The organism is Micromonospora luteifusca (genome assembly GCF_016907275.1).
GTDB lineage: Bacteria > Actinomycetota > Actinomycetes > Mycobacteriales > Micromonosporaceae > Micromonospora > Micromonospora luteifusca.
Map to the genome: position 1 here is coordinate 57049 of NZ_JAFBBP010000001.1, position 57671 is coordinate 114719.

The 57671-nt window shown below is 71.1% G+C and carries 53 protein-coding genes (2 of these 53 only partly in view); 27 read left to right on the plus strand and 26 right to left on the minus strand.

The annotated features are described in order from the left end of the window. The 4 genes from JOD64_RS00265 to JOD64_RS00280 form a co-directional block, all read left to right on the plus strand. Positions 1-245, plus strand: the end of a protein-coding gene (locus tag JOD64_RS00265) for a pectate lyase family protein (protein WP_204940296.1). 1105 nt of this gene lie to the left of the window's left edge; only the last 245 of its 1350 coding nucleotides appear in the window; the start codon falls outside the window, past its left edge; the stop codon is at positions 243-245. Between the two features lie 199 nt (positions 246-444). Continuing rightward, a complete protein-coding gene (locus JOD64_RS00270; protein WP_204940297.1) occupies positions 445-1173 on the plus strand; it encodes an HD domain-containing protein in 729 nt (242 codons plus the stop codon). A gap of 151 nt (positions 1174-1324) precedes the next feature. Next, positions 1325-2818: an FAD-binding oxidoreductase gene (locus JOD64_RS00275; protein WP_204940298.1), complete on the plus strand. Its 1494-nt coding sequence runs from the start codon at positions 1325-1327 to the stop codon at positions 2816-2818. A 225-nt stretch (positions 2819-3043) separates the two neighbouring features. Then, a complete protein-coding gene (locus JOD64_RS00280) occupies positions 3044-3871 on the plus strand; it encodes a hypothetical protein (protein WP_204940299.1) in 828 nt (275 codons plus the stop codon). Positions 3872-3981: 110 nt separating this feature from the next. On the opposite strand, the gene JOD64_RS00285 is transcribed toward JOD64_RS00280, so the two are convergent. Together JOD64_RS00285 and JOD64_RS00290 are read right to left on the minus strand one after the other, a co-directional pair. Next, a complete protein-coding gene (locus JOD64_RS00285) occupies positions 3982-4791 on the minus strand; it encodes a DUF559 domain-containing protein (RefSeq protein ID WP_239559301.1) in 810 nt (269 codons plus the stop codon). 263 nt (positions 4792-5054) lie between these two features. Further along, positions 5055-5294: a winged helix-turn-helix domain-containing protein gene (locus JOD64_RS00290; protein ID WP_204940301.1), complete on the minus strand. Its 240-nt coding sequence runs from the start codon at positions 5292-5294 to the stop codon at positions 5055-5057. A gap of 318 nt (positions 5295-5612) precedes the next feature. Between JOD64_RS00290 and JOD64_RS00295 the strand changes: the two genes are divergently transcribed. Continuing rightward, positions 5613-5900, plus strand: a complete 288-nt coding sequence (locus JOD64_RS00295) for a DivIVA domain-containing protein (protein WP_307813128.1) — start codon at positions 5613-5615, stop codon at positions 5898-5900. Positions 5901-6170: 270 nt separating this feature from the next. Here the strand turns inward: JOD64_RS00295 and JOD64_RS00300 are convergent, their stop codons facing one another. The 9 genes from JOD64_RS00300 to JOD64_RS00340 all read right to left on the minus strand — a co-directional run bounded on the left by JOD64_RS00300 (position 6171) and on the right by JOD64_RS00340 (position 15369). After that, positions 6171-6740, minus strand: coding sequence for a carboxymuconolactone decarboxylase family protein (locus JOD64_RS00300; RefSeq protein ID WP_204940302.1), 570 nt, complete (start codon positions 6738-6740; stop codon positions 6171-6173). After that, positions 6718-7023, minus strand: coding sequence for a DUF3024 domain-containing protein (locus JOD64_RS33885; protein ID WP_204940303.1), 306 nt, complete (start codon positions 7021-7023; stop codon positions 6718-6720). Before JOD64_RS33885 ends, JOD64_RS00300 begins: the two co-directional genes overlap by 23 nt. Before the next feature lie 117 nt (positions 7024-7140). Next, positions 7141-7761 carry a restriction endonuclease gene (locus JOD64_RS33665; protein WP_204940304.1) on the minus strand — a complete coding sequence of 207 codons (621 nt, stop codon included), beginning with the start codon at positions 7759-7761 and terminating at the stop codon, positions 7141-7143. Between the two features lie 200 nt (positions 7762-7961). After that, positions 7962-11081 (minus strand): NACHT domain-containing protein, encoded by a 3120-nt coding sequence (locus JOD64_RS00315; RefSeq protein WP_204940305.1) that lies wholly within the window; start codon positions 11079-11081, stop codon positions 7962-7964. Positions 11082-11135: 54 nt separating this feature from the next. Continuing rightward, complete coding sequence (locus tag JOD64_RS00320; RefSeq protein ID WP_204940306.1) at positions 11136-11525, minus strand: hypothetical protein; 390 nt, start codon at positions 11523-11525, stop codon at positions 11136-11138. Positions 11526-11611: 86 nt separating this feature from the next. Continuing rightward, positions 11612-11899, minus strand: coding sequence for a transcriptional regulator (locus JOD64_RS00325; RefSeq protein ID WP_204940307.1), 288 nt, complete (start codon positions 11897-11899; stop codon positions 11612-11614). After that, complete coding sequence (locus tag JOD64_RS00330; RefSeq protein ID WP_204940308.1) at positions 11896-12360, minus strand: hypothetical protein; 465 nt, start codon at positions 12358-12360, stop codon at positions 11896-11898. Before JOD64_RS00330 ends, JOD64_RS00325 begins: the two co-directional genes overlap by 4 nt. Before the next feature lie 76 nt (positions 12361-12436). Then, a complete protein-coding gene (locus JOD64_RS00335) occupies positions 12437-13378 on the minus strand; it encodes an endonuclease domain-containing protein (protein ID WP_204940309.1) in 942 nt (313 codons plus the stop codon). A gap of 212 nt (positions 13379-13590) precedes the next feature. After that, positions 13591-15369, minus strand: coding sequence for an ABC transporter ATP-binding protein (locus JOD64_RS00340; RefSeq protein WP_204945823.1), 1779 nt, complete (start codon positions 15367-15369; stop codon positions 13591-13593). 94 nt (positions 15370-15463) lie between these two features. Here JOD64_RS00340 and JOD64_RS00345 point away from each other — a divergent pair, with 94 nt between their 5' ends. Both JOD64_RS00345 and JOD64_RS00350 read left to right on the plus strand, forming a co-directional pair. Continuing rightward, the gene (locus tag JOD64_RS00345) at positions 15464-15895 is read left to right on the plus strand and encodes a MarR family winged helix-turn-helix transcriptional regulator (protein ID WP_204940310.1); all 432 of its coding nucleotides are present in this window, start codon (positions 15464-15466) and stop codon (positions 15893-15895) included. Positions 15896-16090: 195 nt separating this feature from the next. Beyond that, the gene (locus JOD64_RS00350) at positions 16091-17875 is read left to right on the plus strand and encodes an N-acetylglutaminylglutamine amidotransferase (protein ID WP_204940311.1); all 1785 of its coding nucleotides are present in this window, start codon (positions 16091-16093) and stop codon (positions 17873-17875) included. Positions 17876-17888: 13 nt separating this feature from the next. Here JOD64_RS00350 and JOD64_RS00355 read toward each other — a convergent pair whose 3' ends face one another. Then, the gene (locus tag JOD64_RS00355; protein ID WP_204940312.1) at positions 17889-19022 is read right to left on the minus strand and encodes a carboxylate-amine ligase; all 1134 of its coding nucleotides are present in this window, start codon (positions 19020-19022) and stop codon (positions 17889-17891) included. Positions 19023-19107: 85 nt separating this feature from the next. Between JOD64_RS00355 and JOD64_RS00360 the strand changes: the two genes are divergently transcribed. After that, on the plus strand, positions 19108-20448 hold the full coding sequence (locus tag JOD64_RS00360) for a flavin monoamine oxidase family protein (protein WP_239559303.1): 1341 nt from the start codon (positions 19108-19110) through the stop codon (positions 20446-20448). 115 nt (positions 20449-20563) lie between these two features. On the opposite strand, the gene JOD64_RS00365 is transcribed toward JOD64_RS00360, so the two are convergent. Continuing rightward, the gene (locus tag JOD64_RS00365) at positions 20564-23197 is read right to left on the minus strand and encodes a discoidin domain-containing protein (protein ID WP_204940314.1); all 2634 of its coding nucleotides are present in this window, start codon (positions 23195-23197) and stop codon (positions 20564-20566) included. Positions 23198-23424: 227 nt separating this feature from the next. Beyond that, on the minus strand, positions 23425-24624 hold the full coding sequence (locus tag JOD64_RS00370; RefSeq protein WP_204940315.1) for an ROK family transcriptional regulator: 1200 nt from the start codon (positions 24622-24624) through the stop codon (positions 23425-23427). 283 nt (positions 24625-24907) lie between these two features. Here JOD64_RS00370 and JOD64_RS00375 point away from each other — a divergent pair, with 283 nt between their 5' ends. Next, the gene (locus JOD64_RS00375; RefSeq protein ID WP_204940316.1) at positions 24908-25576 is read left to right on the plus strand and encodes a TMEM175 family protein; all 669 of its coding nucleotides are present in this window, start codon (positions 24908-24910) and stop codon (positions 25574-25576) included. Here JOD64_RS00375 and JOD64_RS00380 read toward each other — a convergent pair. Continuing rightward, entirely contained in the window at positions 25515-26153 is a 639-nt protein-coding gene (locus JOD64_RS00380; RefSeq protein ID WP_307813132.1) for a nucleotidyltransferase family protein, read from the minus strand. The genes JOD64_RS00375 and JOD64_RS00380 overlap by 62 nt on opposite strands. A 113-nt stretch (positions 26154-26266) precedes the next feature. On the opposite strand from JOD64_RS00380, the gene JOD64_RS00385 reads away from it, so the two are divergent. The 6 genes from JOD64_RS00385 to JOD64_RS00410 all read left to right on the plus strand — a co-directional run bounded on the left by JOD64_RS00385 (position 26267) and on the right by JOD64_RS00410 (position 31465). Beyond that, positions 26267-26764: a 2Fe-2S iron-sulfur cluster-binding protein gene (locus JOD64_RS00385; protein ID WP_204945825.1), complete on the plus strand. Its 498-nt coding sequence runs from the start codon at positions 26267-26269 to the stop codon at positions 26762-26764. After that, entirely contained in the window at positions 26761-27750 is a 990-nt protein-coding gene (locus tag JOD64_RS00390; RefSeq protein ID WP_204940317.1) for an FAD binding domain-containing protein, read from the plus strand. The genes JOD64_RS00385 and JOD64_RS00390 overlap by 4 nt, the downstream gene beginning before the upstream one ends. Next, entirely contained in the window at positions 27747-29843 is a 2097-nt protein-coding gene (locus tag JOD64_RS00395; protein ID WP_204940318.1) for a xanthine dehydrogenase family protein molybdopterin-binding subunit, read from the plus strand. Before JOD64_RS00390 ends, JOD64_RS00395 begins: the two co-directional genes overlap by 4 nt. 27 nt (positions 29844-29870) lie before the next feature. Beyond that, positions 29871-30236 (plus strand): ArsR/SmtB family transcription factor, encoded by a 366-nt coding sequence (locus JOD64_RS00400; RefSeq protein ID WP_204940319.1) that lies wholly within the window; start codon positions 29871-29873, stop codon positions 30234-30236. Next, positions 30236-30877, plus strand: coding sequence for an SRPBCC family protein (locus tag JOD64_RS00405; RefSeq protein ID WP_204940320.1), 642 nt, complete (start codon positions 30236-30238; stop codon positions 30875-30877). The genes JOD64_RS00400 and JOD64_RS00405 overlap by 1 nt, the downstream gene beginning before the upstream one ends. A gap of 72 nt (positions 30878-30949) precedes the next feature. After that, positions 30950-31465 (plus strand): NUDIX domain-containing protein, encoded by a 516-nt coding sequence (locus JOD64_RS00410; protein WP_204940321.1) that lies wholly within the window; start codon positions 30950-30952, stop codon positions 31463-31465. A 198-nt stretch (positions 31466-31663) separates the two neighbouring features. Here the strand turns inward: JOD64_RS00410 and JOD64_RS00415 are convergent, their stop codons facing one another. From JOD64_RS00415 to JOD64_RS00425, 3 genes are all read right to left on the minus strand, one after another. Then, on the minus strand, positions 31664-33607 hold the full coding sequence (locus JOD64_RS00415) for an ABC transporter ATP-binding protein (protein WP_204945826.1): 1944 nt from the start codon (positions 33605-33607) through the stop codon (positions 31664-31666). Between the two features lie 77 nt (positions 33608-33684). Then, a complete protein-coding gene (locus tag JOD64_RS00420; protein WP_204940322.1) occupies positions 33685-35142 on the minus strand; it encodes an ATP-binding protein in 1458 nt (485 codons plus the stop codon). Between the two features lie 114 nt (positions 35143-35256). Beyond that, the gene (locus tag JOD64_RS00425) at positions 35257-36915 is read right to left on the minus strand and encodes an NAD(P)/FAD-dependent oxidoreductase (RefSeq protein ID WP_204940323.1); all 1659 of its coding nucleotides are present in this window, start codon (positions 36913-36915) and stop codon (positions 35257-35259) included. A 151-nt stretch (positions 36916-37066) separates the two neighbouring features. On the opposite strand from JOD64_RS00425, the gene JOD64_RS00430 reads away from it, so the two are divergent. The 6 genes from JOD64_RS00430 (at position 37067) to JOD64_RS00455 (ending at position 43096) form a co-directional block, all read left to right on the plus strand. Continuing rightward, positions 37067-39298: a hypothetical protein gene (locus JOD64_RS00430; RefSeq protein ID WP_204940324.1), complete on the plus strand. Its 2232-nt coding sequence runs from the start codon at positions 37067-37069 to the stop codon at positions 39296-39298. 25 nt (positions 39299-39323) lie between these two features. Continuing rightward, entirely contained in the window at positions 39324-39815 is a 492-nt protein-coding gene (smpB, locus tag JOD64_RS00435) for an SsrA-binding protein SmpB (RefSeq protein ID WP_204940325.1), read from the plus strand. 197 nt (positions 39816-40012) lie between these two features. After that, on the plus strand, positions 40013-40435 hold the full coding sequence (locus tag JOD64_RS00440) for a TOBE domain-containing protein (protein ID WP_204940326.1): 423 nt from the start codon (positions 40013-40015) through the stop codon (positions 40433-40435). Positions 40436-40446: 11 nt separating this feature from the next. After that, positions 40447-41220, plus strand: coding sequence for a molybdate ABC transporter substrate-binding protein (modA, locus tag JOD64_RS00445; RefSeq protein WP_204945827.1), 774 nt, complete (start codon positions 40447-40449; stop codon positions 41218-41220). Further along, complete coding sequence (locus JOD64_RS00450) at positions 41217-42032, plus strand: ABC transporter permease (protein ID WP_204940327.1); 816 nt, start codon at positions 41217-41219, stop codon at positions 42030-42032. Before modA ends, JOD64_RS00450 begins: the two co-directional genes overlap by 4 nt. After that, on the plus strand, positions 42029-43096 hold the full coding sequence (locus tag JOD64_RS00455) for an ABC transporter ATP-binding protein (protein WP_204940328.1): 1068 nt from the start codon (positions 42029-42031) through the stop codon (positions 43094-43096). Before JOD64_RS00450 ends, JOD64_RS00455 begins: the two co-directional genes overlap by 4 nt. 2 nt (positions 43097-43098) lie before the next feature. On the opposite strand, the gene JOD64_RS00460 is transcribed toward JOD64_RS00455, so the two are convergent. The 3 genes from JOD64_RS00460 to JOD64_RS00470 form a co-directional block, all read right to left on the minus strand. Then, positions 43099-43512, minus strand: a complete 414-nt coding sequence (locus tag JOD64_RS00460) for a type II toxin-antitoxin system Phd/YefM family antitoxin (RefSeq protein ID WP_204940329.1) — start codon at positions 43510-43512, stop codon at positions 43099-43101. A 42-nt stretch (positions 43513-43554) separates the two neighbouring features. Next, positions 43555-44115: a GNAT family N-acetyltransferase gene (locus JOD64_RS00465; protein ID WP_204940330.1), complete on the minus strand. Its 561-nt coding sequence runs from the start codon at positions 44113-44115 to the stop codon at positions 43555-43557. Between the two features lie 107 nt (positions 44116-44222). Then, positions 44223-45449: a hypothetical protein gene (locus JOD64_RS00470; RefSeq protein WP_239559306.1), complete on the minus strand. Its 1227-nt coding sequence runs from the start codon at positions 45447-45449 to the stop codon at positions 44223-44225. Positions 45450-45624: 175 nt separating this feature from the next. Between JOD64_RS00470 and JOD64_RS00475 the strand changes: the two genes are divergently transcribed. Beyond that, a complete protein-coding gene (locus JOD64_RS00475; protein WP_204940331.1) occupies positions 45625-47184 on the plus strand; it encodes an NAD(P)/FAD-dependent oxidoreductase in 1560 nt (519 codons plus the stop codon). Positions 47185-47233: 49 nt separating this feature from the next. On the opposite strand, the gene JOD64_RS00480 is transcribed toward JOD64_RS00475, so the two are convergent. Then, complete coding sequence (locus JOD64_RS00480) at positions 47234-47770, minus strand: TetR/AcrR family transcriptional regulator (RefSeq protein WP_204940332.1); 537 nt, start codon at positions 47768-47770, stop codon at positions 47234-47236. Between the two features lie 108 nt (positions 47771-47878). Here JOD64_RS00480 and JOD64_RS00485 point away from each other — a divergent pair, with 108 nt between their 5' ends. Beyond that, positions 47879-48583 carry a hypothetical protein gene (locus JOD64_RS00485; protein ID WP_204940333.1) on the plus strand — a complete coding sequence of 235 codons (705 nt, stop codon included), beginning with the start codon at positions 47879-47881 and terminating at the stop codon, positions 48581-48583. Then, positions 48580-48975, plus strand: a complete 396-nt coding sequence (locus tag JOD64_RS00490) for a hypothetical protein (protein ID WP_204940334.1) — start codon at positions 48580-48582, stop codon at positions 48973-48975. The genes JOD64_RS00485 and JOD64_RS00490 overlap by 4 nt, the downstream gene beginning before the upstream one ends. Before the next feature lie 115 nt (positions 48976-49090). Here the strand turns inward: JOD64_RS00490 and JOD64_RS00495 are convergent, their stop codons facing one another. Beyond that, positions 49091-50338: an MFS transporter gene (locus tag JOD64_RS00495; protein ID WP_204940335.1), complete on the minus strand. Its 1248-nt coding sequence runs from the start codon at positions 50336-50338 to the stop codon at positions 49091-49093. A 122-nt stretch (positions 50339-50460) separates the two neighbouring features. On the opposite strand from JOD64_RS00495, the gene JOD64_RS00500 reads away from it, so the two are divergent. Then, positions 50461-51441 carry a LysR family transcriptional regulator gene (locus tag JOD64_RS00500; protein ID WP_307813133.1) on the plus strand — a complete coding sequence of 327 codons (981 nt, stop codon included), beginning with the start codon at positions 50461-50463 and terminating at the stop codon, positions 51439-51441. Here the strand turns inward: JOD64_RS00500 and JOD64_RS00505 are convergent. Then, positions 51438-51752 carry an ArsR/SmtB family transcription factor gene (locus JOD64_RS00505; RefSeq protein WP_307813135.1) on the minus strand — a complete coding sequence of 105 codons (315 nt, stop codon included), beginning with the start codon at positions 51750-51752 and terminating at the stop codon, positions 51438-51440. The two genes, JOD64_RS00500 and JOD64_RS00505, sit on opposite strands and share 4 nt — an antisense overlap. A gap of 98 nt (positions 51753-51850) precedes the next feature. On the opposite strand from JOD64_RS00505, the gene JOD64_RS00510 reads away from it, so the two are divergent. Next, complete coding sequence (locus JOD64_RS00510) at positions 51851-52870, plus strand: NADPH:quinone reductase (RefSeq protein ID WP_204940336.1); 1020 nt, start codon at positions 51851-51853, stop codon at positions 52868-52870. Between the two features lie 135 nt (positions 52871-53005). On the opposite strand, the gene JOD64_RS00515 is transcribed toward JOD64_RS00510, so the two are convergent. Continuing rightward, complete coding sequence (locus tag JOD64_RS00515) at positions 53006-53827, minus strand: SAM-dependent methyltransferase (protein WP_204940337.1); 822 nt, start codon at positions 53825-53827, stop codon at positions 53006-53008. Between the two features lie 201 nt (positions 53828-54028). On the opposite strand from JOD64_RS00515, the gene JOD64_RS00520 reads away from it, so the two are divergent. Continuing rightward, positions 54029-57493 (plus strand): ThuA domain-containing protein, encoded by a 3465-nt coding sequence (locus tag JOD64_RS00520; protein WP_204940338.1) that lies wholly within the window; start codon positions 54029-54031, stop codon positions 57491-57493. A gap of 56 nt (positions 57494-57549) precedes the next feature. Here the strand turns inward: JOD64_RS00520 and JOD64_RS33355 are convergent, their stop codons facing one another. Beyond that, positions 57550-57671, minus strand: the 3' end of a protein-coding gene (locus tag JOD64_RS33355) for a S8 family serine peptidase (RefSeq protein WP_307813136.1). It continues 2959 nt past the right edge of the window; 122 of the gene's 3081 nt are visible here — the last part of the coding sequence; the start codon falls outside the window, past its right edge — the gene reads right to left on this strand; the stop codon is at positions 57550-57552.

Genomic DNA, 57671 nt, shown 5'->3' on the forward strand with positions numbered 1-57671 from the left:
ACCCGGGCGACCTGCTCTACGGCTGGGGCGGCACCGCGCTGACCGAGCGGGGCTCGTGGGTGCGCCGAGGCAGCGGCCCGGCGCGACCGGTCGACCTGCTGGCGGCGTACAACGCGGCGCAGGACCCCGACCTGGGCTCCGACGCGGGCTGGACCCCGACGTTACGCCGCGACCCGGTCCTGCCGGCCCCACTGGTCCCCCTCCTGGTCGGCCCTCTCGCCGGCGCCGACCGGCTGCCGATCTGAGCAGCGTCATTGCGGACCGAGAGGCGTTGATCAACTCCAGGTCGCCGATATCGGGGTGTCCGGGCGCCCGGACACCCCAACGTCGGCGAAACGGTGTCGATCACTGGAGCATCGCCCACGGCGTTCGCCGCCGAATCTCATGGTCGGGTCGACGACGAACGGGCTCATCGATGTCGTGAAGATCGGCTATAAGTGACGCATGGACTTCCCGCCACATCTGGGCAGCATGCCGATGCACGCGATCACCGAGATCCACGGCGAACCGGGCCTGCTGGAGCGTTTCCGGTTGGAGGTCCTGCGGTTCGACGACGGCGCCCGGGCCCGGCTGACCGCCGCGCTCGACCTCGCCGCCGAGCTGCACCGCGACGACCGACGCGTCCGCGAGCCGTACCTCAATCACCTGCTGCGGGTGGCGATCCGGTTGATGCACCACTACCAGGTCCGTGACGTGGACGTGATCGTCGCGGGTCTGCTGCACGACGCGGTCGAGGACCACCCTGGCGAACTGGCCGACGGTGACCCGGGGAGCGACCCGACCGAGGCTGCGTTGGCCGCGCTCGCCGCGCGCTTCGGCCCGCGGGTGGCCACCCTGGTCGCCGCCGTCACCAACCCGCTGTACGACCCGAAGCGGGACCGCAACGCGCAGTACCGGGAGCACCTGGCGGTCAGTCTGGACCGGGAGCCCTGGGCCCGGGTGATCAAGGTGTCGGACTTCACCGACAACGGCGTGGGGGTGATCCACACGGTCGGGCCGAAGGTCGTGTCGTCAGCCCGCAAGTACCGGCCGCTGGTGCCGCTCTTCCGGGATCTGATCGGCCGGCCGGACACACCGTTGTCACCGGCGGTGAAGCGGCACATCTTCGACCAGCTCTCCCTGGCCGAGGAGCGGTTCAGCGCCATCCTGGATCAGCCCGCCCACTCGAACTGACCAGGCTCGGGCATCACCCGACCGGGTTCCGCGACAAGTTCTCGGATCTTCGACGAACCCTCTCGCATTACGGTGGTTTTGCGCCAGATGGGAGGCAAATGCCCTCTCGGTCGAATTTTCTGGCGATACGCCGATCGAGAGGAACCCGACCATGCGCGACCTTTCTCGTCGCGACCTGCTCAAGGCGACGGCCGTCGGTGCCGGAGCGGTCGCTCTCCCGGGCATGATCGCCGGCAGTTCGGCGATCGCAGCCGACGGCCCCGCCCCGTCCTTCGGTGACAAGTTCCCGCTGGCTGAGCTGACCGGCCGGATCGTCCGCCCCCAGAGCCCCGACTACGCGGACGCGAGCATCGGCTGGGACGAGCTCTTCGTCCACTACCCGCTGGTCATCGTCTTCGCCCAGGAGACCCGGGACGTGGTCAACGCCCTCACGTGGGCGCGGCAGAACGACGTCGCCCTGCGGGTCCGCAGCGGCCGGCACAACCTGGAGGGCTGGTCGAACGTCGACAACGGCATCGTGATCGACGTCAGCGAGCTGAAGGACACCCACATCGACACCGCCAGTCGCACCGCACGGGTCGGCGCCGGGCTCAACCAGTCCGAGGCCATCACCGCGCTCGGGGAGTACGACTTGGCGGCGACGACGGGAACGGAGGGCACCGTGGGCCTGTCCGGTGCGACTCTCGGCGGCGGCTTCGGCTTCCTCACCCGCTATCTCGGGATGGCGTGCGACAACCTGATCGGGGCCGAGATCGTCGTCGCGGCGGGTGCCGACGGCGCGAAGGTGCTCGAGGTGGACCCGTGGCACCACCCGGACCTGCTCTGGGCGTTGCGCGGAGCGGGCAACGGCAACTTCGGGATCGTCACCTCGCTGACCTACAAGGTGGCGCCGCTCAAGAGCGTCGCCTACGTCCAGGCGACCTGGGAGGGCCTCGACGACCTGCACGGAGTCTTCGACTCCTGGCAGCGCAGCGCACCGTTCGCCGACCCCCGCCTCGGCAGCCAGCTCGAGGTCCACCCGACCGAGATCCTGCTGTTCGGGGTTCTCGCCGAAGGATCAGAGGCCGAGGCGAGGAAGCTGCTGGCGCCGATCCTCTCGGTCGGCAACCCCACGGTGACCGTGCAGATCGGAGGCTGGAGCGAGACCTATGCCGGCTTCCAGATTCCGACCGAGGACGAGCCCGCCAACTGGAAGTTCTTCTCACAGTTCACCATGGAGCCGTTCCCGAAGAAGGCGATCAGCATCATCCGCGCGTTCATGGAGGACTCCCCCTCCCCCGACAGCAACTTCTTCACGCAGGCCTTCGGCACCGGGGCGCAACGGCAGGAACCCTTCGGTGGCGCGGCCTTCCCGCACCGCGACGCGCTCTTCTACTCCGAGCCCGGTGCCGGCTGGGGCACTCGCGGGGAGCCGGACAGCGGCGACGCCATCACCCCGATCGCCCAGACCTGGATCGCCGAGTTCAGCCAGGCACTGCGGCCCTACGTGGACGGCGCCTACGTCAACGTGCCGAACATCGGGATGGCGGAGTGGGAAACCGCCTATTGGGGACGCAACTTCGAGCGGCTACGCAAGATCAAGGCGCAGTACGACCCGCGCAACGTCTTCCAGTACGAGCAGAGCATCCCGCCCGCGACACACTGACCCGCAGGACGGGCGGTGCGGGTCCCGCCACCCGCACCGCCCCGCGCAGCCGTGACCGGTCGACGACCGGGCCCGCGCCGCCCGCCTGACCGGCATACGCCGCCCGACGATCAACAAGCGACGGCGCGGTGTCGGTGTCGGGTGCGGCGGTGACGGCGTGGCGACGGGCATATCGGTCACCGGTTGTTAGCGTGAAACGCGGATCCGTGACCGTGGAGGGGTGCCATGACGGACGCCCCCGACGGGAGGCCGAGGCCTGCGGACCAATGGCGGCACCGGGGCATTCGCGGGCTGACCATCGCCCGTGACGCGAGTGTCCGCGGTTGGCGGTGGTGGGCACGTACCTGGGATCGGCTGGTCGCCGCACTACAGGACGAGGCGCCCGTCGGGTCCGCGGCAGCACCGTCACCGTCCGGCCCGCTCGTCGAACAGCGCGACGCGCCCCGGCTGATCGCGGTGCCCGCACGCGGATACGTGTACTCGTTCTACATCCGCGCCACCTTCGCCTGGTCGTCACCGGCGAGTCTGCGGGCCGAGGTGCTGAGCTGGTACGTGCAGTACTTCCAGCCCAACGCGATCCAGCGGCTGACGCGGATCGCCGCCGACGCCGCCCGGGACCTACCGCCGCACCGCGCCGGGGACCTCGAACTGGCGTTGCAGCAGGCGCTCGCCGAGGACCCCGAGTGGCACTACCAACGGGGTGACATCGTCATCACCTGCCGCCCCGACGCGGCCGTCCGCCTCGACGAGCGGATCATGCCGGCGCTCCAGCCGCACGTCGACCGGCTCGTCGAGCTCGAGTACCAGTTCGACGAGCAGCTTCGCAAGGCCCGGTACGCCGAGGAGCTGAGCCGCCAGTGGGCGACGCTTCTCGACGCCCACGCCGAGGACCAGGACATCGCCGACGCCCGCGACCACATGCTCACCGCGCAGAAGGAAGCCGCTCGCTGGATCACCGAACTCCTCCGCCGCCACGCCGAACACCCGACAGACCCGGTGACCGCGCCGCTCATCCCGCCCCAACAAACCCACCCCAACGCCGCAAACCCCTAACAGCACTCCGCCACCCCACCCCACCCCACCCCGCCCCGCCCCGCCCCGCCCCGCCTTCATGATCAATTGATGAAAAGTAGGTCTGGGTGGCTCTTGGCGCCTACTTTCCATCAATTGATCATGGGACTAGCGCGGCGGCGGGCGGCGAGGATGGCGAGGGTCTCCTGGCGGACCTGCAGCGGGTCTGCCGTGAGGCGGCGGTGGGTGAAGCGGACGACGAGGATACCGATGGTGGCGAGCAGGGCGTCGCGCCGAAGGTCGATCTCACGCTCGGCCGGTTTGCCGTGGCTGGCAGCCCCGTCCAACTCAATGTCGACCCGCTCCGCCTCGGCGAACATGTCGAGGTAGATGGTTCGGCCGCTGACCTGCACCCGCGTCTGCCGGCCGAACGTCGGCATACCTGGGCCGATGAACACGTGGTCGTGGCCCCAGATCTCCAACGGGCTTCGGCAACCAGCGACAAGCCGGTCCAGCAAGAGGCGCAGCGCCTCGCGACCCGTCGTCCTCGGCACCCCGGCGAGCGCGGCGACGAGGCGTTGCGGGGTGGTCAGCCGGTCGTTGACCGCGCGGATGAGCAGGCCCGTTCGGTCGACCGGCGGCAACAGCGGCCAGCAGTCCACCAGGGTCCGGTCGAGCCGGGTAACCGGCAAGCCTTCGCGTACCACCGCGTGCGGCGGCGCAACCGTGAAACCGGAGCGATGGCGCACAACGAGATGTGGCCGGTCACGCAAGCCCGATCCGATGGGTAGGTCGAGGTGCACCGGCTCCCCCGGTAGTTGGCGGCGCAGGCCCCACACGTCGAGCGCGGTCAGCCGACTGAGCGCCGCACGCCCGTCGGCGTAAGCCAGCGCAGCACGTCGGGCGACGTCCCGCTCGACTCGGGCCAGCGGCGGCAGGTCCGCGCTGGTGTGACGGATCAACGCAACGTCACCGTAGATCCCGGGGAGTAGCCGAACCAGCCGACCGGCCCGACATGCGCCCTGGAGTGTCCACGGCGGCGCCACGCGGAGGACGTCCTGTCGGGTAGCCAGGCCGCCGCATCGGTCGAGGATGGATTGAAGGCGCGCGTCCACGAACCCAACCTGCCGTCGAACACTGTCCTCGCGGGGGGTGCTGTGGACAGCGAAAGCACCTGTGGACAGGGGCCCGAACCCTACCCGCCTGTGGTAAAGCACCCGTGCCGCTACGGCTCCCGCATCCAGGACTTGGGGTCGGTAATGAAGATGCCTTTGCCCTGATGGCGTCGGATGACACGCAGGGCTTCGAGTCGCACGTAGACCATCTGGATGGTGGACGTGCCGACCTGGTAGTCCGTTGCCATCTGCGCGATCGGCGGCAACTTGTCCTCAGGCTTGAGCCTCTTCGCCTTGACCCCAGCGATGATGTCATCAGCGATGCGGATGTAGTCAGGTGTTGTAGGCATGGCGCTCCTTGCGTGGCTCGCCAATTCGATCACGAACCGCCCGCGAACGACAACACCCCGTGGTTGACTTAAACGAATAGGTCGTTACTCTTGAGCCTGAGCTGCTCCTCGCGTGGCAACGAGTTCGGCTCATCCCCTGGTCGGGGCGGGTGCGTGTGCCCGTCCCGACCCACCGGACTGCTCTGCTGTCGTACCGCTGAATTGGGCTGCGGTGGCGGAGCGGGCGGGTCGCCCGCGGCCCCCGCCGCGGACGGCCCGCCCTTCCAGACCCACCACAAGGACCTTCCGCGCTCCCGCCTGCCCTCAGAGAGGATCGTCGTGGCTCAGGTGTATCGAGGTGGCCAGCCCTACCCTGCCGGCTACCCGGCCCGGTTGACACCGCACGAGGTGCGGACCCGCGAGTTCGCCGCGTGCCGGCGCGGCGTCGACCCCGTTGAGGTACGCGAGTTCCAGGTCCGGGTGGCCGACGAACTGGCCATGCTCAACGAGACGGTACGGCTGCTCGGCCAAGAGAACGACCGGATCAGGCGGGCGCTGCGTGACTGGCAGACCATGCACGCCCGCGAGTGCCCGCCGACGCAGCGCCCCAACTCCGGCCACTGGTGACCGCGCGGCCCTCCCCCGGCGAACTGCTCACCATCGACGGCCGGCGTCGGTGCAGTTCGCCGGGGATCGTCGCCTCCAGATCTTCCCTGCCACCAATGGAACATCCCTGCTGCGTCCGAGGCCCGAGCAGACGGCCCTGCTGAACCTGTTCGGCGCACACGTCATTTAATCCGTCTCGGTCGGGCGTCGTGCGGCGAACGCAACCTCCTGGATAAGTTCGCGCTCGCCCGCGGGCGCTCGGACAGCCTGGCCGGTGCGTTTTCGCGCGGGCTAGCCGCCGAAGCTCAGCGCCTGCCGCAGATTCACGTCGAGGCTCTCGCTGTACTGGGGATCGGGCTCGGCCCTAGCAGCGCTGAGGACGGTGCTGAAGAAGCATCTCGCGCCAACGGCAAGGATCACGCGGAAGATTTCCGTGTCATCGAGGCCGTGACTGCGCAGGTCCACGATGTCGGCCTCGATGACTGAGGTCGCATCGGCCGCCACCTTGCCGGCGAAGTTGACGACTGCGACCTCCTGCGCGGAGAGACTGGCGCTGCCGTGGTCTGACGCGATGGCGACGACGGTCGGCGCATCGAAGAACTTGTCTCGCAGGACCTTCCCGTGCGCCAGGCCGCAGTAGGAGGATTTCAGTGCCCGGGCTGCGGCGAGGGTCGCCAACTCATACCGGCGCAGCTCCATCCCGGCCTTCACCGCACCGTTGAGCTGCTGCCATGCCAGATACGCTGCCGGGCTGTGAGCGAACAGCCTGGTGTAGTTGGGCAGGTAGCCCATCGCCTTCGTGTCCGTATCGAACATCCGCTCGGTGTCTGGTGACTGCTCAGCCTGCTGCAGAAGACTCATCCGACTCCTCCCAATTCTTGGCCCGGACGGTACGCCGCTGGGACTGCGGATGCTGTCGGGAAATCGGCCGCAGCGGGATCAGGTCGTACCGATGGAGCCGGAGGTTGCGGTCTCGGTAGTACAGCGTCCAGGTGCCGGTGTTCCTGGTGTAGCCGAGGCGCGCGACGGGAAGCGTTCGACCAGGCTGACCGCGACCGGCAACGTGGGCGGGATGAGGTCCCCTCGGGCTGTGCGGGTCTGGCGTCGGACCGATTGAATACCCCAGCACCGCGGACTGCCCCACCGATCCGCCCCGGACACCGATGCTCTCCCGGACCGCCCGGTGGTGGTCGTCGCGCGCCTCGCTGACCCGGGTCAGCCTCGCAGAGGTATCCGATGACCCGACAATCCCCCGGGAGCATCAGTGCGGTCCGCCTTCCACGATGGACCCGGGCCTCCCCGTCCAGGCCCACATTTCCAGTGCGTTCCGGTCGACGAGCGTGATGTTGAGCTGCCGGGCTATCTGGATGCCATCGCCCGCGGTGAAGAAGCTGTTCGTCACAAGCATGCAGATATCGCCACCATGGATGTCCCGGCAGGTGCCAGCGAAGCGTTGGATCGCCGCACTGCCCACCCGGTTGCTGGAGCTCTGCCGCTTGCATTGCACCACGACACGTCGACCGTCGGGAGCGATCGCCGTGACGTCCGCTCCTCGGTCGCCAGAGCCGCCGCACACCGTCACTTTGCGAAACCCGGAGGCGACCAGGAGCCGCGCGAACCACTGCTCGAACTCGGGGCCGCTCATCGCGTCGGTCACCGCGATCAGCCTGTCCCGCTGGGCCTGGTCGGCCCGCTCGCGGGCACGCTGCTTCGACACCACAAGACCCACCGTGGTCGCCCCCACAACGACGAGGCTCACCAGGAGACCGGTCCAGTATGGGTGCTGCTGCACGAAATCGATGACCATGCGGAGGAGCACGAAACCGACGACGGCACACAGCGCCAGAGCCCAGCCGTTGGCCAATCTGCCGCCACCGGTCACGCGGCGGACCGTCGATCTGCGCCGAACGCTGCCGGTGCGCCGCCTTCGGTAGTGCGCCCGAACCCGCGCGCCGCCCTTCCTGGTGTGTGACCTGACATACGGCACGAGGCACCTCCCGTCGAGGAAGCCTCAGTGTCGCGGCAGCGTCCGACAAACCGCCTACACGGCCGTCGATAGTGTCCGGAACCCGTCAGTCGGTGTCAGCCGCCGTGCCACATGGGGGCGCTGCGGGTGACGGTTTGCGCAACGATGGCCGGCTCGGCGAGGACGGCGACCAGCCGCCGGGACGCCGCCACCGCGAGCGGGCCCAGCGTCTGGTGCTCGATCACGGCGTGGCACAGCTGGAGTCCCAGCTCGGCCAGCTCGCGCCGGCCCAGCTCGATTCGCCGCGGGTGCTTCCGTCTTCCGGCCAGCACAGCTCGGATACGACCGCGCAGCTCGGCTCGTTCGTCGGTGTTCTGCCGCATCACCTCGACCGACCAGCGCCACGTCTCGGCGAGGAGCAGCAGGTCGACCCGGTCGGGCGGTTGATCGGCAAGGAGCAGTTCCTGGTGGCAGACGAGCAGGGCCTCGACCGGCTGGCTGTCGTCGATGAGCAGCCGGGCGAGCAGGCCCGCGCCGATGGGTGCCGGTTCCCCGACGTCCTGCCGGGCAGCGCTGAGCAACCGGTCCAACCCGGTACGCGCCGCGCTGGTGTCCCCACTGACCTGTTGCAGGACGGCCAGGAACTCCTCCACTCCGGGCGCCGCCCGGCCTGCCTCGGAACCAGAGCCGGCTGTGCTCCCGTCCGGGCGGCTCCCTGCCGCACCCACGTCGGTCGCCGCACGGCTCAACCCTTCGGCGGCGACGAGCAGTTGTGTCACCGGCGCACCGTCCGCGATCAGCTGTGCGATCCGCTGCCGCTGATCAGCCAATGGCGCCGGCTCGGCGGGAGGCGGGATGAGCGCCAGCAGGCCCGCCAGCCGGGTCCACTCCCCCGCAGCCGCACCGGCCAGCAGCGCCCGACGCAGCGCCGCCACGGTCAGATCGTCGGCGTGACCGATGCTCGCAGCTCGCGCCCGCGTGACGTCGGCGAAGACGCCGAGTGCCTCCGGCCAGTAGCCGGCCCGGGCGAGCTCGACGCCGAACTCCTCGCGCAGCCGGCTGCCGCGTCGCGCGCTCACCGAACCGCCGGCGAGTCGGCTCTGCAGACGGCCGTGCCGGAAGCGGTACGCCCCGGCGCCGTCGCGCAGCAGGCCGACGGTCTCGGCGTACGCCAGGAAGGCGAGCAGCCGGTGCGGGGTGCGGCCGCGGACGGCGAGGGTGGCACGGGTGAGGGCGAAGCGCATCCATGCCCCGCCGCCGCGCCGGTGCAGCCACCAGCCCAGCCCGAGCCCCACCCCGGCGTAGGCCAGCGCCGGCAGCGGCGGTGCGGCGGACAACACGCCGGTGAGACGCAGCGCGGCGACGCCGACGAGCAGCCGGAGGACGCCGGTAGCGGCGCTGGCCAGCGCGGAGGCGACGCTGGCAGCACGGTCCGCTTCGACTGTCTCGATCACGCTGGTCGCCCCGAGTTCGGCTGCGGGCGCGGCGACGTCCACGCCCAGTCCGGCCCGGACCGCCCGGTACGCCCACGCCAGCAGACCGACCACGACGGCGGCCCGGACCGAGTCGGGCCACGGTGGCAGCGCCGGGACACGGTTCAGCAGCGCAACCAGTTGCGGGGTGGGAGTGACGGCCGAGAGGACGGCGAGCGTGACCAGAGCCCAGAACGCACCGCTGATCAGCCCGCTGAGCAACCCGAATCGAAAGGCTCGGATCCCGCCGATGAACGCCACCCGGCGGGGTTGCTCCCGACCGGCCCGACCCGAGCCGCGGACCAGCGCAACGACGGCGGCCAGCAGGAAGGCCGTGAGCGCCAGGGTGCCCCTCTCGCGGACCAGAACGTCGAGGAGGTTCCGGGTGGATGGGTGAGTGACCAGCTTCGCCGTTGCCGTGAGGGCGTCCGCGGAGAGCGTCAGCGTCAGCCACACCGCCGCTGCGGTACGCGCGCCGGCGACGAGTGCCCAGAACGGGCCGGGCTGCGCGGTCGGCAACTGCCACCAGCGAAATTCCCGGACGTCGAGGGACTCCAGATGCGCGGCGAGGAAGGCGAGGTAGCGCCGGGCGGTCTCGGGTTCCCATCTTCGTAGGCCCTGGGTGCCGCGACGGGACCGCAGGGCTGCGTCCACGGCCCTGGTCAGCAGGTCGTCCTCGACGGAGCGCCGGCCCTTGTCGCGGGCCAGCGACACGAGGTCACGGGGATCGGTGCCCGGCTGGTCGAAGGCGCTGCGGGCCATCGCCACCATCAGTGGGGTGGAGAGCGCGGCGGTCAGTTGTGGGTCGTCCCCGAGCGCGGCGGCAACCGTGGACCAGTTGTCGACCTGATGCAGCGAGGCCGCGTCGACCAGGTAGTCGGCCACTTCGCCCGGTGCCGGGGGTTCGAGCATGACCACGGCGGCGCCACGCAGCTTCTCGCCCTGCGTCAGGTAGTGCTCGTAGACGGAGGTGCGGCAGGTGAGGACGAAACGTTGAGTGGGCAGCGCGTTGAGTTCGTCGAGGCAGGCGATCAGGCGGTCTTCGGGCACCTCGTCCAGCCCATCGAGGACGGGCACGACCAGGTTGGTCTCGACGAGGTCGCGCAGCACGGCATCGCGGCGCGGGTGTCCGGCGGCGAGTTGCGGGTAGCGGCGACCAATCCGGTCGACCAGCCAGTCGTGGAAGTTCTCTCGGTCGGGATCCCAGGAGTCAGCCGGCACCAACGCCGGTACGGGTGCGTCCGGCTCGCGGTGCAAGGGCAGTTCCCGGGCCATCCGCAGCGCGATGATCGACTTGCCGGAGCCGGCCGGCCCCAACACCACGAGCCGTCCGGAAGGTATGTCGCGGTAGCAGCTCCACAATGTCCTGTCGCCGCCGGCGAGATCCATCGGCGCGGCGTCGCTGGCTCGGCCGATGGCACGCCACGAGGGGAGGAACCGGCCGGGAGCGGTGCGCCAGCGCACCGGCAGCGGGTACGGCTCGTCGACGCTGCGCAGCAGCGCTTCGTCTGTCGGGTCGCGGCGGATCAGCTCCAACAGCTCGTCGGCGGCGGCGCGACGGTGGGCGGCGGCCTCGGCGAGACCGGTCGCCCCGGTGCGAAAGACCTGGTCCAGCAGGACATAGACGGCGATCACCCCGGCGACGACGCCCCAGGTCCAGTTGACCTTCTCGAAGTCGTAACGCAGCCACACCCATGCCGTGCCGCCCGCAGCCAGCACCGCCACGACGGTCAGCGATCCCCACTTCCAGCCCCGACGTCGCACCGCACGATTGTCATCGACCCGGGACCGCCAGGACACCCCGCGGAGCGGCCGCTGTCAGCCGGCGACGACGTCCGAGGTCGCGGTGGACCGGCCGAGCAGCGCCTGCCGCAGCGCCGCGGACTGCTCCACCGACCCGCCCCGGACACCGAGGCTCCCCCGGCCCGCCCGGTAGTAACCGTCGCGCGCCTCGTTGACCTGGGTCAGCACCTCGGCGATGTCCGGCGGCGCCTCGACGAGCCCCCGAGCGAGCCGCTCGACCTGCCAGACCGCTTCGCGCCACTTGGCGGCGGCGACGACCGTCGGCTCGTCGCCGAGCAGCAGCAGGTTCTCCCAGACGATGGTGCGGCGGGCATCCGACTCGGCCAACCGGGCGTGGCCCTCCTCCCGGTCGATCGGGTGGCTGTGCGACCCCGGCCGCAGGTCCGCCGTCATCCGCAACGCCACCGCGTGACTCTCCTTGAGGGCGTGCGCTGCCCACGCCGCCGAGGCTGCCAGCCCCGGGCAAGCCTCGCCATCCCGCACTGCCGGGGCTAGGCGCCGCGGATCAGCGCCAGCAAGGCAGAGCAGTGCTGTTCGTAAGCCTTTTGCCCGGCCTGGGTCATCCGGTAGGTCGTGCTGCCCCCGCGGCCGCGGCCGACCTTCGTCGAACTGACGTAGCCGACGGCCTCCAACGCGGACATCTGCTTGGACAGATCCGACTCGCTGATCTGCAGGTGGTCCTTCAGAAATCGAAACGACACCGAGGGGGCGTTGGCCAGCACAGCCATGGCCGCCAACCGCTTGGGCACGTGGATGATCGGGTCCAAGCCGTCGATCACCGAAGGCGCGCCCGGGTCGCGGCAGCAGCCACGGCATATCGCCGTTCGTAGAAGGCAAGGCCGGCCGTCACCAGGACGAATGCCGTCCCGGCTGCGGCGGGGACGCCAACCAGCCACCAGACGAGCCCGACGATGAGTGCGACGACGGGCAGGGCGGCCACGTATCCGCGCCACATCCGGGCGATCTCGACAGGGGGTGTTCCCCTGCCGGGCATCGGCAGCGCGCCGTGCCGACGCCGCATCCAGACAACGAACAGGATCTCGACGGCGATCAGCGCGGCGAGCGACGCCACGAACAGGCCGGCGTTCTCGCGCCACCAGGTGAACGTGCCGATCATGGCGGCAGCCCAGACTCCAACGGATGGGGCGTACCACCAGGGGGTGGGCGGATAGTCGACGTAGGGGGCGGCGGCCCCACGTTCAGCCGCCGCGAGTTGTTCCGCCAGCCCAATACTTTCCATGCCGGAAAGCATAAGAGAAAGCTTTCCAGTTGTGCAAGTGATGAGTCCATCGCTGGCAGGCGAGGACACCACGCCATCAGTTCCTGCGGATCGCCAGGATGGCCAGGGTCTCCCGGCGTACCGCGTCGACCTCGCAAACCAGGCGACGGTGGGCGAAGCGGACCACCAGGATCCCGATGGTCGCCAGCAGCGCGTCCCGGCGCCTGTCGATCTCCCACTGACGTGGGTCACCGTGGGTGGCGGCCCCGTCGAGTTCGATGTTGACCCGCTCCCGCTCGGCAAACATGTCGAGGTAGATGGTGCGTCGACCGGGGCGCATCGGCACCTGCCTGCGGAACGCCGGCATGCCCGGTCCGGTGAAGACCTTGTCGTGCCCCCAGATCTCCAACGGGCTGCGGCAGCCGTCAGCGAGCCTCCCCAGCAGCGTTCGAAACGCTGCCCGGTCGATCAACTTTGGGGCGCTTTCCAGGGCGTCCGACAGCCGCTCGGGTGTGGTCAGCCAATCGCTGACTGCCCGGATCACCGGTGCCCGCCGCTCCGAGGCCGGCAACGCCGGCCACGATTCCACGAGTGCCTGCTCAAGCCGGGTGACCGTCAGGCCCTGCCGGACCACCACCTGCGGCGGCTCGATGACGAGCCCACGGCGTCGGTGCACGACCAGCCCGGGTCGGCTGCGCAGGCTGGCACTCGCCGGTGTGCTGAGATGCACCAGGTCGCCCACCGCCCTTGGGCGTAGCCCCCAGACGCTGAGCGCGCTGAGGTGACTGAGCGCACCGCAGCCGTCTGCCCAGGCGAGCGCCGCGCGCTGGCGCAGGGCAGGGTCGAGTCGTCTCAGGACAGCGTCGCCGGATGGGGCACCGACCAGGGTGGCCGCCACGAACACCTCGGGCAGTACGCGCACCAGCTCACCGTTACGGCACGCCTGCTGCAGCGTCCACTGCGGCACCACCTGCCGGGCCGCCCCGAAGGTCACCAGCCCTCGGCCGAGCTTCACCAAGTCCCGAAGCACCACATTCACATCGCGAACCCTGCGGCCGTACCCCAGACGCCCGCAATCACGCCAACCCGGCCCTGTGCACGCCCTCCAACCTGTGGACAACGCCCGCCGACGCGAGATTTCTGCTAGTGGCCCCGATCGGTGGCAGCTCAGCAGGGCAGTCGTCGGCGTGTCGAGTTGCTCAGCTGCCAACGATCCAAAGAGCCAACGATCACAGAAGCAGCACGCCGCGCTCAGGCGGCCAGCGTGGCGTAGCGGCCGTTGCGGTTCAGCAGGCTGTCGTGGGTGCCGGCCTCGACGATCCGGCCGTGGTCGAGCACCGCGATCTGGTCGGCGTCGCGCACGGTGGAGAGCCGGTGCGCGATGGTGATCGTGGTTCGGCCCTCGGCGAGCACGTCGAACGCCCGTTGCACGGCCCGTTCGGTTTCGGTGTCCAGCGCGCTGGTGGCCTCGTCGAGGACCAGGATGCGCGGGTCGCGCAGCAGCGTACGGGCGATCGCGAGCCGCTGCTTTTCGCCGCCGGAGAACCGGTGGCCGCGTGAGCCGACCATGGTGTCGTACCCGTCGGGCAGCCTGGCGATCAGGTCGTGGATCTGGGCGGCGCGGCTGGCATCCTCGATCTCCGCGTCGGTGGCGCCCGGTCGGGCGTAGCGCAGGTTCTCCCGGATGGTCGTGTGCAGCAGGTACGTCTCCTGGCTGACCACGCCGACGATCGCGGCCAGGTCGGCCAGGCGCAGGTCACGCAGGTCGACGCCGTCGATGGTGACTCGGCCGCCGGTCGGGTCGTGCAGCCGGCTGACCAGCCCGGCGAGGGTGCTCTTGCCGGAGCCGGTCTCACCGACGAGGGCGAGGCTGGTGCCGGCGGGCACGTCCAGGGTGATCCCGGCGAGCGCTGCGGTGTCGCTGCCCGGGTAGCCGAAGGTGACGTCCTCCAGTCGCAGGTGACCGCGGACCCGGGTGGGATCGAGGTGGACCGGCTCGGCGGGGTCGGCCACGTCGACCGGCAGGTCCAGGTATTCGAAGATCCGCGCGAACAGGGCCAGCGACGAGGTGAGCGAGACGCCCACGTTGAGCAGCCCCATCAGCGGCCGGAACAGGCCACCCTGCAGGGCGGTGAAGGCGACCAGCGTGCCGATGCTCAGCGTGCCGGCGGTGCCGGGCAGGCCTGCGGCGAGGTAGATGACCGCCGGTACGGCGGCGAAGATGATGCTCATTGAGGCCATGCGCCAGCGGCCGGCCAGTTCGCTGCGCAGTTCCAGGTCCACCAGGCGGGCCGAGGAGGCGGTGAACCGGTCGATCAGCGCGGGGCCGGTGCCGAGGGTCTTGGCCAGCTGCACGCCGCTGATCGAGAGCCCTTCCTCGACGGTGACGTTGAGGTCGGCGAGTTCGCGCTGCCGTTGGGAGGTGATCTCGCGGCGCATCCGGGCGACCCGACGGGTCAGCCAGATCGCCGGTGGCAGCACCACGAGGGAGACCAGGGAGAGCTGCCAGGAGAGCGCGACCATGGCGACCGCGGTGGCGACCACGGTGGTGAGGTTGGACGCGACGGCGGTGGCGGTGGAGGTGACCACCGACTGCATGCCGCCGATGTCGTTGGTGATGCGGGACTGCACCTCGCCGGTGCGGGTGCGGGTGAAGAAGCCCAGCGACTGGCGCTGCAGGTGGCTGAAGACGTCGGTGCGCAGTCGGTGCATGACCTGTTGCCCGACCTGGGTGGAGATCCAGGTCTGGACGACGCCGAGGGCGGAGGTCACCGCGGCCACGGCGACCATGCCGAGGACCAACCAGACCAGCAGGGTCACGTCGGCCTGTGGCAGGGCCCGGTCGATGACGGTACGCAGCAGGAAGGGCGTGGCCATCGCGATGATCGAGGAGAGCACGATGATCGCGGTGACGGCGGCCAGTGCAGGCCGGTGGGGGGTGAACAGGCGGCCGATGCGGCGCAGCGACACCTGGCGGGCCTGCGTCTTCTCTTCGGCGCTGAGGGTGCGGTGGCCGCGGTCGCGGCCCATGGGGGTGGGTTCCAAGGGGGACCACCTCTCGCTCGGATATGCTGAGGTTACCTCAACATGAGGGAACAACCGCATTGGCTGCTACGGTATTCCGGTGACCGAGGACACCCCCCACATCGGCGACGACGAGAGCCTGGCCGAGACGTTCTGGGCGGTGGCGTCCCGTTTGCGCCGGCAGACGCAGCAGTCGTTGGCACCCTGGGACATCACTCCCAGCCAGTCCCGGGCACTCGGAGTGCTGGGCCGGCACGGCGAGGTCCGCCCCGGCACACTCGCCGAGCACCTGCGCATCGCGGCCCGCTCGGCCACCGAGGTCGTCGACGACCTCCAGACCCGTGGGCTCGTCGAACGCCGGCCCGACCCGGACGACCGACGGGCGACCCTGGTCGCGCTCACCGAGCAGGGCAACCGCGTCAGCACCGCCATCCGGACCGCCCGCCGGGCCGAGGCCGACCGCTTCTTCGGCCACCTCAACGACGCCGACCGCGCCGAGCTGTCCCGCATCCTGCGCACCCTGCGCGACTGAAGCGGCAAGGGCCTTCTCAACGCCGGTGTGCGGGAAGAGCCCTTCCTGGCGCGGTAGCGGGTTTGTCCACCCCCCGCCCGGGTAGCCAGCCGCCCCCGTCCGCCCGGGCGGGAGCCGGCCATTTTCCGCCGGGACGCGTGACAGGAGGACCGTCGTGCCGCCCATGTTCGACCCGAACCACCACCACGCCGCCTGATGTGCGGGATCAGCGGAGAGGCGCGATTCGACGGCCGGTCACCCGACGCGGCGGCGGTCACCCGGATGACCGAGGCGATGCGCTCGCGCGGCCCGGACGACGAGGGTTTGTTCGCCGACGGCTGGGTGACCCTCGGGCACCGCCGGCTGACCATCATCGACCTGTCCGACGCGGGTGGCCAGCCGATGGTGCGCGACGATCTGGGCCTGGCGCTGGTCTTCAACGGCTGCATCTACAACTATCCAGAGCTGCGTGAGGAACTACGGAACGCCGGGTACGCCTTCCACTCCACCGGCGACACCGAGGTGATCCTGGTGGCGTACGCGCACTGGGGTGAACGTTTCGTCGACCACCTGGTCGGCATGTTCGCGATCGGGCTGGTCGACCGGGTGCGGCGGCGGCTGATCCTGGCCCGCGACCGGCTCGGCATCAAACCGCTCTACCTCGCCGAGACGCCCGGGCGGCTCCGGTTCGCCTCCACCCTGCCCGCGCTGTTGCGGGCCGGCGACGTCGACACCGGCATCGACCCGGTGGCGCTGCACCACTACCTGTCCTGGCACTCCATCGTGCCCGCGCCGCGCACCGTGCTGCGCGGCGTACGCAAGCTGCCGCCGGCCACCCTGCGGGTGATCGAGGCGGACGGTCGCAGCCGCGAGGAGGTGTACTGGCGACCCGACTACGTGCGGGAGCCCGCCGACGCGGGGATGGACGCCTCCGACTGGCGGGCCGCCGTCGGGGACGCGTTGCGCACGGCGGTACGCCGACGGCTGGTCGCCGACGTACCGGTCGGCGTGCTGCTCTCCGGTGGCCTGGACTCCAGCCTCATCGTGGCGCTGCTCGCCGAGGCCGGCCAGCAGCACCTGCGGACGTTCAGCATCGGCTTCGACAGCCGCGACGGCGAGTCCGGCGACGAGTTCCACTACTCCGACCTGGTGGCCCGCGCGTACGACACCGACCACCACCGGATCCGGTTGGCCGACGACGATCTCGTGCCCGCCGTACGGCGTGCCGTGCTGGCGATGACCGAGCCGATGGGCAGCCACGACGTGGTCGCCTTCCATCTGCTCTCCGAGCAGGTGGCGCGGCACGTGAAGGTCGCCCAGTCCGGGCAGGGCGCCGACGAGGTGTTCGCCGGCTACGGCTACCACCAGCCGCTGGTCGGGGCACCCCGGCACAGCGCCGCCGAGACGTTCGCCGCCGCGTTCTTCGACCGCGGCCACGACGAGCTGCGCGGCATCGTCGGCCCGGCGTACGCGCTGGAGCACGATGCCAGCCGGGACCTGCTCGCCGGGCACCTCGCCGCGCCCGGCGCACAGACCGCGCTCGACGCCGTGCTGCGCCTGGACACCCATCTGATGCTCCCGGACGACCCGGTCAAGCGGGTGGACAGCATGAGCATGGCGTGGGGCCTGGAGGTGCGTACTCCCTTCCTCGACCAGGACCTGGTCACCCTGGCCGCGCACTGCCCGCCGGAGTACAAGGTCGCCCAGGGCGGCAAGGGCGTCCTCAAGGAGGTCGCCCGGGAGGTGCTGCCCGCCGAGGTGATCGACCGTCCCAAGGGCTACTTCCCGGTGCCGGCCCTGCGCAACGTGGACGGCCCGGTGCGCGAGATGGTCGCCGAGGCGTTGCAGGCACCGGCCGCCCGCGAGCGTGGGCTGTTCCGCCCGGAGTACGTGGCACACCTGCTCGCCGAGCCGGACCGGGCCGAGGCGGCGGCCGGCAGCAACAAACTGTGGCAGCTCGGGCTCCTGGAGCTGTGGCTGCAGACGCACGACATCCGCTGAGGTCGCCCCGCGGTCAGCTCGCTGCGGTACGGGCGACCAGGTCGTCGATCACCGCGCGCAGGTCACCGGTGCGCTCCAGCACCCGACGCTGCCGGGTCGCGCCGGTACCGTCACGGCGCAGCCGGGCCAACTGCGCCAGCACGTACCCCAGGTCGCCGTGGCGCAGCAGGGCGGGCGCGATCACCGCCATCAGGTCGTCGACGAGTGCCCAGGCCGGCCGGGTGCCGCCGGCCCGCAGATCGATCAACTCGCCGTCGAGGCCGTCGTGGGCGGCCCGCCAGTGCGCCGCGGCGACCAGGCAGTCGCGCACGGGCGGCGCGGTCACTCCGGCGCGTACGTCGTTGACGAGGGTGGCGACGAGGGATCGGACCAGCGCGGCGACCAGCACCGCGTCGTCCACGTCGGGGCAGACGTCGCCGACCCGCACCTCCACCGTCGGGTAGGCCGACGACGGTCGGGCGTACCAGTAGACCATCGCCGCGTCGAGCATGATGCCGGCGGCGATCAGCTCGTCGACGGTCCGGTCGTAGTCGGCGACGGAGTCGAAGTACGGTGTCGGGCCGATGCTGGGCCAGCGTTCCAACTGCATCGACCGCCAGCTGGCGTGACCGGTGTCCCGCCCGTCGTGCAGCGGCGAGTTGGTGGTGATCGCCTGCACCACCGGCAGCCACACCCGTAGGTGGTTGCAGACCTGCACGGCCAGCTCCCGGTCGGGCAGTCCGACGTGCACGTGACACCCGCACACCGCCGGGTCGTGGGCCACCGGCCCGTACCGGCGGGACATGGCGTGGTAGCGAGGCCTGTCGGGCACGGTCCGGTGCGGCTCGGCCACCGGGGTCGCTCCGACGGCCACGAGCCGGGCCCCGGCGTCCGTGGCGGCGTCGGCGGCGGCGCGGCGCAGCGCCACCAGCTGCGCGCGTAGCTCGCTGAGGTCGGCGCAGACCGGGGTGACCATCTCCACCATGCTGTGCCGGAACTCCTGGCGGCTCTGGTCCCGGGCGGAGCCACGCAGCGCGGCGAGCACCTGGTCGGCCACCGGCAGGTTCCGCCCACTGTCCGGGTCGAGCAGCAGGAACTCCTCCTCCACGCCGATCGTGAGGATGGCCAGGTCAGGCACAGTGTCGGCGACGGTCGGACGGTACGCCATGGTCTCTCCCCATCCACTGCTGCGGCCGGCGGGCTCGGTTTCCCGGCCCGGCCCCGCCGCAAACGCGCGGTCATACGCCGGACGGTTGCGGGTAAGCGCCGGCGTGACCGACGGCATCCGGGTGGTCGTGATCGGCGCCGGCTTCTCCGGACTCGCCGCCGCACTGGCGCTCGCCCGGGCCGGTGCCCAGGTGCGGGTGCTGGAGGCCCGCGACCGGGTCGGTGGTCGGGTGCTGACCCGCTGGCTGCCCGACGGCACCCAACTCGACCTGGGGGCGCAGTGGATCGGCCCGACCCAGGACCGGATGTACGCGCTGGTCGCCGAACACGGGCTGGCTACCTTCGCGTCGGCGACGCTCGGCGCACCCACCCTGCTCTGGGCCGGCCGGCGCCGGGCCGAACCGCCCGCGCAGGCCGGCCGGGTGCTCGGCCTGCTCGATGAGTACGCCGCACGACTGGACCCGGCCGCACCCTGGCAGGCGCCGGAGGCCGCGCAGTGGGACCGGACGATCCTCGGCGACTGGCTCCGCGCGACGGCCGGGGACGGCGACACCACCGACTACCTGGGGCGACTGCTCGCCGGTGGCCTGCTGGCCACCGGCGCGGACGAGGTGTCCCTGTTGCAACTGCTGTTCTACCTGCGCAGCGCCGGCGGAACCGAGCCGTTGCTCAGGATGGCCGGGGGCGCGCAGCAGGACCGGATCGTGGGTGGGCCGTCGACGCTGGCCGAGCGGATGGCCGACGCCTTGCCGCCGGGGGCGCTGACGCTGGCCGCACCCGTGCGGTCGATCGAGCAGACCATCGACGGAGCGACAGCGTGGACCGACACCGGGCGCGTCGACGGCGACGCGGTGGTGGTCGCGCTGGCGCCGGCACTGGCCGGCCGGATCCGGTACGACCCACCGCTGCCCGCGCTACGCGACGGGCTGACCCAGCGGATGCCGATGGGTTCGGCGCTGAAGGTGCACGCGGTCTACCCGGAGCCGTTCTGGCGTGCCGACGGGCTGTCCGGGGTGTCCACCAGCAGCTCTGGTCCGCTCACCGAGACGGTCGACAACTCCACCCCGACCTCGCCGCTCGGGGTGCTGACCGGGTTCAGCTACTCAGTGGATGCCGCCGCGCTGCGCGAGATGTCACCCGAGCAGCGTCGGCGGTGCCTGCTGGACGCGTTCGCCGGCGTGGTCGGGTCGCGAGCCCGAGACCCGGTGGACCTGGTCGAGTACGACTGGTCGGCCGACGAGTGGACGCGGGGCTGTTTCTGCGGCGCGCTCACCCCGGGGACCTGGCGCACCTACGGTCCGCGGCTGCGGGCACCGGTCGGGCGGTTGCACTGGGCGGGCACCGAGACGGCGACCCGCTGGGCCGGCTACCTGGAGGGCGCGGTGCGGGCCGGTGAGCGGGCGGCGGCGGAGGTGCTGGCGGGTTGACGGTGGCACGCGGAGGGGCCGGCCCGGTCTCGGCGGGACCGGGCCGGCCCCGGCCCACGGTGCGCCCCGGCCAGCCCGGTCGGTCAGTCGACCGGGTCGGCGCGGGTGCTCCGGGTCAGGGGTAGGTGGTCAGGTACACCGTTTGGTTGGCCGCGTTCGCGGTGCCACCGGCGTTGTTGATCACCCGGTTGATGGTGCCGACGCCGCCGAGCGAGACGGTCACCATGTTGGTGAACCGCACGTTCGGGTTGGTGGGCACCTCGAAGGACCGCTCCTCTACCACGGCGGGATTGACGTTGAAGTAGCTGTAACTGCCCAGTCCCCACGCCTGGTGGCTGGTCACCGAATCCGCGACCTTGTACGCGGCGTAGCCCCGGGTCGACCCGTTCATCCAGGCCGCCTGGTTGGGTACGTCGTAGGGCAGTTCGTTCTGGTAGAAGTACGTCCGCCCGCCGTTGCCGTTCCAGATGGTCTGGTACTTCTGGTAGTGCTCGACGAAGAGGCCGTACATGGTGACGTTGTCGCCGTTGACCGTGAGCCCGGTGTCGGCGGTGTTCAGCGTCCACCCGGTGGGTACGCCGGAGGCCGCGTGGTCGGCCCGCCACAACCACATGTGGTCGCCGATCACGTTGTCGCTGTTGACGGTCAGCGTGTTGGTGGCCTTGCCGACGTGTGGCCCGCCGATGCGGAAGAACACGTCGTGCAGCGAGGTCGGGTTCGTGGCGTGGCTCGCCGACGAGCCGGACGGCCCGACCTCCATCAGCACCGGCGAGTTGGTCGTGCCGGCCTCGAACATCAGGCCGGCGACCTTGACGCCGTCCACATCGGCCACCCGCATCCCGACGCTGCCGTTGTCGGCCTGGATGGTGGCCAGGCCGAGGCCGAGGATCACGGTGTCGGCCCGGTTGACCTGGATCGGCTCGGTGACGTGGTGCACGCCCGGGGTGAAGAGCAGGTGCTTGCCCTGGGCGAGGGCCGCGTTGATGGTGGCGGCGCTGGTGCCGGCCTGGACGACGAAGAACTGCGACAGCGAGATGGACGAGCCGGACGGGGTCTTGTTGTACCAGCTGGTGCCGGTCGAGTTGGTGCGCAGCGCCGGCACGAAGACCCGGTACTCACCGGTGCCGTCGACGTACAGGAACGGCTTCTCCCGTACCTGGGGGGTCTGGCCGATGACGGTGTGCGACGGGTTGGGGAAGCTCGGTGCCGGCGCGCCGACGACGCCCTGGAACACCATGTTCCAGACCGAGCCGGTCCAGCCGTTGCCGAACTCGCTGTTGCGGGAGTACCACTGCTGCTGCGAGCCGGAGACGACCAGGCCGTCGATGCGGGTGTCGGCGAGCAGGCCGCCGCTGGACCAGCCGTCGCCGCCGTTCCAGAGCTGGATCTGGTTCTGCGCGCCACGCAGGTGCATCCGTCGGTACGGTGCGGCCTGGGACACCGCCCAGCGCTCCACCGTCTGCCCGGCGGGCAGGGTGACCGAGAGGTTCTCGGCGGCCCGCCAGAAGTTCTGGGTGGCGTTGCCGCCCATCCAGAACGCCTCGGTGCGCACGTGGCCGTTGAGGTTGACGTCGTCCGGGCTCAGGCCGAGGCCGGCGACCTGGGTGAAGAAGCCGAGGTTGACGTCAGCGGTGTAGGTGCCGGGCTTGAAGAGCACCGCGTAGCGCTGCGGGCCGAACTGGTTGGTCTCCTGCTGGGTGAAGAGGGTGTTCAGTCGGCTCTGGATGGTGGCGGTGGGCGTGCTCGGGTCGAAGACGAACGTGTTCGGCCCGAGGTTCGGGTTGCGCGGGTCGGTCCCGTCGACCGGGGGCTCGCTGGTGCCGCCTGTCGTGTTCACCGCCAGCTCCCACAGCGAGTAGCCGTAGGCGGTGCCCCGCGCGGTGCCGTACATCCGCAGGTAGCGGCCACTGCCGGTGACGGCGAGGGACTGCGTCCCACCGGTGGCCGTGGTGGTCGAGTAGATGGTGCTCCAGGTGGCACCGTCGGCCGAGGTCTGGAGCTGGAAGGCCCGGGCGTACGCGGCCTCCCAGGTGAGCACCACCCGGCAGATCGTCCGGGTGCTGCCCAGGTCGACGCGCAGCCACTGCGGCTCACTGGCGGCGCTGGCCCACCGGGTGCCCGGGTTGCCGTCGACCGCGGCGGACGCCGCGAGGCCGGCGTTCTGAGTGGACGAAGCGGTCGCGGGGCTGCCCTGGGCGACGTTGGTGCTGCCGCAGGTCGGCGTGGTGCCACCGGTTTCGCCGTAGACCTGGAACTCCCAGAGCGAGTAGCCGTAGCCGGTGCCGCGGGCGGTGCCGTTCATCCGTACGTAGCGGCCGGCGCCGGTGACGGTGAGGTTCTGGGTGCCACCGGTGCCGGTGGTGGTCGAGTAGATGGTGGTCCAGGTGGCGCCGTCGTCGGAGGTCTGGAGCTGGAAGGCCCGACCGTAGGCGCCCTCCCAGAGCAGGTTCACCTGGCTGATGGTGGCGCGGGCGCCCAGGTCGACCTGGAGCCACTGCGGGTCGCTGAACGCGCTGGCCCAGCGGGTGCCGGTGTTGCCGTCCACTGCGGCGCTGGCCGGGGTGCCGGCGTTCTCGGTGGATGAGGCGGTGGCGGGGCGGCCCTGGGAGAGCAGGATGGGCGCGGCCTGCGCGGGTGTGGTGGCACCGGTCGGGGTGAGCGCCGCGACCAGGGCCACGGTGAGCCCGACGAGCAGGTGCCGGACGGCCCGTCGGGGACGCGGGCGTACGGATGTTGCATGAGATGTCATGACATCGCCTGTCGATAGGGGGTTACGGATGCCGCGTGGGTGGGTTCGGGCTTGCCCCGTGGTGCCGCCGGTGGTGCCGCCGATGCGGTGCCGCGGGCCGGAGAGCGCTCTCATAGGAGTGTTGCGGCGAGATTGCGGCGGCGTCAAGACATCGATCTATAACTTTGTTATTTATCCCGAGGATTCTTTTTGTGTAATTTGCTGGTCGGCCGAGCGGTCGCTCCCGCTCAGCGGCGGACGCCGCCTTCGGTGAGGAAGCGGGCTATTGGGAGGGTGGCAGCGCCCAGCGCCACCGCGTCCACGCCGAGCCGACACAGCTCGATCGACGCCTGCTCGTATGGCTGGCGCAGCGCCTGCCGTCCGGCGGCCTCCCGGACGGCCGGCAGCAGGTCACCCAACGCCACCGCCGCCCAGCCGCCGAGCACCACGCGCTCCGGGTTGAAGAGGTTGATCAGGTTGGCCACCGCGGCACCGAGGTAGCCGGCGGTGTCGTCCAGCACCCGCCGGGCGGTGGCCGAGGTCTGGGCGGCGGCGACCAGCGCGGCGATCTGGGACTCCTCGTCCTCGCCCGGAACCGGTCGACCCCGGCACGCCTCCCGGTACCGGTCGATGATCGCCTCCGCGCCGACGTAGGCCTCCAGGCAGCCGCGCGCGCCGCACCGGCAGGCCCGCCCGCCGTACACGAGGGTGGTGTGTCCCCACTCCCCCGCGCTGCTGGACGCACCCCGGTAGGTGGCGCCGTTGGTCACCACCGACGCGCCCACGCCCGAGCCGACCAGCGCGAAGACGGCGTGTCGGGCGCCCCGGCCGGCCCCGAACCACATCTCGGCCTGGCCGAGGGTCTTCGCGCCGTTGTCGATGTGCAGCGGCAGATCGGTGCCGGCGGCGATCAGGCGCTCCAGCGGCACCCGGTCCCAGCCGAGGGCCTGGGCGTGCACGACGGCCTCGGTGCCCTGCTCGACCACCCCTGAGACGCCGATGCCGACGCCGAGCACGTCGCCGGGGGCCACCCCGGCCTGACCCGTTACCGCGTCGATTCCGGCCAGCACGTGCCCGGCCACCAGGTCAGGTTCGGTGCGAGCCGGGTCGAGCGGGTACTCGATGCTGGCCAGCAGGGTCATCGCGAAGTCGAACAGCTCCACCCGGACCCGGGTCTCGCCGACGTCCACGCCGACCACGAAGGCGAAGCGGGGAGCGATCCGCAACAGCATGCTGGGCCGTCCACCGTCGGACTCGGCTGCCCCGGCCTCGGCGACCAGCCCTTCGTCGATCAGGTCGGCCACCACGTTGCTGACCGCCGGCTGACTCAACCCGGTACTGCGCACCAGGTCCTGCCGGGTGAGCGGGCCGTCGAGGAAGAGCTTGGTCAGCAGGGCGGACCGGTTGCGCAGCCGCACACTGCGGTTGGTGGCACGCGCCAGCTCCACTCGTCACCTCGTTCCCGTCGGCGTTCGAGGCGACTGTAACCGCCTCGTGTCGAGGTGGTTCCCTGGTCGGACCTGCTCAACCGCCTGCTCGCCGCCGCCTGCGGCAGGGCCCGGACGTGGTCAACATCGGCAACACCTGGTCGGCGTCGTTGCAGGCAACCGGCGCGCTTGTCCAGTTCGACGACGCCACTCTGAAGGCCGTCGGCGGTAAGGACCGGCGGCCGTCCTCGTTGCTTGGACGGAACGTCCCGAGGCCGCAGTCCTGAGCGGTTAGCCTTCCCCAATGGCCGAAGCCCCCGACGAGGTCGCGCAGCCCGGCAGCGGCTCACGCCTGTCCGGCACCGATCGGATGACCGCGTTCAGCGACGGTGTGTTCGCCATCGTGATCACGCTGCTGGTGCTCGACCTGCGGGTGCCGGAATACCACGAGGGCGAGCTGCTGGCCGGGCTGCGTGGCGAAGGCGCCTCCTACCTGGCCTTCGTCGTGTCGTTCGTCTACATCGGGGTGCTCTGGCTCAACCACCACGCCCTGCTCAAGCTGATCCGCGCGACAACCCTCACCCTGAGCTGGATCAACCTCGCCGTGCTCTTCGGCGCGGTGATCATTCCGTTTCCCACCGCCGTGCTGTCGTCCGCGTTCACCCACGGCGACATCGCCGACCAGCGGGCGGGCGTCACCCTGTACGCGTTGGCGGCCGCGCTGATGTCCGCACCGTGGCTGGTGTTCTTCGGTTACCTGCACCACCACCCCGAGCTGCTTGACCGTGGGGTCAGCCCCGAGCATGTCCGGACGCAACGGCTGCGACCGATCACCGGCCTGGTTCTGTACGGATTGAGCGGCCTGCTCGGCTGGTTCGTCAACCCGGTGCTGGGCCTGATCGGCATCATCGTCATGATCGCCTATCACGCGGCAACCAGCGAGGGGCTGCGTCGGCGGGGCCGGCGGCGCTGACCATTCGGGGCAGGTCGGCGGGGGTGTCCACGTCGACCGGTGAGCCGACGTCGTCGCAGGGCACCCCCACCACCAGGTCCGGTCGGTCGCGCAGCAGGCCCCGGGCGCCCCGGTCGCCGACGGCGTAACCGTCCAGCAGCGGCCAGGTCTCCCGGCCCAGCAGGACCGGGTGCCCCGGCCGGCCGGCGTAGGTGGCGACCGCGATGGTCGCACCACCGGCGTACACCCCTCGGACCCGGCGAACCGCGACCGGGCTGAGCAGCGGCTGGTCGACGAGCACCACGACAGCGGCCGACACGTCGGCGGGCAGCGAGGCCAGGCCGCGGCGCAACGACGAGCCCAGCCCTTCGGGCCAGCGGTCGTGGCGAACCAGCACCGCGCCGGGCAGGTCGGGCACCTCGTCGGCGCCCGCGCCGATCACCACGTGCACGGGCGTGCAGCCGCCGTCGCCCAGCAGCTGGATTCCGCGCCGCACCAGCGGCTCGCCATCCAGCTCGACCAGCGCCTTCGGCCGGCCGTACCGCCGCCCGGCGCCGGCGGCCAGCAACAGCCCGGCGGTCACCGGCAGGTCGGGCACCCCGGGTCACCTCCTGCGTTATTCGCCCCTCTATGTACCGGTAAAGCTAGTCTGGGCCGGTGCAGGACGGACCAGAGAACGCGACGACGACCGACGAGCGGTACTCGTCGCGGGTGGCGTTCGAGGTCAACGGTGCGGCGCGCGAGGTACGGCTGGACAACCGCACCACCCTGCTCGACACGCTCCGTGAGCACCTCGACCTGACCGGGGCGAAGAAGGGCTGCGACCACGGCCAGTGCGGCTCCTGCACGGTGCTGCTGGACGGCCGCCGCGTGAAGAGCTGCCTGGTGTTCGCGGTCACGCTGGACGGCCGGTCGGTGGTGACTGTCGAAGGGCTAGCCGGGCCGGACGAGCTGTCCCCGTTGCAGGCCGCGTTCATCGCGCACGACGCGTTCCAGTGCGGCTACTGCACCCCCGGGCAACTCTGCTCCGCCAGCGGCATGCTCGACGAGGTCGCCCGGGGCTGGCCCAGCGCGGTCACCGACGACCTGAGCGCGCCGGCCGAGCTGACCGACGCGGAGATCCGCGAGCGGATGGCCGGCAACCTGTGCCGCTGTGCCGCGTACCCGCACATCGTGGCGGCCGTGCGCGAGACGGCGGCGACGCGATGAGGGCGTTCCGCTACCACCGGCCAGCCGACGTGGCCGACGCGGTCGCCGTGCTCGGCGCGGAACCGCAGGCGGCCTACCTGGGCGGCGGGACCAACCTGGTGGACCTGATGAAACTCGGGGTGCAGCGCCCCGACCTGCTCGTGGACGTGACCGGGCTTCCGCTGGACACCGTCGAGGAGCTGCCCGACGGCGGGCTGCGGGTCGGCGCGACCGTCCGCAACAGCGACCTCGCCGCCCACCCGGTGGTCCGCCGGGACTACTCGGTGCTGGCCCGCGCCCTGCTCGCCGCCGCCTCCGGGCAACTACGCAACATGGCCACCACCGGCGGCAACCTGTTGCAACGCACCCGCTGCGTCTACTTCCAGGACACCGGCAAGGCGTGCAACAAGCGTGCGCCGGGCAGCGGTTGCGCCGCACTGCACGGCCAGAACCGCGACCTGGCGGTGCTGGACTGGTCCGAACAGTGCGTGGCGACCCACCCGTCCGACCTGGCCGTCGCGCTGACCGCACTCGACGCGGTGGTGGAGGTGCACGAGGCCGAGGGCAGCCGCGACATTCCGATCGCCGCCCTGTACCGCTCCCCCGGGGCGCACCCCGAACGCGAGACCACGCTGGCCCGGGGTGCGCTGATCACCGCCGTCCGGTTGCCGCCGCTGCCGGCCGGGCGCCGCTCGACGTATCTGAAGGTGCGCGACCGGGCCTCGTTCGCCTTCGCCGTCGGTTCGGTGGCCGCGGTGCTGGACCTCGACGGCGGCGTGATCCGCGACGTGCGGCTGGCCTATGGGGCGGTGGCGCACCGGCCGTGGCGGGCCTACCGGGCCGAGGCCGAGCTGCGAGGTCGGACGTTCAGCCCGGAGCTGGCGGGACGGGCCGCCGACGCGGAACTGGCCGAGGCACGCCCGTTGCGGCACAACGGTTTCAAGGTGCCACTGACCCGGGCCATCACTGTGCGGGCGCTCAGCGAGCTGGCCGAGGAAGCGCGGTGAGCACCGGCGCGGTCGGCCGGGCGTACCCCCGACTCGAGGGTCGGGAGAAGGTCACCGGCACCGCACGGTACGCGGCGGAGTACCCGGTGGACGGGATCACCTACGGCTGGGCGGTGCCCTCGGCGGTGGTGCGGGGCCGGATCACCCGGATCGACTCGGCGGAGGCGCTCGCGTCGCCCGGCGTGCTGGCCGTCCTGCACCACGGCAATGCGCCCCGCCTCGCGCACGGCCCGCAGCCGGAGCTGTGGCTGTTGCAGGAACCGGCGGTGCACTACCGGGGGCAGTTCATCGCGGTGGTGGTGGCCACCAGCCTGGAGGCGGCCCGCGAGGGCGCCCGGCTGGTCCGGATCGACTACGACGCCGGGCCGCACAGCACGGTGCTCGCCGCCGACCACCCCGGCCTGTACCGGCCGGACAAGGTCAACCCCAGCTATCCGACGGACACCGCCGAGGGCGATTTCGACGCCGGGTACGCGGCCGCCCCGGTGCGGGTGGACGCCACGTATCGTACGCCGGCCTACCACAACAACCCGATGGAGCCGCACGCCGCGACGGCGCAATGGCGCGACGGACGGCTACTGGTGCACGACTCCACCCAGGGCGCCTCGCCGGTGCGGGCCACGCTGGCCGAGCTGTTCGAGGTGCCCCCGGAGACGATCCGGGTCGTCGCCGAGCACGTCGGTGGCGGCTTCGGCAGCAAGGGGTACGCCAAGGCGTCGGTGGTGCTGGCCGCCCTCGCGGCCCGACACATGGACCGACCGGTCAAGCTGGCGCTGACCCGTCAGCAAGTGTTCGGGCCCGTCGGTTACCGCACCCCGACCATCCAGCGGGTCCGGCTCGCCTCCGACGCCGACGGACGACTCACCGCGATCTGCCACGACGCGATCAGCCAGACGTCGACCCTCCACGAATTCGCCGAGCAGACCGCCGTCTACACCCGCAGCATGTACGCCGCACCCCACCGACGCACCACACACCGGCTGGTCCGCCTCGACCTACCCACACCGTTCTGGATGCGCGCTCCCGGCGAGTGCCCCGGCGCGTACGCCCTGGAGTCGGCGATGGACGAGCTGGCCACCGCCGTCGGCATCGACCCGGTGGAGTTGCGGATCCGCAACGACGCGCAGGTCGACCCCGACCAGGGGCGGCCGTTCACCAGCCGCAACCTGGTGGCCTGTCTGCGCGAGGGTGCGCAGCGCTTCGGCTGGGCGGACCGGGACCCGACGCCCCGCGCCCGGCGCGACGGGAGCTGGCTGATCGGCACCGGGGTGGCCGGGTCGAGCTACCCGGCCCGGGCCAGGCCGTCGTCGGCCACGGCCACCGCCCGGCCCGACGGCAGCTTCCTGGTGCGGATCAACGCCACCGACATCGGCACCGGCGCCCGAACGGCGATGTGGCAGGTGGCCGCCGACGCGCTCGGGGTGCCGCCGGAGCGGGTGGAGATCCGCATCGGTGACAGCGACCTGCCGACCGCGCCGGTGGCCGGCGGCTCGATGGGCACGGCGAGCTGGAGCTGGGCGTTGATCCGGGCCGGTCAGGCGCTACGCGAGAAACTTCGGGATCTTCCCGGCGGCAGGGCCGCGGGCGAGGTGACCGTCGAGGTGAGCACCGACGACGAGGTGGGCGGGCAGCCCACCTTGCCCCGGTACGCGTACGGGGCGCAGTTCGCCGAGGTGCGGGTGGACGCGGACACCGGTGAGGTGCGGCTGAACCGGATGCTCGGGGTGTTCGCGGGCGGGCGGATCGTCAACCCGACGACGGCGCGCAGCCAACTCATCGGCGGCATGACGATGGGATTGTCGATGGCGCTGCACGAGGAGGGCGTGCTCGACGAGCGGTACGGCGACTGGGTCAACCACGACCTGGCCACCTATCACATCACCGCATGCCCGGACGTGGAGTCCATCGAGGCGTACTGGCTGGACGAACAGGACGACGAGCTGAACCCGGCCGGGGTGAAGGGCATCGGTGAGATCGGCATCGTCGGCGCCGCGGCGGCCGTCGCCAACGCGGTGCATCACGCCACCGGCGTACGGATCCGGGATCTGCCGATCCGGTTGGACAAGCTCGTCGGACCATCGGCGCTCGCTTAAATAAGCCAGTGGTGATATAAAGGCGTCGTGCACGCCTTCGACGTGCTGGGCGATCCGGTCCGGCGCCGCATCCTGGAGCTGCTCGCCAACGGCGAGCAGACCGCTGGCGCGGTCAGCGCGGTCATCCGCGACGAGTTCGGCATCTCCCAGCCAGCCGTGTCCCAGCACCTCAAGGTGTTACGGGACAACGGCTTCGCCACCGTACGGCCGGAGGGCACCCGGCGGCTGTACGCGGTCGACCCACGCCCACTGCGCGAGGTCGACGGCTGGCTGGAGCACTTCCGCCGATTCTGGACCCCACCGCTGGCGGCACTCGCCACCGAGCTGGCCCGGGGCCGACGCGAGCGTCGGCTGGGCGGGCCCGCCGACCCACCCGACGAGAGGAACACCTGATGATCGACGCGATCGAGCAGATCAACGCCGTCCAGCGGCAGGTCGGCACCCGCACCCTGGCAGCCGGCGAGGCCCGCGTAAGCACGCTCAGCCAGACCTACCAGGCGACGCTCGACGATCTGTGGGACGCCTGCACCAACGCCGAGCGCATCCCGCGGTGGTTCCTGCCGATCACCGGTGACCTGCGGCTGCACGGCAGGTACCAACTCCAGGGCAATGCCGGCGGCACCATCGAGAGCTGCGAGCCGCCGCACCGCTTCACCGCCACCTGGGAGATGGGCGGCGAGGTCAGCTGGATCGAGGTCCGCCTCACCCCGATCGACGCCGAGCGGACCCGCTTCGAGCTGGACCACATCGCGCACGTCGACCAGGACCGGTGGGCACAGTTCGGGCCGGGCGCGGTCGGCGTCGGCTGGGACCTCGGGTTGCTCGGTCTCGCCTCGCACCTGGCCGGCGACGGCAGCGGGGTCAGCCCGGAGCAGAGCGCCGAGTGGAGCGCGTCCGACGAGGGGCGACGGACCATGGAGTTGAGCAGCCAACTGTGGTGCGAGGCGAGCATCGCCGCCGGCACCGACGCCGACGAGGCGAAGGCCGCCGCCGAACGCACCACCGCCTTCTACACCGGAGCCCCGGAGGCCTGAGCGAATACAGCGGCGCGCGACGTCAGAAGCGAGCGGCGGCGGAACCGGCGGCGCGGGGTAGCGTGCTGCGGCATGACAGGCTCGCCGTACTCGCACTGCTCCTTCTGCGGCGCCGCCTACCCGGCGGCCGCCGGGTGGCCGCGGGTCTGCGCGGTCTGCGGCGATACCGTCTGGCGCAACCCCCTGCCCGTCGCGGTCGCGGTGCTGCCGGTACGCACCGCCGAGGGCCTGGGCGTGGTGGTGGTCCGCCGGGACATCGAGCCGGCCCGCGGCCTGCTCGCGCTGCCCGGCGGCTTCATCGAGTACGGCGAGGAGTGGTCCGACGCCCTCGTCCGTGAGCTGCGGGAGGAGACCGGGCTGATCGCGGCAGCCGAGGACGCCCAACTCTTCGCGGTACACAGCGCTCCCGCCGGCGGCACGATGATGATCTTCGGGGTGCTGCCCGAACGGGCGGCCGAGGACCTGCCATCGTCTGCGCCGACCGATGAGGCAAGCGAGTGGCTGGTGCTCACCGACCCGGTCGAGCTGGCGTTCTCCACCCACACCCAGGTCCTGGCCGACTTCCTGACCCCCAACCACCTCGCCTGACCCCGCGCCGCCCCGAACACCCCCGACCGCGCAAGATCGTGCTCGATCCTGCAAGTAGTGGCCTCGTCGGCTCTTGATGCCACTACAACCAGGATCGAGCAGGATCTTGCGCGGGGCGGACGGCACGCGAGGACGGCGCGGGGGAACAAGCGGGCGGAGGGTGGGCAAGGGCGGGTGAGGCTGCTGTGCGAGCGCGCCTCAGCGGGGCAGGGCGTCGTCGGCCCTCGTCAGGTAGCCGCTGGCCTGAAGGTCGAACAGCTCGCGGTAGAGGCCGTTCGCGGCCATCAGCTCGTCGTGGCGGCCCTGTTGGACGAGTCGACCCCGTTCCATGACGAAGATCCGGTCGGCGTGCCGGACGTTGGCCAGCCGGTGGGTGATCAGGACGACCGCCCGGTCGGGGCGACGGCGCAGGTGCTGGAACAGGGCGTGTTCGGCGCGCGCGTCCAGGGCTGCGGAGGGTTCGTCGCAGATCAGCAGGGCGGCGTCCCGGTAGAGGCCGCGAGCGGCGACGAGTCGCTGCCACTGGCCGCCGGACAGTTCGTGGCCGTCCTTGAACTCCCGGTCGAGCAGGGTGTCGTAGCCGTGCGGCAGGCCGACGATCATGTCGTGCGCGGCGGCTGCGGCGGCCGCCTCCTGGACGCTGGGGCCGGATCGCTCCGGCGGGCGGTCGTGCCGCCCGACGCGGATGTTCTGCCCGGCGGTGAAGGGGAACTTCCACCACTCCTGGGTCATCACGGCCACCTGGGCGCCGAGGGTGCGCGGGTCCAACTCGGCGGCGTCGACGCCGTCCCAGCGGATCACCCCGCCGGTCGGCTGGTAGAGCCCCGCGATCAGTTTGGCCAGGGTGGTCTTGCCGGAGCCGTTCTCGCCGACCAGTGCGATCACCTCGCCCCGGCGGACGCTCAGGCTGACCCGGTCCACTGCCGGCGTGTCGGTGTCCGGGTAACTCAGGCTCACGTCGGTCAGCTCGATCACGTCGACACCGTCGGCGATCCGGTCGCCGCCGGTCGGCACCCGGGCGTGGGCGCGGGCCAGGAAGTCCTGGTAGTCCTGGTAGTAGAGCGCGTCCTCGTACAGCGAGTTGGTGGCGATGACCGCCACGCCCAGGCTGGTCCGCGCGGACTGCAACGCGAGCAGGGCGGTGGCCGCGGCGGCGAGGGCGACCATCCCGTTGAGCAACAGGCCGCCGAGGACCGCGTACACCCCGAAGGTGGCCAGCCCCGCCACCGTCGCGCCGACGACCCGAGTGCCGGTCTGTGAGCGGACCAGCCGCAACTGGGCCCGGGTCTCGACGGCCATCACCCCGCGATACTCGGCGAGCAGGAAGTCGCGCATCTGGTACGCGCGCACCTCGGCGGCGGTGCGCCGGTTGGCCATCAGGTGGGCCAGCATCCACATCCGGCGTCGCCGGGTGATCCGGGCCAGCATCGCCAGATACTCCCGGCGCGCCATCCGCACCGCCGTGATCGCCTGGGGCACGGCGGCGAGTAGCAGGCAGGGCAGCAGCAGCGGTTGGATGACGGTCACCGCCACGGCGGTGGCGAGCATCCCGACCACGCCGGTGACCAGGTTGACGGTGTGGTCGACGATGTACGCGGCTTCGGCCATCCCACGGTCACGCGCACGGTCCATCTCCTCGGCGAAGCCGGCGTCGTCGAACGCGGCCAGATCCACTGCCGTGGTGGCCTCGAACAGCCGCAGCTCCACCTGATAGTTGATCTGTGGGGTCAGCCGGGCCTGGGCCCAGCCGGCCGCGATCGCCAAGCCACCGCGCGCCGACACCGCAGCCGCGGCCACGATCAGCGCCGGCAGAGCCGATCGGACCCGGTCCGGGGTGGGGCCGGCGGCGAACAGCTCGCGCAGCACGCTGGTCGTGGCGAGCAGGCCGAACGTGGTCATCACCCCGGCGGCGATGTTCAGGCCGATCGAGACGAGCGTGTCCCGACGGTTGGTGGCCCAGGCCAGCCCGACCGCCTCCCGGACCAGCCGGGGCAGCCGGCGGGCCACCGCCCAGAAGCTCGTGTGCGCAAACTCCTGCGCGTGGTGCAACCAGTCGCGGTCCTCCAGCTCCGGCAGCATGGTGCCAGCCGGCGGGTCATCGGGCTGGTCGTCGTCCTCGGCAGCGGTGCGCTGGCGGGCCATCGACTCCACGGACCCTCCTCGGGGGGCGGGGATCACAGACGCCGCCCGAGACTACTGCCCGCGACTGCCCGATGTCTTTAGGTAATCGGCGCGTCGCTCGGCATGTCCGGTGCGCCCTCCGTGATCGGCAGCAGCACCCGGAACGTGGTCCGCCCAGGTTCGGTCTCCACCCGGATGTCGCCGTGGTGCTTGTGCACCACGATCCGGTACGAGATGTCCAACCCCAGACCGGTACCCGTACCGACCGGCTTGGTGGTGAAGAAGGGCTCGAAGATGCGCGGCCGCACCTCCGGCGGGATACCGGGACCGCTGTCGGTGACCTCCACCGCCAGCAGGTCACCGCTGCGTCCGGTGCGGACGGTCAGCACCCCCTTCTCCCCCATCGCGCCCAACGCGTTGTCGATCAGGTTGGTCCACACCTGGTTCAGCTCGGCCGCGTACGCCGGAACCGGTGGGAGGCTGCGGTCGTACTCGCGGACCAGCTTGACCTCGGCGGGGATCTTCCCCTTGAACATCACCAGCGTGGCGTCGAGCAGGTCGTGCACGTCCACCACCCGGTGCGGTGCGCGGTCCAGCTGCGAGTACTGCTTGGCGGCGTCGACGAGACCGGAGATCCGGGTGACCGCGTCGCCGATCTCGCGCATCAGCAACTCGGTGTCGACCGTGTAGGTGAGCCAGCGGACCGCCGCTTCCAGGTCCGCGGCACCAACCGCCGCCTTCACCTGCGCCAACCAGGCCGCGTCGAGCCCGCCACCCACCAGGATCGGCGCCAGGTCCCAGGCACCGCTGACCCCGTGCTCCTCCAGCCAGTCGGTGAGGATGTCCTCGGCGTCGGCGGTGGCCATCGGGGTCAACTTCGGCGCGGTGGCGACCCGGGCCACCGCTTCCTCCTGCAACGCGACGAGGCCGTGCAGGGCCGTACCGTCGAGCCGACCGTCGGCGACCATGGCCAGTTTGTGTCGCATCCCGGCGACGCGGTCGCGCAGCACCGAGGTGGCCCGCACCGCCGCCGCGGCCGGATTGTTCAGCTCGTGGGTCAGACCCGCCGAGAGCGAGCCCAGGGCCAACAGCCGTTCCCGTTCGCCGACGACGGTCTGTGAATTTCGCATACCGAAGAACAGCCCCTCCAGCAGGTGCATGGGCATCGGGAACCAGGTCCGCAGGGCGTGCGCGAAGTCCTCCGCCGGCAACACGAAGAAGTCCGCGTCGGTCACCGCCCGCAGACTGTTGCGGTAGGTCTGGTCGACCTGGTCGCCCAGGTACGCCTGGACAGCACCGCCGTACACCCCGCGCTGATCGGTCCGGCTGACCTCGACGTCATCGCCACGCACCTGCCGGCTCAACGCCACCGCACCGCGCATCAACACGAAGAAGCAGGTGGCGGGCTCGCCCTCGGCGTACACCAGGGTGCCGCCCGCGCGTTGCTCGACGCGCCCACGTTCGGCCAGCCAGGCGAGCTGCCCGTCGTCGAGGGACTCGAACAGGAACAGGGTGCGCAACTGCGCCGGCGTCAACCGATCAGACTCGGTGCTCACTGGGACTCCTTAGTTCGCGACTGCGGGGCTCGCAAAACCGGCTCACTCCTCGCGCTCACTGGGACTCCTTCGTTCGCGACTGCGGGGCTCGCAAAACCGGCTCACTCCTCGCGCTCACTGGGCCTCCAGGTAGCGGTGCACCAGCGACACCGCCATCGCACCCTCGCCGACAGCCGAGGCGACCCGCTTGACCGACTCGGCCCGCACGTCCCCGGCGGCGAACACCCCCGGCACGCTGGTCTCCAGGTGGTACGGGTCGCGCGACAGCGACCAGCCGGCCGGCCGCCGCCCCCCGGCGAGCAGATCCGGGCCGGTGACGATGAAGCCGCGCCCGTCGCGGACCAGCACCCCGTCCAGCCAGTCGGTCCGGGGCTCCGCGCCGATGAAGATGAACAACCAGGAAGTGTCGATCGAGCGGGCCTCCCCGGTGCGGGTGTCGCAGAGGGTGAGCCGTTGCAGGTGATCCTCCCCCGCCGCGCCGACGACGGCCGTGTGCGGGTGCACGGTGATCTTGTCGATCCGTTCCAACTGGTCGATCAGGTAACGCGACATCGAGGCGGTCAGGTCCGCACCGCGGATCAGCAGGTGCACCCTCGACGCGTACCGGGAGAAGTGCACCGCGGCCTGGCCGGCGGAGTTGGCCCCGCCGACGATGTAGACGTCCTGCTCGACGCAGCTCGGCGCTTCGGTCGCGGCGGCGCCGTAGAACACCCCCCGGCCGGTGAAGTCGGCAAGGCCGGGGGCGTCGAGCACCCGGTACGACACCCCGGTGGCCAGCACCACGGTGTGCGCCGCGATTTCGGTGCCGTCGCCGAAGCGCAGCAGCCGGGCACCGCCGGCCTCACTCAGACCCACCACCTCCCGGGCGCTGAGCAGCTCGGCGCCGAACTTGACCGCCTGCCGCCGGGCCCGATCGGTCAACTGTGCGCCGGAAACGCCGTCCGGGAAGCCCAGGTAGTTCTCGATGCGGCTGCTCTGCCCCGCCTGCCCGCCGGTCGCCCGTCGCTCGACGAGCACGGTGCGCAGCCCTTCCGACGCGCCGTACACCGCCGAGCCGAGGCCGGCCGGGCCACCGCCGATCACCACCAGGTCATAGAAGTCGGACGCGGGCACCACGGTCAGCCCGGCGAGCGCGGCCAACTCGGTCTCGGTCGGGGCGATCAACGCTTTACCCTCGGCCGTCACCACCAGCGGCACGTCCGCCTCGGTGGCCCCGGCCGCGTCGAGCAGGCGGATGCCCTCCGGGTCGTCGGACAACATCCAGCGGTACGGCACGAGGTTGCGGGCCAGGAAGTCGCGGACCTTGAACGACGGCGCCGACCAGCGGTGCCCGACGACCCGGATCTCGGCGCTCGCCGCGTCCGGGGTGACAGCCCACGCCTCCAGCAGTCCGTCGACCACCGGATACAGCTTCTCCTCCGGCGGATGCCAGGGCTTGAGCAGGTAGTGGTCCAGGTCGACCACGTTGATGGCCTCGATCGCGGCGTCGGTGTCCGCGTACGCGGTGAGCAGCACCCGGCGGGCGGCCGGGAAGATGTCCATGGCCGCCTCGAGGAACTCGACACCGGTCATCTCCGGCATCCGGTGGTCGGCCAGCAGCAGCGCCACCTGTTCGCCACGCAGTTTGACCTCCCGCAGCGCGTCCAGCGCCTCGGGTCCGGAGGAGGCCCGCAGGACCCGGTAGCGGTCGCCGTAGCGGCGCCGGATGTCCCGGGCAACCGCCCTGGACACCACGGGGTCGTCGTCGACGCTGAGGATCACCGGGTTCGCCATGGCGCCATGAAATCACCTGCTGCGGGCGGACCGCACCATCGCCTGGGCTCCGATGCACGGTTGACCGGGTTGGGGATGGGTAAGCCGGGGAGCCGTGCGGGTGGCCGTACATCGACCACCGCCCGGCTGCCACGCACACCTCGGGGGGCCCATGGCGGACGTGTCGCCGACCGAAAAGCCGACGTCGGGCGGGATCGTGGAGTTGCGGGTGCACGGCGTCTCCGGGTCGGGCGCGGACCAGGTGTTGAACCGACCGTACGTGCACCAGGTCGCCGGGGACCGCAGCGGAGGGTTCTACCGACCGCGTCCCGGCTATCCGGACTCGACCGGGACCGGCGGGGTGACCTTGGAGGCGTACCGCTGGAGCGACCTACCGTCCGGCACGGCCGTGCGGACGCTGTCGCTGGTGTTCCTGCTGCCGTTCATGCTCTGCAACGTGGCGCTCTGGATGCATCCGGCGATCCACGGTTGGAAGAACGTGGTCGTCGCGTTGTGCCGGGTGCTCGCACTCACCCTCACCATGCTCTACGTGCTCTCCATCGTCGGGGTGGCGGTGGATCTGATCGCCTGGCGTTGCATGGGCACACCGTCGTGTATGACCGACCGGAGTTGGCTGTCCTGGCTCGGCGGCCGCCCGACCGGGCTGCGCCTGGGTGTGCTGGCGCTGATGCCGGTCGCCGCGATCGGGCTCGTCTGGTGGTTGAGCACCCGTCTCAGTCACTCGTTCGACGCGTTCCACACCCGCGATCCGGCACCGTCGAAGCACCGGTTGAGCGCGGTCGGCCAGTGGGACGGCGCACCGCTGGTCGGTCGGCTGCGCTCGGTGCACGTCGCGGCCGCCTTCGCCACGCTGGACGGCAGCCTGTTGGCCGCGCGGGCCAGCCAGCACCGCTCCGTGGCGATGGTGGTGCTGCTGACGGCCACCGGGGCGGTGCTGCTCACCTGCCTGGTCCTGCTCATCGCGGTGCGGAGCATCGACCGGACCGACCCGGCGCCGGGCATGGACGCCTTCTTCCGCGGGCTGCGGACGATCGCCTGCGGCGTGACGATCCTGGTGATCGTGCACATCGTCATCAGCCCGGCGCCGTGGTCGAACAGCCGCTCGTTGCCCGGGTACGGCGCAATCGTGGCCTGGCTGTTCGTCAGCCAGACGGTGCTGGTGGTGATCCTCGCGGCCGTGGTGATCTGGCGGCGGGGCGGCGGGCGTCCCGCGCCGCTGCGTGCGTTGGGCGCACCGGTCCTGGTCACGATCGCCGCCGGGCTCGCGGTGGCGTTCTCCGCCGAGTTGGTCTACCGGACCGCAGACCTGTTGGACGGTGGCGGCACGACCGCGGACGGGCTCGTGACCAGCCCGCCCCTGGCGTACAAATGGGCGATCTTCGGGTTTTTCCTGGCGGTGTTGAGCGCGTTGCTGGCGGCCGGAGTGGTCACGGTGCTGACCCGGCGCAGTCGGTGGCGGGCCGCGCGGGCGATCGTCGCGGCGGACTTTCCGCACGCGCCGCCCGAGGCGGCCGAACGGCTGCGCCAGGTCGAGCAGACGGTTGCCCGGGCACGGTTCACCGAATGGCTGGAGCCGCTCACCGTGGTCTACGCCGGGCTGGCCGCGTTCGGACTGGCGACCAGCGCGCTCGGGCTGTTCCAGATCTTTCCCGGTGACGTGTTGCAGCAGTACGTCGGTCTCCCCGAGGGCTTCGTCAACTTCTTCATCGGAACGGGCAGCTACGTGATCGCCGCGCTCATACTCGGGCTGGTGATCGGCGGCATCTTCGCGTACCGGACGGCGGGATTTCGCCGGTACGTGGGCGTTCTGTGGGATCTGGGCACCTTCTGGCCCCGCGCGGCGCACCCCTTCGCCCCGCCCTGCTACGCCGAGCGGGCCGTGCCGGAGTTGGCCAAGCGGATCTCCTACCTGGTGGAGCAGGGTCAGGGTGTGCTGCTGACCGGGCACAGCCACGGCTCGGTGCTGCTCGCCGCCACGGTGCTGCAACTGCCGCCCCGGATCACCGACCGGGTCGCCCTGCTGACCCACGGGTCACCGCTGCGCCGGTTGTACTCGCGGCTGTTTCCCGCATCCGTCAACGTGTCGGCACTTGAGGAGATCGGCGAGCGGGTCGGCTGGCGCTGGGTGAACCTGTGGCGTGACACCGACCCGATCGGCGGTTGGATCTTCGCCCCGCACCGGGCCGGGGGCAGCGAGACGCCGGCCGGGCCGGCGGCGGTGGACCGGCGGTTGACCGACCCGCTGGACGTGGTGCCGCCACCCAGCGACAGCGTTCCCCCGCCGATCCTGGCGCACTGGCCGTCGGAGTCAGAGAAGGCGTTCGCGGACGCGGCGCGGGATCTGATCGCGCGGCTTCACCCCGGCCGCCCCGGGACGGGCTGATCCGCCGGCCGGATATCGTCGCCGGGTGAGCCCGTCGAAGCAGCCCGAACGCCGGTTGATCGCCTCGAACAAGAAGGCCCGGCACGAGTACACCGTGCTGCGCACCTACGAGGCGGGCATCGTGCTGGTCGGCACCGAGGTGAAGTCGCTGCGCGAGGGGCGGGCCTCGCTGGTCGACGCGTTCGCGCACGAGCGCGACGGCGAGATCGTGCTGTACGGCCTGCACATTTCCGAGTACGCCTACGGCACGTGGACCAACCACGCTCCCCGCCGCAACCGCAAGCTGTTGCTGCACCGGGCCGAGATCGACCGGATCCTGGACAAGGTCCGCGAGGGCGGTGTGACCCTGGTCCCACTGTCGATGTACTTCGAGAACGGCTTCGCCAAGGTCGAACTGGCCCTGGCGAAGGGCAAGCGCTCCTACGACAAGCGCCAGACGCTGGCCGAGCGGGACGCCAACCGGGAGATCGCCCGCGAGCTGGGTCGGCACCTCAAGGGCCATCCTCGCCAGCCCTGAACACCGTCAAGGTCATGCTCGAACCAGGATGTAGTGGCCTCATCGATGCATCGACACCACTACATCCTGGTTCGAGCGCGATCATGCGGGACGGCAAGCGTGGCGGTGCAACTGCTGGCACTTGTGGCCGCTTTCCTACGCGGGTGCTGCCCATTTCAGGCTTTCGCCCTGGCAAGTGCGGGCGTTAAGGTGAGCGGGTGACGAGGTTCCGGATCGGGGAGGCGGCCGACCTGCTCGGCGTCAGTGTCGACACGGTTCGCCGCTGGGTGGACGCCGGGCGTCTGACCGCCCAGCGCGACGAGCACGGCCACCGGGTGATCGACGGCGTCGATCTGGCCGCCTTCGCCCGCGCCCAGGCCGCCGACCCGGACGCGGGCGCCGAGTTCTCCTCGGCCCGCAACCGGCTGCGCGGCATCGTCGTCGACGTTCGCAAGGACACGGTGATGGCCCAGGTCGACATCCAGGCCGGCCCGTTCCGGGTCGTGTCGCTGATGAGCCGGGAGGCGGTCGACGAGCTCGACCTGCGGGTCGGGTCGGTGGCGGTCGCGGTGATCAAATCAACCACGGTGGTGGTGGAACGGGCCGCTCCCACGGCGGCGCGGGGACGGGCCGGCGGATGAGCACGCGGACGATGCGCACGGTGGTGGCCGTGCTGGTGGCCGCGCTGACGGTCACTGGCTGCGGCGCGGGCGTCAACCGGGCATCCGGTGGTGCCGCGGACGGCCGGGTCACCGGCGCGGTGACGGTGTTCGCGGCCGCCTCGCTGACCGAGTCGTTCACCCGGATCGGCAAGGACTTCGAGGCCGCCAACCCGGGCAGCGCCGTGACCCTCAACTTCGCCGGCAGCTCCGCCCTCGCCAACCAGATCAATCAGGGTGCGCCGGCCGATGTGTTCGCCTCGGCCGCCCCGGCGAACATGACCACGGTCACCGAGGCCGGCAATGCCGACGGCGCACCGAGCATCTTCGCCCGCAATCAGTTGGTGATCGCGGTGCCCCGGGGCAACCCGCGTCAGGTGACCGGCCTGGCCGACCTGACCAGGCCCGGTGTGAAGGTGGCGCTCTGCGCCAACCAGGTGCCGTGTGGCGCGGCGGCCCGCACCGCCCTGGACGCGGCCGGCGTCGCGCTGACACCTGTCACTCTGGAGCGGGACGTCAGGGGCGCGCTCGCCAAGGTGAAGCTCGGCGAGGTCGACGCGGCCCTGGTCTACCGCACGGACGCGCGGGCGGCGCACGCCGACGTGACCGGCGTGGAGTTTCCCGAGTCGGCGCGAGCGGTCAACGACTACCCGATCCTCGCGTTGAAGGACGCGCCGAATCCGACCGGCGCCCGGGCCTTCGTCGCGTACGTCCGCTCGGCGCCGGCGCAGGCGGTCCTCGCCGAGGCCGGCTTCCAGGCTCCATGACTCAGGTCCTCGACCACGCCACGCCCCGACGGCGGGGGCGGGTGCCGGCGGCCCTGCTGATCCCCGCCGGCCTCGGGCTGCTCTTCCTCGTCCTGCCGCTGGCCGGGCTGGTGATCCGGGCACCGTGGACGACCCTGCCGCAACGGCTCACCGAGCCGGGCGCGCTGACCGCTCTGCGGCTGTCGGTGCAGACCGCGACCCTGGCCACCGTGCTCTGCCTGCTGCTCGGGGTGCCGCTCGCCTGGGTGCTCGCCCGGGTCGAGTTCCCCGGCCGCCGGCTGGTACGCGCGCTGGTCACCGTGCCACTGGTGCTGCCGCCGGTGGTCGGCGGGGTGGCGTTGCTGCTGGTCTTCGGCCGGCGAGGACTGCTCGGCGGTTGGCTCGACGCCACGTTCGGCATCACCCTGCCCTTCACGACCGCGGGTGTCGTGTTGGCCGAGTCGTTCGTCGCCATGCCGTTCCTGGTCATCGCCGTGGAGGGTGCGTTACGCGCCGCCGACCACCGTTACGAGGAGGCCGCCGCGACGCTGGGCGCGAGCCGGTGGACCACCTTCACCCATGTCACGCTGCCGCTGGTGGCGCCCGGGCTGGCCGCCGGGGCGGTGCTCTGCTGGGCGCGGGCGCTCGGCGAGTTCGGTGCCACCATCACCTTCGCCGGCAACTATCCCGGCCGGACGCAGACCATGCCGCTCGCCGTCTACCTGGCGCTGGAGACCGACCTGGAGTCCGCGATCGTGCTCAGCCTGGTGCTGCTCGTCGTGTCGGTGGGCATCCTGGTGGCGTTGCGGGACCGCTGGATGACCAGCCCATGAGCGCTGCACTGCTCGACGCCCGGCTCGTCGTCGACCGGGGCGCCTTCCGGCTCGACGTGCCGCTGCGGGTCGCGCCCGGCGAGGTGGTCGCGGTGCTCGGCCCGAACGGCGCCGGCAAGACCACCGCGTTGCGCGCGCTGGCCGGGCTGCATCCGCTCACCGACGGGCACGTCACCCTCGACGGCGTCGACCTGGACCGCCCGGCGACGCGGGGCTGGGTGCCGACCGAACGCCGGTCGATCGGCGTGGTCTTCCAGGACTACCTCCTCTTTCCGCACCTCAGCGCACTGGACAACGTGGCCTTCGGGCCGCGCCGGCACGGCATCGACCGGCGGGCCTCCCGTGCCACGGCCCGGGACTGGCTCGGCCGGGTGGGGCTTGACGCGCAGGCGCACCGTCGCCCCCGACAGCTCTCCGGCGGCCAGGCGCAGCGGGTGGCGCTGGCCCGCGCGCTGGCCGTCGCACCGGCACTGCTGCTGCTGGACGAGCCGCTGTCCGCGCTGGACGCCCGCACCCGGTTGGACACTCGCGCGGAGCTGCATCGCCACCTGTCCGCCCACCCGGGCGCGACGGTGCTGGTCACCCACGACCCGCTGGACGCGCTGGCGCTGGCCGACCGGCTCGTCATCGTCGAGGGTGGCCGGGTGGTGCAGGAGGGCGACGGGCCGAGCGTCACCGCCCGCCCGCGCACCGATTACGTCGCCCGGCTGGTCGGGCTGAACCTCTACCGTGGTCGGGCCGAAGGGCACGGGGTGAGAGTCGCGCCGGAGCTGACCCTCACGGTCGCCGACCGGCTGGACGGCGAAGCCTTCGTGGCGTTCCGCCCGGCGGCGGTGGCCCTGCACCCGACCCGACCGGAGGGCAGCCCACGCAACACCTGGGCGGGCACCGTGGCAGGTGTGCAGCGGCACGGCGACAACGTACGGGTGCAGCTCGACGGGCCGATCGGGGTGGCCGCCGACGTCACGCCCTCCGCCGCGGCCCAGCTGCGGTTGATCCAGGGCCAACGGGTCTGGGTGGCGGTGAAGGCGGCGGAGACGCACGCCTACCCGGCAACCGGCTGACGTCAGCCGGCGAGCAGGTCGTTGTGCGCGGCGCGCAGCCGGGCCAGCGTCGGGTCACTGCCCGGGACGACCCGGCGATCCAGCTCGGCCCACGCCTCGGCCAGCGCCGCACGGATCGCGCCGAGCTCGGCGGTGTGCCGTTGACTGCTGCGCCGGTGCTGCTCGTCGAGGCGCCGTGCCCAGCCGGCGGTGACCGTGGCGAGCCGGTCGGCGTCGGCGCGGGCCTGCGCGCCGCTGCGAGCGGCCGTGGCGGGGACGATGGCGGCGACCGGACGGGGATCGCCGTCGCGAGTGACGACGGTGACCGCGTCGGTCAGCTCGGCCAGCGCGACGAGCTGACTGAACCGGGTGCGCGCCTCACGCAGCGGCACGGAACGCGGCGGGTCGGGGTGCGGGGTGAGCGCGGGGACGGCCATGGATGCATGGTGCCGCCCGGGTATGACAACTATTCGCTGTCGTCAGTGGACGATGAGTGGCGCGGCCAACCACTCGTCGGCCAGCACCGACCAGACTTCGAGGTCGATGCGACCGTGCGGGCCTGGGCTGACCTGGCGGAGTGTGCCGTCGAGGCGCAGGCCGAGTCGATGGGCGAGGGCTTTGCTGCGGATGTTGTCGGCGTTGGTACGCCACTCCACCCGCTGGATGCCGCGCTCGCGGACGGCCCAGTCGACGATCCGGCGGACCGCTGGCGCGACCATGCCCCTCCCCTGCGCCTCCGGCTCCACCCAGCAGCCGACCTCGCAGACGCCCCGGGTCGCGTCGAGGGACACGAACATGACCCCGCCGACGAGGATGTCCCGCCACCACAGACCCCAGATGCCGCCGGTGTCGCTGGCCCAGCGGTCGGCGTACCGCTGCAACAGCGCGCGGGCCGACGGCAGGTCGGTGGCGACGAAGGCCGGCGACACCCAGGGCAGGATGTGCTCCCGCGCCCGGTTCAGGTGGTCGAGGAACTCCTCGGCCTGCCACGGGTTCAGCGGGCGCAGCTCGACTTCCTCGTTCAGCGGCAGGGCAAACACCGGGCCTCCACGTGACTGCGCTTCGGACAACGGGCAGCAGCCTCGCACAGGCCCCACGGTCGCACCCGCACCGGGCCACGCCAGGATCACCGGTGGGCGCGGCCCGATCAGATGATCATGTGGGTCCAGTAGCTGAGCCAGAGCACGAACAGCGCGCCCTGCACCACGGCGAGCGCCGCGGTCAGCCACACGTCGACACTGGCGTGGCGGGCCCAGCGGGCCAGCACCAGGGCCACCGGGAACGCGGCGAGCAGGTAGCGCAGCAGGCTCCGGTACACCGGCGGGCCCATCGACAGAGGCACCAGCACCATGAGTACGCCGTACACCAGGTAGGCCAGCTCCCGGCGGCGGAACCCGGCGACCAGCACGCCCAACACGGCCACGGCGAAGAGGACCCGACCGGCGTCGCGCGACTCCCCGGCCAGCCCGTTCAGCAGCACCGGCACCGGGTTCTGCACCCTGATGCCCCATCCGGTCTGCTGGGCGTGCTGATAGGCGAACCAGTCTCCGCCGCGCCACCGGCAGAACGCCATGAAGGTGAACCAGCCGGCGGGCAGCAGCAGCAACGGCCAGCCGATCCGCAGGTAGCCGAGCAGCGCGCGCGGGCCGAGCCGCCAGTCGTGCTGACGGAGCAGGACCAGGGCCAACGGCAGGGCGACGAGCAGGCCAACGGAACGACTCATCGCCAGGAAGTAACCGAGGACGCCGACCAGTAGCCACTGGCGTCGCTCGGCGTAGTAGAACGCGGCCAACGCGAGACAGACGAAGAGCGACTCGGTCAGCGCCGCCTGGAAGAGGAACGCGGTCGGCAGCAGCACCAGGTACCGGGTGAATCGGCGAGCCGCCTGCGCGTCGCCGAGCAGCAGCTCGGCCAGCCGGTAGCCGTACCAGAGCGCCAGCAGGAACGCGACGTTGCTGATCAAGAGCAGGGCCAGCGCGTTGTCGCCGCCGAGCAGCGCGCCGACCGGCCGGGCCAGGAACGGGTAGAGCAACGGGAAGCCGAAATCGTTCCACGGCCCGGTCAGGGGCAGCTCGCTCAGCCGCAGGTAGAGCAGCCCGTCCCAGGCGAACCAGAAGGAGATCCACCGATGCCCGGAGACCTCCCGCTGCTGCGTCCACATCAACGCGTCGTCCGCCGGTGGCGCCCCGGGAACGCCGTCCCAGGCGTGCAGGACCAGCAGCCCGAGCAGGGTGAGCAGCAGCTTCGCGCCGAGGAACAGGCCGATCACGTACGACCAGGGCGCCGGCAGCCGACGGGCCGCGCGCGCTCCGGCGCGGCCGGCCTCGGCCAATCGGACGGCCAGCGTCGCCGCGCCGCTCCGCCACCGGTGCATCCGCCCGCTCCCCCGATCCGCCGGCCCACCCGTCACACGGAGTGTCGTCCAACCCGTTGTACGCCGCCACACGCCACTCCGGAGCGGAATCAATCGTTGACCGAGGGTGACATTCGACGCAGAGCGGGTACGCAGGGCGCCTCAACCACGGTACGTGAGCAGGGGGCACTGCAGCATGAGCGAGCAGCACGGCACGGTGGTCATCGGCGCGGGGCCGGCGGGTCTCACCGCCGCGTACGAGCTGCTCCGGCACGGCAAGTCGGTCCGGGTCTTCGAGGCCGACGAGGTGGTCGGCGGGATCAGCCGGACCGTGGAACGCGACGGATGGCGGTTCGACATCGGCGGGCACCGGTTCTTCACGAAGGTGCCCCGGGTAGAGGCGTTCTGGCACGAGATTCTGCCGGACGAGGACTTCCTCACCCGACCCCGGATGAGCCGGATCTTCTACCGTGGCGCGTTGTTCAACTACCCGCTCAGCGCCGTGAACGCGCTGCGCAACCTGGGGCTGCCGGAGGCGGCCCGCTGCCTCGGCTCGTACGCCCGCGCCCGGCTGCGCCCACCCCAGGACCAGTCGCACTTCGAAGGCTGGGTGTCGGCCCGGTTCGGCTGGCGGTTGTATTCGATCTTCTTCAAGACGTACACCGAAAAGGTCTGGGGGATGCCGGCGGACCGGCTGCAGGCGGACTGGGCCGCGCAGCGGATCAAGAACCTGTCGCTGGCGAAGGCGATCCGCAACGCGCTGCTGCCCCGGCGTCGACGCACGGACGTGACCAGCCTGATCGAGCAGTTCCAGTACCCGAAGTACGGGCCGGGGATGATGTGGGAACGCTGCGCCGAGCAGGTGTGCCACCAGGGCGGACGGGTGTCGACCGGCACCTGGGTCACCGCGGTGCACCACGACCCGGCGCGACGGCGGGCGATCAGTGTGACGGTCAACGGCGCGGACGGGCAGCGTACCGAGCCCGCGGACCACGTGATCTCGTCGATGCCGATCTCGGAACTGGTGGCCGCGCTGCGTCCGGCGGCGCCGCCGGAGATCCTGGCCTGCGCCGCTGACCTGCGCTACCGCGACTTCCTGACGGTCGCGCTGGTGGTGCCGGCGGAGTTCTCGTTCCCCGACAACTGGATCTACGTGCACGACCCGGGGGTACGGGTGGGCCGCATCCAGAACTTCGGCTCCTGGTCGCCGTATCTCGTCAAGGACGGGCGCACCTGTCTCGGCCTGGAGTACTTCGTCTTCGCCGACGACGAGATGTGGCGTACCCCCGATGCCGACCTCGTGGCGTTGGGCACCGCGGAGCTGGAGCGGCTGGGGTTGGTCCGACCCGGCGTGGTGGAGGCCGGCTACGTCGTGCGGATGCCCAAGGCCTACCCGGTGTACGACGAGCGCTACCAGCACAACGTGGACGTCATCCGGGCGTGGCTGAGCGAGGCGGTGCCGAACGTGCACCCGGTGGGGCGCAACGGCATGCACCGCTACAACAACCAGGACCACTCGATGCTGACCGCGATGCTCACGGCCGAGAACATCGCCACCGGCAGTACGCACGACGTCTGGTCGGTCAACGTCGAGCAGGATTACCACGAGGAATCGTCGAGCAGCGACGGCCGACGGGGCACCGGCCGGGACGCGCCGGTGCTGCCCAGCCGGATCGTCGCGACGTCGATCGGTGCGCCCGAGGGTGTCGGCGCCGCGGGGAGCGGTGATCGGCCGACGCAGGTGCCGCTGGGCTGACGGCACCCGCCCGCTGGGTCGAACGCGGTGGGGGTTGAACTGCTGCCGTCTATTGCCCGCCGGTGCGCAGGCCGTCACGGACGATCGTGAGCATTCGGTCTCGGGCCGTCGGGGCGGCGCCGTCGCGCTCGCGGACCGCGCAGCCGACCAGGAACGCCTTCAGGTCGGCGGCGTCGACGTCGGGACGGACAGCTCCTGCGCGCTGAGCGGCGGTGAGCAGGTCGGCCAGCACGTGATTGAGGTCGTGGTCGCCCTTCGCTGCCGCGGCGGCGATGTCGAACCCGGTGCCGGCGAGCGCGTCGGCCAGTGCCCGGTTGTTCGCGCCCTCTTCTGCCATGCTGGCGAGGAAATCGAACAACGCCGTACCCGGGTCGCGGGTGGCCCGCAATGCCTCCGCGCGCACGATCAGCCGCTTGGCCACACTCTGCACGATCGCCTCGTAGAGCGATTCTTTCGTCGGGAAGTGTCGACTGACGGTGCCGGTGCCGACACCGGCGCGCCGGGCGATCTCGTGGATCGGCACCGACAGTCCGTCCGTGGCAAACGCGTCGATCGCGGCTTGCAGGACCTTGGCCCGGTTGCGCACGCCATCGGCGCGCGGCTTACGTCGCTCAACGATCTCGGACTCCTAAACGGGATAGACATCCCGTATCGTTAAGCGGGATGGCGGTTCCGATTATAGGCGGTGGGCGGGATGTCCGAGCGTCTGCATGCACGACGAGACCTGCGCCGGTGGCTGATCGCGCTGTACGTGGCGTTCGCCGCCGAGCACGCCTATGGCGCAGCCCGGTACGGCGCCCCGGTCCGGCTCGTCGGCATTCTGCCGCTGGGGTTGCTGCTGGCGCTGGCGCTGGGGCTGCTCGCGCGGCATGCCCGCACCGGCAGCCCTCCGGCACTCTCCGCTGGCGCGATCGTGGTTGCCGTGGCGTTCGTCGGCCTCGCCGGCCTTCTCGAGGGTGGGTTCAACCACGCCCTCAAGGTCGCGTTTCACGTCACTGGCACCTCCGACGACCGGCTGCGGCAACTGTTCGGTGGGTTGAACTTCGCGGTACCGGACGACGTGGTGTTCGAGGGAATCGGCACCGCAACGCTGGGCCTGGCCGTGCCGGTGGCCTGGCATCTGGCGCGACTGCTGCGCTCCGCCCGCTTACCGGACTCGAACGCGACGGCGCGGCGCGCCGGTGTGACCGCCCTGGTCGCGGCGGGGGCGCTGTTCGGCGCGTACGTCATCGATCCGCTCGGCCACGTCGGCCTCATCACCCTCGCGATCCTCGGGGCCGCCCTCGGGTTCGCGCTGACGGCGGTGTCGAAGGTCGTTGGACATCCGGGATGGGCGTCCCGTATCGTTCACCATAACCGGGATGCCCGTCCCGCTTATGGTGAAGGGGAGGCAACGTGAGACTGTCGCTCGCTCTGAAGGCTGTTGCGGTGCTCGACATCGTCGTCCTGGGTGCCGTGTGGCTCATCGCGCCGGCGACCGGCCTTGGGGACGACCCGGACAGCCGGTCGCTGCTGGTGGCACGGGCGCTCGGCACCGATCTGGTGGTCATCGGGATCATGAATTGGATCATCAGTCGGCGCGACACCGCGTCCATGCGGCCATTCCTGCTGCCGAACATCGTGATGCACGTTGTGCCGGCGGCGATCATCGTCACTCTGATCCTCGACGGCACCTTCGGTGCCGCGGACTGGCTCGGCGCCGGCCTGCACATCGCACCGGCCGTGGTGTTGACCTGGTACCTGGCATCGCCGACGAAACGCCGCGCAGCCCGCTCCGAAGCGCACGCGTGACCGTCGCGATCTGACGCGCATCGGAACAAACGGCACCACCGTGAGCGTGCTGCCCGGGTCGGCGTCGTCGGAACCGCCCACGCGGTGCCGGCGGTGCCGCGGGGCGTGGAGGAAATCATGCGACCGGGACGTCCGCGGCCGCCGCGACCGGCTCAGGCGCGCGAAAATGCGTCGATCCGGGCAGCAGGAGTGGGGTGGCGAGCAGGAGTACGCCGGAGGTGGTGATCGCGGCGAGCGGGCTGGTGAGTGTGGCGAGGATGCCCCAGACCACCATCAGGGCAGCCTGGAGGAGTTTGCCGGCGGCACTCCAGGTGCTGAGGATCCGGGCGGTGTGGTCCACGGGGGTCCGTTGCAGGCGTTCGGTCGCGTAGATCGGGTTGAAGACGCCCATGCAGGTGATCAGCAGGCCCTCGACGACGATCACGGTGACGAGTCCGGGGATGCCGGGTTGGACGAACGCGAGACCGAGCGGGAAGAACGACCGCAGCCAACCGAAGAGGGTCATGATCCGGTGTCGGCCGTAGCGGGCCACGAGCCGCGCGGACAGGCGGGCGCCCACGAATCCGCCGAGGGCGGGGATGCCGAACGCGAGACCGTACTGCCAGGCTGGGAAGTGGTACTGGCCCAGCAGGAGGACGGCCAGGAGCGGGGCGGTGGCCATGATGAGGCCGCCGACCAGGACCGAGTTGAGGAACAGGCCCTTCAGTACGGGGTCGCGCAGGATGAATCGCCAGCCGTCGAGAACCTCTGCCCCGCGCAACCTGGTGACCCGGTCACGAGGTGCCGCGACGTCGCCCCCTCGGACGCGGAGGACCCCGAGCGCGGACAGCAGGTAGCTGAAGGCGTCGGCCATGATCGTGACGACCGGGCCGAGCAACCCGATGAGGGCACCACCGAGGGGCGGACCCGCCGCGGTCGCCACCCAGTTCGTGCCCTCGAATCTGCCGTTCGCCACGAGGAGATGCTCACCACGGACGAGAAACTTCAGGTACGCGCCGGAGGCGGCGGCGAAGGCGATGCTCGCGGTTCCGGAGATGACCGAGACAACCAGCAGTTGGCCGTAGGACAGCAGGCCGAGGACGTACGCGATCGGGATGCTTGCCATCGCGGCGAACCGGATCAGGTCCATCGCGATCATCACCGGGCGCTTGGCCCGGTGCTCCACCCACGGTCCGAGCGTGAAGGCGACTGTCGCGGCGACGGCGAGCCCGGCCGCTTCCAGGAGCGACACGGCGACTGCCGACGCGTGCAGCACCTGGACCGCGATCAGCGGGAACGCGCCGAACGCGATCCACGTGCCGTACGTGCTGACGGCGTACGCCGACCACAGCCAACCGAAGTCGGGCCCCAACCGCACGCGCATGCGACTCCCTCGCGACAACCGATGTTCGGGTCTCCGCATCCCACTGCACGTGTCGCCGCGGGCGCAAACAACACCGTCCGGGCGAGCCACAACCATCGGTTGTGCACCTGCATAATGCTTCGGTGGATACCGAGGCGGTGCGATCGTTCGTCCGCGCGGCCGAGCTCGGGCAGCTGCAACATGCCGCCGACGAGCTCGGTGTGACGCAGCAGGCCGTGTCGAAGCGGATCGCCACTCTCGAACGCGAACTCGACGTCCGGTTGTTCACCCGCACCGCCCGAGGGGTCGAGCTGACGCTCGACGGTCAGGCCTTCCTCCCGCACGCCCGGACCATCGTCGCGGGTGTCGATCGCGCCGTCGCCGCGATCAGACCAGGCTCACGGGCCCTTCGGATCGACGTTCTCGGCCTGCGATCCGCGCAGGCCGTCGTGCTGCACGACTACTGGCGGTCGCACCCGGAAACCGACCTGGACGTGGTGACCCTCAGGGTCAACGACCCGCGCGCGGTCGTCGCCGCCGTCCAGGCCGGCGATATCGACGCCTCGTTCCGCTCGGTCACCGACCCGGCCACCCTGCCGCGCGACGTGCAGATGATCCACGCGTTCGACTCGCCGACGGAGCTGCTCGTCGGCCCGAGGCACCCGCTCGCCGCCGCACGAACACTGACACCAGCCCAACTGCGCCGGCACCGAATCTGGGTGCCGGGTATCGCGCCGCGTAGCGAATGGGCGGATTTCTACGACCAGCTCGCCGCCGACTTCGACCTCCGCATCGACGCGGCGGGCCCGAACTTCGGCAACGAGGTACTCCTCGACATCCTCGCGGACTCCACCGACGTGGCAACCCTCGTGGGCTCGCGTGACCGGTACATCTGGCCGACGAACCACGATCTACGCCGCATTCCGATCGTGAATCCGACGCTCGCGTACCCGCTCTCGCTCATCCTTCCCCGAGCGAATCCACACCCAGGGCTCCGGGCGATCATCGACCACTTCGCGAGCCTGGCACCGCCGCCCGCGGCGACCTGGCGCCCGTCCTGGGCGATGGCACCACGCCACCGCGATGCGGTGGAGGGGGACGCCTCCGCGGCGGCCTCGGCCTAATCGTTTCCGCGCAGCAGGCCCAGCAGCCCGGGAAAGCGCTGTTCCACATCGTCGTAGCGGAGCGTGACCAGTCGACGGATGCCGTCGACGCGCGTGCGGATCAGGCCGGCTTCGCGCAGCACCTTGATGTGGTGCGACAGCGTCGACTTGCCGATGGTGACGCCGGTCTCCTTGAGGACGTCACTGCCGCACGTCCAGTCCCCCGCGGCGTCGAAGGCGCGCACGAGCGTGAGCCGCACCGGGTCGGCAAGCACGCTGAGCACGACGTCGATCGTCACGGTCTCGATGGCAGGTTCGGTCACCTCGGTCACGAGACGAAGCCTAGCCAGATCTTGCAGAAAGTTCGACTCTCGTCGTACTGTTCGACGCAGCTCGAACCGTACGATGCAGATCGAACATTGGATGGATCATGAAAGCGATCGTCTACCGCGACACCGGCGGCCCCGACGTCCTCCAACTCGTCGAGCGTGACCGGCCCACGCCCAAACCCGGTGAAGTCCGCGTCCGGGTCGCCGTGTCCGGGGTCAACCCGACCGACTGGCAGGCCCGCTCCGGAAGAGCCCACCGCAAGCTGTTCCCCGAGATCACCCCACATCTCGACGGCGCCGGCGTGGTCGACGCCGTCGGTGACGGGGTCGACCCGGGCCGGGTCGGCCAGCGTGTGTGGCTGTTCATGGCCGCCGCCGGGCGGCCCACCGGCACCGCCGCCGAGTTCACCGTCGTACCCGCCGAGCAGGCCGTGCCGCTGCCAGACGAGGCCGGTTTCGACGTCGGCGCCTCGCTCGGCGTCCCCGCGCTCACCGCCCACCGCGCACTCACCGTCGCCGAGGACGGGCCACGCCGCCTGCATCCCGGCGCACTTGACGGCACGGTGGTGCTCGCGGCCGGCGGGGTCGGCGCGGTCGGGCACGCGGTGATCCAGCTCGCCCGCTGGGCCGGCGCCACCGTGATCAGCACGGTCAGCGGCCCGGAGAAGGCCAAGCTGGCCACCGCGGCCGGAGCCCACCACACCATCAACTACCGCGAGGGCGACCCAGCCGCCGCCATCCGTGCGATCGCCCCTGACGGCGTCGACATCGTCGCCGAGGTGGCGCTGGGCGCGAACCTGGCTCTGGACCTGGCCGTGCTGCGTACGCGCGGCACGATCGCGACGTACGCCAACGAGGGCGGACATGCGGTCGAGCTGAACGTGGGGCAGAACCTGGTGCTGAACACGCGCCTGCAGTTCCTGGTGCTCTTCACGGCCGGCCCGCAGGCGCGCGCCGCAGCCGTCGAGGACGTCGCCGCCGCGATCCGTGACCGCGCCCTGCCGGTCGGCGAGGAACACGGCCTGCCAATGCACCGCTTCCCGCTGCACCGCACCGCGGACGCGCACCGAGCCGTGGAGACCGGCGCGGTCGGCAAGGTACTGGTGGACGTCACGCCCTGAAGCTCAGCCAGCCACCGCATCTCCGACTCGCGTCGGTGCGGCTGGTGGATGTCCAGGCTCCCGGTCACGCCGCTCCCACACCGACGATGCCCTCGAACGCCAAGCCGGCAACGCGCAGGCCCTGGCCTCCACTGGTCAGGGCTTGCGGGCCACCGCGCCGTAAATGGAGGCGTCGGCCAGGGACGGCCGCTGCTCCGGTGGCACCTGCGGCCGCCACTCGGCGACCGGAACGATGCCCGGCTCGGCCAGCTCCAGGCCGGTGAAGAACCGGGCGAACTCGGCGCGGTCGCGGGGCACGGCGTCCTGCTTCATTCGGCCGGAGGCGAATTCGGCGTACATCCGCTCGACGATCTCGGTGGGGATGTAGTCGGTGGTGAAGTGGGTCAGCGCCAGCCAACTGCCCGACGGCAGCGCGTCGAGCAGCCGGGCGACGTGCTCGTGCGGGCGGTCGTCGTCGGTGAGGAAGTGCGTCACGGCGACCAGCACCAGGGCCACCGGCCGGGACAGGTCCAGTGTGGCGTGCAGCTGTGGATCGGCCAGGATCCGCTCCGGGTCGCGCAGGTCGGCGTCCAGGTAGGCGGTGACGCCCGCCGGGTTGCTGGTCAGCAACGCCCGGGCGTGGACCAGCACCATCGGGTCGTTGTCGACGTAGACCACGCGGGAGTCGGCGGCGACGGACTGGGCGACCTCGTGGGTGTTGTCGGCGCTCGGGATGCCGGTGCCGATGTCGAGGAACTGCCGGATGCCGGCCTCCTCGGCGAGGAACCGGACCGCCCGGCCGAGGAAGGCCCGGTTTTCCCGAGCAAGGGTGCGCACCCCCGGATAGACGGCGGCGATCTGGTCGCCGGACTCCCGGTCGACGGCGAAGTTGTCCTTGCCGCCCAACCAGTAGTTGTAGCGGCGGGCCGGGTGCACGACGCTGGTGTCGATCCGGTCCGAAGGTGATGGCGTCGTCATGTGACCTCCCCAGGTCGACCGCCACCGATCGTAGGGGAAGAACGCCGACGTGGTGGCCCCGCGCCAGCCCGGTCAGTCACCCGGCGCACACACGGCGCTGGCGCGGCATGACTATTGACCGTCATCACTGTATGTCAGTACCGTGATGCGGGCAGCGAGAAAGCGCTTTCCGACCCTCACCGTCCGACAGGGAGCGCCCCCATGCCCCGATACCTCCGCGCGTTCTGCCTCGCCCTGCTCGCCGTCGCCACCGTGGTGAGCACCACCACCGCACTGCCCGCCGAGGCCGCCCCTCGCTTCCGGGTGCTGGTCTTCTCCAAGATCACAAACTTCTACCACGACTCCATTCCGGCCGGCGTCGCCGCCATCCAGCAGCTCGGCGCCACCCACAACTTCGAGGTCGTCGCCACCACCGACGCGGCAGCGTTCACCGATGCCAACCTCGCCACCTTCGACGCGCTGGTCTTCAACAACACCAACTCCACCCCCGCCTCCGGGGACCTGCTCAACGCCAGCCAGCGGGCGGCGTTGCAGACGTTCGTGCGCAACGGCGGCGGCTGGGCCGGCCTGCACGCCGCCTCGGCCAGCGAACGCGACTGGCCGTGGTACGAGGGCCTGGTCGGCACGATCTTCGACTACCACCCCGACTTCTCCGCCACCGGCGGCACCTTCCCCGGCCGGGTCAAGGTGCTCGACCGGGCGCACCCCTCGACGCGCAACCTGCCGGAGCTCTGGGAGCAGAGTGAGGAGTGGTACAACTGGCGGACCAACCCGACCGGCAACGTGCACACTCTGGCGCAGATCAAGGTGCGGGACGGCATAAACGGGCTGGACGAGGGCGTCGACCACGCGTACTCCTGGTGTCAGCGCTACGACGGCGGCCGGTCCTGGTTCACCGCAGGTGGGCACGCCAGCTCCCAGTTCAGCACACCGACTTTCCTGGAGCACCTGCGCTACGGCATCGAGTGGGCCGCCGGCGCGGTCGCCGGTGACTGCTCCGCCACCGAGACCGGCAACTTCGAACGGGTGGGGCTGGTCACCGAGAACTTGGCCGACCCGTTCGAGCTGGCCGTGGGCCCGGACCGGAAGGTCTACTACATCCAGCGCACCGGCGCGTTGAAGGTGGTCAACTCCGACACCCTTCAGGTCACCACGCTGCTGGACTTCGCGTACACCTCGGCGATGACCGACCAGTCCGACGGGCTGCTGGGGATGACACTGGACCGCAACTTCGCCAGCAACGGCTGGGTCTACCTGCTCTGGTCGGACAAGACCCTCAAACAGCTCAACCTGTCCCGGTTCACGGTCGCCAACAACAGCGTGGCCCTCGCCTCGGAGAAGCGCCTGCTGACCATCCCCACCTACCGCGGTGAGGGCCGGGCCAACTCGCACATGGGCGGCTCGCTGGCCATGGACGCGGCCGGCCGCCTCTACGCCGCGATCGGCGACAACACCGACCCGTTCGCCTCCAGCGGCTACACCCCGATCGACGAGCGCAGCGGCCGGGCCGCCTGGGACGCCCAGGGCACCGCCGGCAACACCAACGACCTGCGCGGCAAGATCCTGCGGATCACCCCGCAGTCCGACGGCACCTACACCGTGCCCAGCGGCAACCTCTTCGCGGCCGGCACCGCGCGGACCCGGCCCGAGATCTACGCGATGGGGATGCGCAACCCGTTCCGGATCACCATCGAGCCGCAGACCAACGCGGTGCTGGTGGCCGACTACGGCCCGGACGCCCGCGCCGCCGACCCCAACCGGGGTCCGGAGGGGACGGTCGAGTTCAACCGGATCACCAGCGCGGGCAACTACGGCTGGCCGTACTGCGTGGGCAACAACATCCCCTTCAACGACTACAACTTCACCACCAGCACCTCCGGGCCGAAGTTCAACTGCTCCGCACCGGTGAACAACTCCCCCAACAACACCGGCCTCAGCACACTCCCGGGGGCCAGGTCAGCTCTGGTCTGGTACGCGTACTCCGCCTCCAGCCAGTTCCCCGAGGTGGGCACCGGCGGCGGCGGGCCGATGAGCGGGCCGGTCTACGACTACGACCCGACCAACACCCGCACCACGAAGTTCCCGGAGTACTTCGACGGCAAGTGGATCACCTACGAGCTGACCCGCAAGTGGTTCAAGACGCTCTCCGTCCACCGGACGGCCCAGACCTTCACCAACGCGCGCTTCGGCCCGACCGCCGTGGGCGACCTCCAGTCGATCAACGGGATCTTCGACAACATCAGCTGGATCCAGCCGTTCGAGGCGGAGTTCGGCCCGGACGGCTCGCTCTACGTCATCGACTTTGGCGAGGGCACCGGCAGCGGGCGCGGCGGCAGCAACGCCGGCGCCGGCATCTACCGGATCGACTACGTGGCCAACGGGCGGCCACCGACCGCGAAGATCGCCGCCACTCCGGACAGCGGGCGCACGCCGCTCACCGTGGCCTTCTCCTCGGCGGGGTCGACCGCCGGTGACGGGTCGCCGCTCGGCTACGCCTGGGACTTCACCAACGACGGCACCACCGACTCCACCGCGGCCAATCCGAGCCACACCTACTCGGCCGCCGGGAAGCACACCGCCCGGCTGACTGTGCGCAACAGCGGCAATGGGCTGACCGTCAGTGCCGTCACCGACGTGGTGGTCGGCAACACCAGGCCCACGGTGACCATCACCGTGCCCGACGGCGGGTTCTTCGACTTCGGCGACAAGATCCCGTACACCGTGACGGTCACCGACCCGGAGGACGCCACCATCGACTGCGCCAAGGTGACCGTGCAGACGCAACTCGGCCACGACTCACACGCCCACCCGCTGGACGTGTACACCGGCTGCTCGGGGCTGCTGGCCACCGAAGCGGACGCCGGCGACGGGCACGGGCCGGGGCAGAACCTCTACACGGTGGTCACCGCGCAGTACACCGACGGCGGCGCGGCCGGCGGCGTACCGGCGTTGACCGGCTCGACCCGGGCGCAGCTACAGCCCAAGAGCAAGGAGGCCGAGCACTTCAGCGCCCAGTCCGGCCTCGTCGTGAACGACCGGCCCACCGCCCGCGCCGGCAAGCGGCTCGGCGACGTCGACCACAACGACTGGGCGGCGTACGGGCCGGTGGACCTGCGCAACGTCGGCTCGGTGACGCTCGGGGTGACCAACGGCGGGCTCGGCGGCGACATCGAGCTACGTACCGGCTCACCCACCGGCACCCTGATCGGTAAGGCCACCATCGGCTCGACCGGCGGATGGGACAACCTGGTCTCCCCCACCGTCACGTTGACCAACAAACCCGCCGGCACCACCATCCTGTACGCCAGATTCGTCAACGCCGCGCAGGTCGGCGGCACCCCGGACCTGCTCTCGCTGGACTGGCTGCGGTTCAACGGGGCCGGCGTCAAGCAGGAGCCCGGCGGGACGCTGTCGCTCGCGGCCAACCCGGGCAGCGGCACCGCGCCGCGGACCACCACCCTGACCGCCACCGCAACAGCGCCGTCCGGGCAGAGCATCACCGACTACGTGTGGGACTTCGGTGACAACAGCGCCAGCACGCACGGTGCGACGCTGCGGTCGACGGCGCACACCTACAGCCGCAAGGGGACCTTCACCGCCCGGGTGACCATCACCTACACCAGCGGGGAGACCCGCTCGGCCAACCTGACCATCACGGTCACCTGACCGGTGACATGACGGTGGGGCGGTGCCCATCGGCACCGCCCCACCGCCAACACTGGTTACTGCCAGGCGCTCTGTTGCGTGTAGACGAGATTGCCGGGAATGACCGTGCCGTTGGTGCTCAGCTCGGTGTAGGCCCAGAAGTCACCCTCGGGCAGCGGCTTGTTCGGCTTCAACGTGA

Bases quoted from the DNA above. Each gene is read 5' to 3' on its own strand.
- JOD64_RS00330 (WP_204940308.1), bottom strand. From the start codon at position 12,360: ATGGAAAGTATTGGGCTGGCGGAACAACTCGCGGCGGCTGAACGTGGG.
- JOD64_RS00470 (WP_239559306.1), bottom strand. From the start codon at position 45,449: ATGCACCGGTGGCGGAGCGGCGCGGCGACGCTGGCCGTCCGATTGGCC.
- JOD64_RS00390 (WP_204940317.1), top strand. From the start codon at position 26,761: ATGAGGGCGTTCCGCTACCACCGGCCAGCCGACGTGGCCGACGCGGTC.
- JOD64_RS00280 (WP_204940299.1), top strand. From the start codon at position 3,044: ATGACGGACGCCCCCGACGGGAGGCCGAGGCCTGCGGACCAATGGCGG.
- JOD64_RS00350 (WP_204940311.1), top strand. From the start codon at position 16,091: ATGTGCGGGATCAGCGGAGAGGCGCGATTCGACGGCCGGTCACCCGAC.
- JOD64_RS00405 (WP_204940320.1), top strand. From the start codon at position 30,236: ATGATCGACGCGATCGAGCAGATCAACGCCGTCCAGCGGCAGGTCGGC.
- JOD64_RS00275 (WP_204940298.1), top strand. From the start codon at position 1,325: ATGCGCGACCTTTCTCGTCGCGACCTGCTCAAGGCGACGGCCGTCGGT.
- JOD64_RS00430 (WP_204940324.1), top strand. From the start codon at position 37,067: ATGGCGGACGTGTCGCCGACCGAAAAGCCGACGTCGGGCGGGATCGTG.
- JOD64_RS00425 (WP_204940323.1), bottom strand. From the start codon at position 36,915: ATGGCGAACCCGGTGATCCTCAGCGTCGACGACGACCCCGTGGTGTCC.
- modA (WP_204945827.1), top strand. From the start codon at position 40,447: ATGCGCACGGTGGTGGCCGTGCTGGTGGCCGCGCTGACGGTCACTGGC.
- JOD64_RS00460 (WP_204940329.1), bottom strand. From the start codon at position 43,512: ATGGCCGTCCCCGCGCTCACCCCGCACCCCGACCCGCCGCGTTCCGTG.
- JOD64_RS00375 (WP_204940316.1), top strand. From the start codon at position 24,908: ATGGCCGAAGCCCCCGACGAGGTCGCGCAGCCCGGCAGCGGCTCACGC.
- JOD64_RS00455 (WP_204940328.1), top strand. From the start codon at position 42,029: ATGAGCGCTGCACTGCTCGACGCCCGGCTCGTCGTCGACCGGGGCGCC.
- JOD64_RS00510 (WP_204940336.1), top strand. From the start codon at position 51,851: ATGAAAGCGATCGTCTACCGCGACACCGGCGGCCCCGACGTCCTCCAA.
- JOD64_RS00340 (WP_204945823.1), bottom strand. From the start codon at position 15,369: ATGGGCCGCGACCGCGGCCACCGCACCCTCAGCGCCGAAGAGAAGACG.
- JOD64_RS00485 (WP_204940333.1), top strand. From the start codon at position 47,879: ATGTCCGAGCGTCTGCATGCACGACGAGACCTGCGCCGGTGGCTGATC.
- JOD64_RS00365 (WP_204940314.1), bottom strand. From the start codon at position 23,197: ATGACATCTCATGCAACATCCGTACGCCCGCGTCCCCGACGGGCCGTC.
- JOD64_RS00450 (WP_204940327.1), top strand. From the start codon at position 41,217: ATGACTCAGGTCCTCGACCACGCCACGCCCCGACGGCGGGGGCGGGTG.
- JOD64_RS00300 (WP_204940302.1), bottom strand. From the start codon at position 6,740: ATGAGTCTTCTGCAGCAGGCTGAGCAGTCACCAGACACCGAGCGGATG.
- JOD64_RS00415 (WP_204945826.1), bottom strand. From the start codon at position 33,607: ATGGCCCGCCAGCGCACCGCTGCCGAGGACGACGACCAGCCCGATGAC.
- JOD64_RS00355 (WP_204940312.1), bottom strand. From the start codon at position 19,022: ATGGCGTACCGTCCGACCGTCGCCGACACTGTGCCTGACCTGGCCATC.
- JOD64_RS00495 (WP_204940335.1), bottom strand. From the start codon at position 50,338: ATGCGCGTGCGGTTGGGGCCCGACTTCGGTTGGCTGTGGTCGGCGTAC.
- JOD64_RS00475 (WP_204940331.1), top strand. From the start codon at position 45,625: ATGAGCGAGCAGCACGGCACGGTGGTCATCGGCGCGGGGCCGGCGGGT.
- JOD64_RS00270 (WP_204940297.1), top strand. From the start codon at position 445: ATGGACTTCCCGCCACATCTGGGCAGCATGCCGATGCACGCGATCACC.
- JOD64_RS00290 (WP_204940301.1), bottom strand. From the start codon at position 5,294: ATGCCTACAACACCTGACTACATCCGCATCGCTGATGACATCATCGCT.
- JOD64_RS00410 (WP_204940321.1), top strand. From the start codon at position 30,950: ATGACAGGCTCGCCGTACTCGCACTGCTCCTTCTGCGGCGCCGCCTAC.
- JOD64_RS00520 (WP_204940338.1), top strand. From the start codon at position 54,029: ATGCCCCGATACCTCCGCGCGTTCTGCCTCGCCCTGCTCGCCGTCGCC.
- JOD64_RS00515 (WP_204940337.1), bottom strand. From the start codon at position 53,827: ATGACGACGCCATCACCTTCGGACCGGATCGACACCAGCGTCGTGCAC.